Source organism: Shewanella electrodiphila (genome assembly GCF_023283985.1).
In the GTDB taxonomy this organism is placed as follows: Bacteria; Pseudomonadota; Gammaproteobacteria; order Enterobacterales; family Shewanellaceae; genus Shewanella; species Shewanella electrodiphila.
This window is the reverse complement of the sequence record NZ_JAKIKU010000002.1, coordinates 230,687-288,357: the sequence shown is the minus strand read 5'-3', so window position 1 is coordinate 288,357 and position 57,671 is coordinate 230,687. Positions and strand designations below refer to the sequence as shown.

At 40.6% G+C, this 57,671-nt stretch carries 45 protein-coding genes (2 of these 45 running past the window's edge); 19 read left to right on the top strand and 26 right to left on the bottom strand.

The window, feature by feature from the left end; all coding sequences use genetic code 11:
- From eno to rlmD, 5 genes are all read right to left on the bottom strand, one after another.
- Window positions 1–90: the beginning of a phosphopyruvate hydratase gene (gene eno / locus L2737_RS04795; protein ID WP_248954949.1), read on the bottom strand. 1,212 nt of this gene lie to the left of the window's left edge; the window shows 90 of its 1,302 coding nt (coding positions 1–90); the start codon lies at window positions 88–90; its stop codon lies off the left edge, out of view.
- Window positions 91–323: 233 nt separating this feature from the next.
- A complete protein-coding gene (gene pyrG / locus L2737_RS04790; RefSeq protein ID WP_102526952.1) occupies window positions 324–1,961 on the bottom strand; it encodes a CTP synthase in 1,638 nt (545 codons plus the stop codon).
- 251 nt (window positions 1,962–2,212) lie between these two features.
- Window positions 2,213–3,043 carry a nucleoside triphosphate pyrophosphohydrolase gene (gene mazG / locus L2737_RS04785; RefSeq protein WP_248954948.1) on the bottom strand — a complete coding sequence of 277 codons (831 nt, stop codon included), beginning with the start codon at window positions 3,041–3,043 and terminating at the stop codon, window positions 2,213–2,215.
- A 99-nt stretch (window positions 3,044–3,142) separates the two neighbouring features.
- Window positions 3,143–5,350: a GTP diphosphokinase gene (relA, locus tag L2737_RS04780; protein ID WP_229368920.1), complete on the bottom strand. Its 2,208-nt coding sequence runs from the start codon at window positions 5,348–5,350 to the stop codon at window positions 3,143–3,145.
- 302 nt (window positions 5,351–5,652) lie between these two features.
- A complete protein-coding gene (gene rlmD / locus L2737_RS04775) occupies window positions 5,653–7,035 on the bottom strand; it encodes a 23S rRNA (uracil(1939)-C(5))-methyltransferase RlmD (protein ID WP_248954947.1) in 1,383 nt (460 codons plus the stop codon).
- Window positions 7,036–7,136: 101 nt separating this feature from the next.
- Between rlmD and barA the strand changes: the two genes are divergently transcribed.
- From barA to recN, 4 genes are all read left to right on the top strand, one after another.
- Window positions 7,137–9,965, top strand: coding sequence for a two-component sensor histidine kinase BarA (gene barA / locus L2737_RS04770; protein WP_248954946.1), 2,829 nt, complete (start codon window positions 7,137–7,139; stop codon window positions 9,963–9,965).
- Window positions 9,958–10,569, top strand: coding sequence for a YjaG family protein (locus L2737_RS04765; protein WP_229368923.1), 612 nt, complete (start codon window positions 9,958–9,960; stop codon window positions 10,567–10,569). Before barA ends, L2737_RS04765 begins: the two co-directional genes overlap by 8 nt.
- Before the next feature lie 345 nt (window positions 10,570–10,914).
- The gene (locus L2737_RS04760; RefSeq protein ID WP_248954945.1) at window positions 10,915–11,880 is read left to right on the top strand and encodes an AEC family transporter; all 966 of its coding nucleotides are present in this window, start codon (window positions 10,915–10,917) and stop codon (window positions 11,878–11,880) included.
- A gap of 138 nt (window positions 11,881–12,018) precedes the next feature.
- Window positions 12,019–13,677, top strand: a complete 1,659-nt coding sequence (recN, locus tag L2737_RS04755; RefSeq protein ID WP_248954944.1) for a DNA repair protein RecN — start codon at window positions 12,019–12,021, stop codon at window positions 13,675–13,677.
- Window positions 13,678–13,829: 152 nt separating this feature from the next.
- On the opposite strand, the gene L2737_RS04750 is transcribed toward recN, so the two are convergent.
- The 9 genes from L2737_RS04750 to glyA form a co-directional block, all read right to left on the bottom strand.
- Window positions 13,830–14,321 carry a phosphatidylglycerophosphatase A family protein gene (locus L2737_RS04750; RefSeq protein ID WP_102526944.1) on the bottom strand — a complete coding sequence of 164 codons (492 nt, stop codon included), beginning with the start codon at window positions 14,319–14,321 and terminating at the stop codon, window positions 13,830–13,832.
- Complete coding sequence (gene thiL, locus L2737_RS04745; protein WP_248954943.1) at window positions 14,321–15,277, bottom strand: thiamine-phosphate kinase; 957 nt, start codon at window positions 15,275–15,277, stop codon at window positions 14,321–14,323. Before thiL ends, L2737_RS04750 begins: the two co-directional genes overlap by 1 nt.
- 93 nt (window positions 15,278–15,370) lie before the next feature.
- On the bottom strand, window positions 15,371–15,775 hold the full coding sequence (gene nusB, locus L2737_RS04740; protein WP_076543020.1) for a transcription antitermination factor NusB: 405 nt from the start codon (window positions 15,773–15,775) through the stop codon (window positions 15,371–15,373).
- A 14-nt stretch (window positions 15,776–15,789) separates the two neighbouring features.
- Window positions 15,790–16,269, bottom strand: a complete 480-nt coding sequence (gene ribH, locus L2737_RS04735) for a 6,7-dimethyl-8-ribityllumazine synthase (protein WP_055023789.1) — start codon at window positions 16,267–16,269, stop codon at window positions 15,790–15,792.
- A gap of 121 nt (window positions 16,270–16,390) precedes the next feature.
- On the bottom strand, window positions 16,391–17,494 hold the full coding sequence (gene ribBA, locus L2737_RS04730; RefSeq protein ID WP_248954942.1) for a bifunctional 3,4-dihydroxy-2-butanone-4-phosphate synthase/GTP cyclohydrolase II: 1,104 nt from the start codon (window positions 17,492–17,494) through the stop codon (window positions 16,391–16,393).
- A 55-nt stretch (window positions 17,495–17,549) separates the two neighbouring features.
- Window positions 17,550–18,206, bottom strand: coding sequence for a riboflavin synthase (locus L2737_RS04725; protein WP_102526941.1), 657 nt, complete (start codon window positions 18,204–18,206; stop codon window positions 17,550–17,552).
- Window positions 18,207–18,302: 96 nt separating this feature from the next.
- Window positions 18,303–19,448 (bottom strand): bifunctional diaminohydroxyphosphoribosylaminopyrimidine deaminase/5-amino-6-(5-phosphoribosylamino)uracil reductase RibD, encoded by a 1,146-nt coding sequence (gene ribD / locus L2737_RS04720; RefSeq protein ID WP_248954941.1) that lies wholly within the window; start codon window positions 19,446–19,448, stop codon window positions 18,303–18,305.
- Between the two features lie 56 nt (window positions 19,449–19,504).
- Window positions 19,505–19,954: a transcriptional regulator NrdR gene (gene nrdR / locus L2737_RS04715; protein ID WP_102526939.1), complete on the bottom strand. Its 450-nt coding sequence runs from the start codon at window positions 19,952–19,954 to the stop codon at window positions 19,505–19,507.
- Between the two features lie 240 nt (window positions 19,955–20,194).
- On the bottom strand, window positions 20,195–21,451 hold the full coding sequence (glyA, locus tag L2737_RS04710) for a serine hydroxymethyltransferase (RefSeq protein ID WP_102526938.1): 1,257 nt from the start codon (window positions 21,449–21,451) through the stop codon (window positions 20,195–20,197).
- Window positions 21,452–21,639: 188 nt separating this feature from the next.
- Between glyA and ettA the strand changes: the two genes are divergently transcribed.
- The 7 genes from ettA to L2737_RS04675 all read left to right on the top strand — a co-directional run bounded on the left by ettA (window position 21,640) and on the right by L2737_RS04675 (window position 34,772).
- Entirely contained in the window at window positions 21,640–23,307 is a 1,668-nt protein-coding gene (gene ettA / locus L2737_RS04705) for an energy-dependent translational throttle protein EttA (RefSeq protein WP_102526936.1), read from the top strand.
- Window positions 23,308–23,861: 554 nt separating this feature from the next.
- Window positions 23,862–25,049, top strand: coding sequence for a hypothetical protein (locus tag L2737_RS04700; RefSeq protein WP_248954940.1), 1,188 nt, complete (start codon window positions 23,862–23,864; stop codon window positions 25,047–25,049).
- A 307-nt stretch (window positions 25,050–25,356) separates the two neighbouring features.
- On the top strand, window positions 25,357–26,541 hold the full coding sequence (locus L2737_RS04695; protein ID WP_283108259.1) for an efflux RND transporter periplasmic adaptor subunit: 1,185 nt from the start codon (window positions 25,357–25,359) through the stop codon (window positions 26,539–26,541).
- On the top strand, window positions 26,541–29,645 hold the full coding sequence (locus L2737_RS04690) for a multidrug efflux RND transporter permease subunit (RefSeq protein ID WP_248954939.1): 3,105 nt from the start codon (window positions 26,541–26,543) through the stop codon (window positions 29,643–29,645). Before L2737_RS04695 ends, L2737_RS04690 begins: the two co-directional genes overlap by 1 nt.
- Before the next feature lie 79 nt (window positions 29,646–29,724).
- Window positions 29,725–30,198, top strand: coding sequence for a LabA-like NYN domain-containing protein (locus L2737_RS04685; protein ID WP_248954938.1), 474 nt, complete (start codon window positions 29,725–29,727; stop codon window positions 30,196–30,198).
- 254 nt (window positions 30,199–30,452) lie between these two features.
- The gene (locus tag L2737_RS04680) at window positions 30,453–34,205 is read left to right on the top strand and encodes an EAL domain-containing protein (protein WP_248955112.1); all 3,753 of its coding nucleotides are present in this window, start codon (window positions 30,453–30,455) and stop codon (window positions 34,203–34,205) included.
- Between the two features lie 135 nt (window positions 34,206–34,340).
- The gene (locus L2737_RS04675) at window positions 34,341–34,772 is read left to right on the top strand and encodes a thioesterase family protein (protein WP_198589528.1); all 432 of its coding nucleotides are present in this window, start codon (window positions 34,341–34,343) and stop codon (window positions 34,770–34,772) included.
- Between the two features lie 62 nt (window positions 34,773–34,834).
- On the opposite strand, the gene L2737_RS04670 is transcribed toward L2737_RS04675, so the two are convergent.
- The gene (locus L2737_RS04670; RefSeq protein WP_248954937.1) at window positions 34,835–36,343 is read right to left on the bottom strand and encodes a putative bifunctional diguanylate cyclase/phosphodiesterase; all 1,509 of its coding nucleotides are present in this window, start codon (window positions 36,341–36,343) and stop codon (window positions 34,835–34,837) included.
- A 75-nt stretch (window positions 36,344–36,418) separates the two neighbouring features.
- Window positions 36,419–37,261: an HDOD domain-containing protein gene (locus L2737_RS04665; protein WP_248954936.1), complete on the bottom strand. Its 843-nt coding sequence runs from the start codon at window positions 37,259–37,261 to the stop codon at window positions 36,419–36,421.
- Between the two features lie 231 nt (window positions 37,262–37,492).
- On the opposite strand from L2737_RS04665, the gene trhP reads away from it, so the two are divergent.
- Both trhP and L2737_RS04655 read left to right on the top strand, forming a co-directional pair.
- Complete coding sequence (gene trhP / locus L2737_RS04660; protein ID WP_229368933.1) at window positions 37,493–38,890, top strand: prephenate-dependent tRNA uridine(34) hydroxylase TrhP; 1,398 nt, start codon at window positions 37,493–37,495, stop codon at window positions 38,888–38,890.
- A gap of 5 nt (window positions 38,891–38,895) precedes the next feature.
- Complete coding sequence (locus L2737_RS04655) at window positions 38,896–39,147, top strand: YfhL family 4Fe-4S dicluster ferredoxin (RefSeq protein WP_229368934.1); 252 nt, start codon at window positions 38,896–38,898, stop codon at window positions 39,145–39,147.
- Window positions 39,148–39,275: 128 nt separating this feature from the next.
- Here the strand turns inward: L2737_RS04655 and ubiT are convergent, their stop codons facing one another.
- Window positions 39,276–39,797, bottom strand: coding sequence for a ubiquinone anaerobic biosynthesis accessory factor UbiT (ubiT, locus tag L2737_RS04650; RefSeq protein ID WP_229368935.1), 522 nt, complete (start codon window positions 39,795–39,797; stop codon window positions 39,276–39,278).
- A 136-nt stretch (window positions 39,798–39,933) separates the two neighbouring features.
- On the opposite strand from ubiT, the gene ubiU reads away from it, so the two are divergent.
- Both ubiU and L2737_RS04640 read left to right on the top strand, forming a co-directional pair.
- Window positions 39,934–40,935, top strand: coding sequence for a ubiquinone anaerobic biosynthesis protein UbiU (gene ubiU / locus L2737_RS04645; protein ID WP_102526927.1), 1,002 nt, complete (start codon window positions 39,934–39,936; stop codon window positions 40,933–40,935).
- Window positions 40,936–40,945: 10 nt separating this feature from the next.
- A complete protein-coding gene (locus tag L2737_RS04640) occupies window positions 40,946–41,833 on the top strand; it encodes a U32 family peptidase (RefSeq protein WP_248954935.1) in 888 nt (295 codons plus the stop codon).
- A 22-nt stretch (window positions 41,834–41,855) separates the two neighbouring features.
- Here the strand turns inward: L2737_RS04640 and L2737_RS04635 are convergent, their stop codons facing one another.
- Window positions 41,856–42,563: a hypothetical protein gene (locus L2737_RS04635; RefSeq protein ID WP_133146617.1), complete on the bottom strand. Its 708-nt coding sequence runs from the start codon at window positions 42,561–42,563 to the stop codon at window positions 41,856–41,858.
- A 511-nt stretch (window positions 42,564–43,074) separates the two neighbouring features.
- Here L2737_RS04635 and L2737_RS04630 point away from each other — a divergent pair.
- Both L2737_RS04630 and L2737_RS04625 read left to right on the top strand, forming a co-directional pair.
- Entirely contained in the window at window positions 43,075–44,352 is a 1,278-nt protein-coding gene (locus L2737_RS04630; protein WP_102526969.1) for a YjiH family protein, read from the top strand.
- 292 nt (window positions 44,353–44,644) lie between these two features.
- On the top strand, window positions 44,645–45,004 hold the full coding sequence (locus L2737_RS04625; RefSeq protein ID WP_229368938.1) for a PilZ domain-containing protein: 360 nt from the start codon (window positions 44,645–44,647) through the stop codon (window positions 45,002–45,004).
- Window positions 45,005–45,035: 31 nt separating this feature from the next.
- Here the strand turns inward: L2737_RS04625 and L2737_RS04620 are convergent, their stop codons facing one another.
- Window positions 45,036–45,887 (bottom strand): transglycosylase SLT domain-containing protein, encoded by an 852-nt coding sequence (locus tag L2737_RS04620; RefSeq protein WP_229368939.1) that lies wholly within the window; start codon window positions 45,885–45,887, stop codon window positions 45,036–45,038.
- A gap of 228 nt (window positions 45,888–46,115) precedes the next feature.
- Complete coding sequence (radA, locus tag L2737_RS04615; protein WP_248954934.1) at window positions 46,116–47,489, bottom strand: DNA repair protein RadA; 1,374 nt, start codon at window positions 47,487–47,489, stop codon at window positions 46,116–46,118.
- A 208-nt stretch (window positions 47,490–47,697) separates the two neighbouring features.
- Between radA and L2737_RS04610 the strand changes: the two genes are divergently transcribed.
- Window positions 47,698–50,094 carry a PilZ domain-containing protein gene (locus L2737_RS04610; protein WP_248954933.1) on the top strand — a complete coding sequence of 799 codons (2,397 nt, stop codon included), beginning with the start codon at window positions 47,698–47,700 and terminating at the stop codon, window positions 50,092–50,094.
- Between the two features lie 49 nt (window positions 50,095–50,143).
- On the opposite strand, the gene L2737_RS04605 is transcribed toward L2737_RS04610, so the two are convergent.
- Entirely contained in the window at window positions 50,144–51,046 is a 903-nt protein-coding gene (locus L2737_RS04605; protein ID WP_248954932.1) for an alpha/beta fold hydrolase, read from the bottom strand.
- A gap of 273 nt (window positions 51,047–51,319) precedes the next feature.
- Window positions 51,320–52,306 carry a phosphoserine phosphatase SerB gene (gene serB, locus L2737_RS04600; RefSeq protein ID WP_229368943.1) on the bottom strand — a complete coding sequence of 329 codons (987 nt, stop codon included), beginning with the start codon at window positions 52,304–52,306 and terminating at the stop codon, window positions 51,320–51,322.
- An 87-nt stretch (window positions 52,307–52,393) separates the two neighbouring features.
- Between serB and L2737_RS04595 the strand changes: the two genes are divergently transcribed.
- Window positions 52,394–53,251: an AhpA/YtjB family protein gene (locus tag L2737_RS04595; RefSeq protein WP_248954931.1), complete on the top strand. Its 858-nt coding sequence runs from the start codon at window positions 52,394–52,396 to the stop codon at window positions 53,249–53,251.
- Window positions 53,252–53,370: 119 nt separating this feature from the next.
- Here L2737_RS04595 and deoD read toward each other — a convergent pair whose 3' ends face one another.
- The 4 genes from deoD to deoC form a co-directional block, all read right to left on the bottom strand.
- Complete coding sequence (deoD, locus tag L2737_RS04590) at window positions 53,371–54,081, bottom strand: purine-nucleoside phosphorylase (protein WP_102526917.1); 711 nt, start codon at window positions 54,079–54,081, stop codon at window positions 53,371–53,373.
- Between the two features lie 125 nt (window positions 54,082–54,206).
- Entirely contained in the window at window positions 54,207–55,421 is a 1,215-nt protein-coding gene (locus tag L2737_RS04585) for a phosphopentomutase (RefSeq protein WP_248954930.1), read from the bottom strand.
- Between the two features lie 12 nt (window positions 55,422–55,433).
- Window positions 55,434–56,765, bottom strand: a complete 1,332-nt coding sequence (gene deoA / locus L2737_RS04580) for a thymidine phosphorylase (RefSeq protein ID WP_248954929.1) — start codon at window positions 56,763–56,765, stop codon at window positions 55,434–55,436.
- 186 nt (window positions 56,766–56,951) lie between these two features.
- Window positions 56,952–57,671 carry the 3' portion of a deoxyribose-phosphate aldolase gene (gene deoC / locus L2737_RS04575; RefSeq protein ID WP_229368947.1) on the bottom strand. Its footprint extends 54 nt past the window's final position, so the window shows 720 of its 774 coding nt (coding positions 55–774); its start codon lies beyond the right edge, outside the window — the gene reads right to left on this strand; its stop codon occupies window positions 56,952–56,954.

Genomic DNA, 57,671 nt, shown 5'->3' with positions numbered 1-57,671 from the left:
ACCATCTGCAAGATGCACTTCAGCTTCAACCGTTGGGTTACCGCGTGAATCCATGATTTCGCGACCAATGACATTAATAATGTTAGCCATAACTTCCTCGATAAATGTAAGATAAAATTAAAATAGAAAATCAATACCATTAATCAGCAACATTCTTAATATTGAAGATTGATTATTGGTATTTCACTTTCAGTTTGGTAATTAACTGTCAATTCGATGCATAGCATAGACCTATTATCTTGATGCTTCAACTATCAAAGTACCAAGTTGGAATCTGCCATGAAAAAAAAGCCATTGATGGAGTCATCAATGGCTTTCGTTATTTAGCTTGCTTCACCTTTTTGATGCGCTGCAGCTGCTGCTACAAAGCCTTCAAATAAAGGATGACCATCACGTGGTGTTGAGGTGAACTCTGGGTGGAATTGACCAGCAACAAACCAAGGGTGGTTTGGTAACTCAATCATTTCGACTAGCTTGCGATCAGATGATAAGCCACTGAATATCAGTCCCGCTTTCTCTAAACGCTCAACGTAGTTGTTGTTCACTTCAAAACGGTGACGATGACGCTCAACACAAGTATTCGAGTTATAAGCTGCAGCAGCTTTTGTGCCTTCAGCTAAATGACATAGCTGGGCACCTAAACGCATTGTGCCGCCTAAGTCAGACTCTTCATGGCGAGTTTCAACATTACCTTCTTCATTGATCCACTCAGTGATCAAACCAATCACTGGGTGCTCAGTTTTAGAGTTAAACTCAGTTGAATGGGCATCTTCAAGTTTAGCAACATGACGAGCAAACTCGATAAGCGCAACTTGCATACCTAAACAAATACCGAAGTAAGGAATGTTGTTTTCACGTGCGTATTGAGCTGCAAAAATCTTACCTTCAACGCCACGCTCACCGAAACCACCAGGAACCAAAATGCCGTCTAAGCCAGTTAAGACTTCTGCACCTTTGGCTTCAACAGTTTGTGAGTCTACATATTGAATGTTTACTGTAACGCGGTTTTTTAGACCTGCATGTTTTAATGCTTCATTAACTGACTTATATGCATCAGGTAATTCAATGTATTTACCCACCATACCAATGGTGATTTCACCAGTTGGGTTAGCTTCTTGGTAAATAACATTTTCCCACTCTGATAAATCAGCTTCTTTACAATCAATGCCAAAACGCTTGATCACTAATTCATCAAGGCCTTGTGAGCGAAGTAAAGCTGGGATCTTGTAGATACTGTCTACATCTTTTAATGAAATAACCGCTTTTTCTTCTACATTACAGAATAACGAGATTTTCGCTTTTTCGTTTGCAGGAATTGCGCGGTCACCACGACAAACTAAAACGTCTGGCGCGATACCAATTGAGCGTAACTCTTTTACAGAGTGCTGTGTTGGCTTGGTTTTAATTTCACCCGCAGCGCCCAAGAATGGCACTAAGGTTAAATGCATGAATAAAGTGCGATCACGTCCTAGCTCAGCACTTAATTGACGAATAGACTCTAGGAAAGGTAGTGATTCAATATCACCCACTGTGCCACCGATTTCTACGATAGCAACATCATGGCCTTCACCACCTTCAAGCACTTTTTCTTTAATCGCATTAGTAATATGCGGGATGACCTGAATAGTTGCGCCTAAATAGTCACCACGACGCTCTTTACGAAGCACTTGCTCATAAATACGGCCTGTAGTGAAGTTATTACGACGATTCATTTTGGTGCGAATAAAACGTTCGTAATGACCTAAATCTAAATCAGTTTCAGCACCGTCTTCAGTAACGAAAACTTCACCATGCTGAGTTGGACTCATGGTTCCTGGATCAACGTTAATGTATGGGTCCAGTTTCATAATGGTTACATTGAGGCCACGCGCCTCTAAAATTGCTGCTAGAGATGCTGCTGCAATGCCTTTACCTAGTGATGAAACAACGCCACCAGTTACGAAGATATACCTTGTAGTCATGCTGAACCTGAGAATGTGAGTTTGAAAAATACGTGCTTGTAAGAAAGCACTAGGACGGGGCGACATTCTACCAAATTAGCCCGATAACAACAAACAATAAACTCATAAAATTGCGTTAATAACGTTTAATTAGCCAACAGCTTCATTCAATGCGATTTTTAGATTAATAACATAACCGCAGTTATCGCTACAATGCGATTAAACCAACTAACAATGAAGTCACCATTAGCATCAGCTTTACTTTGCAAAAGTTATTTTGCTTTTTCCTGCTGTTTAACCTTCTCCCAGTATGCATCTAGCTCTTCTAAAGAATGTTCATCGATTGATTTACCACTTTGCTCGGCACACACTTCTACGCCTCGAAAACGTCGTTCAAATTTTTGATTAGCTTGTCTTAAGGCTTGTTCTGGCTCTACGCCTAAATGCCTTGCCATGTTTGCAACGGCAAATAACAAGTCGCCCATTTCATCAACCACTCGCTCGTGGTACTTTTCTGGCTCAGTATTAAGGTGCTTTGCTTCTTCCATCACCTCATCTATTTCTTCGTGCACTTTCGCCACCACAGGCGCTAAATCAGGCCAATCAAACCCGACCTTGGCGACCCTTTTTTGGATCTTAATTGCGCGGTTCATTGCGGGTAGAGTGACAGGAATATCAGCCAATAATGAAAACTGCTGTTTTTGCTCTCGCTCAGACTGCTTTATCGCATCCCAAGATTGTTTAACCTTTTCAGCACTTACAAGAGCAGAATCAGTAGGAAACACATGAGGGTGTCGCCTCGTCAGCTTGTCACAAATCTTCTCGACCACGGTTGAAAAGTCAAACATGCCCTGCTCTTTCGCTAACTGACAATAAAACACCACTTGAAATAACAAGTCACCTAATTCATCAGGTAAGGAGTCAAAGTCAGCTTGTTCGATTGCATCTGCAACTTCATATGCTTCTTCGAGGGTAAAAGGCACTATCGTCTTAAAGTTTTGCTGCTTGTCCCATGGGCAACCAGTTTCAGGATCTCGCAGCTTTTCCATGATGGTTAAAAGCGGTTGGATAATATTGTCAGTTTTCGATTGGCCTTTTGGCATGGGGAAATATCCAATTAATGAGCGGGATTAAACAAAAAGGTGGTAAACCTAATGATTTACCACCTCAATTAACAACGAGCTTATTACAAGCTTTAATCTTTATAGACGTCTTGCTTCTATTACGCCTTCAATTTGGCCAAGTTTAACTAATATACGGGACAAGCCATCGAGATTATAAAGTTCAAGCTCCAGATCTACCGCTGCTGTTTGATTCTTTTCATCAGATGTAGAGCTCATCGCCATCACATTCGACTTTTCTGCTGCCAACACGGTAGTCACATCACGCAATAAACCGCTTCTGTCATGGGCACTGACTTGCACTTTAATCCGGTAACCACCAGAGTAATTCTCGCCCCACACCACTTCAACACTTCTTTCTGGATGAGCGCGCATTAACTCTTTCACTTGTGCGCAATCACTGCGGTGAACCGACACGCCGCGTCCCATTGTTATATAGCCGAAGATTTCATCACCAGGAACCGGTTTACAACAACTGGCAATATGGCTGAGTAGATTACCCACACCATTCACTTCAACTTGCCCCTTACCTTTACGAGGCGCTCTGGTATGCGAGCGTTTAATGATTTCTTCAACAATTTCTTGCTCTGAATTTGGCTCTTTACGCAAGCTGGTTTCAATAAAGTTAACCACTTGATTAAGACGTAAATCGCCACCGCCAATCGCTGCTAACATGTCATCCATACTGTTCATGTTAAATCGTTCGACCGCGACTTGAGCATCTTTAATTTTTAACGATACTCGCGTCAATTCAGCTTCAAGTAATTCTTTACCTGCAACCATATTTTTATCGCGATCTTGTTGCTTGAACCAATGTTGGATTTTAGAGCGAGAACGCGACGACTTAATGTAGCCTAAATTAGGGTTTAACCAATCACGTTTTGGGTTAGGGTGCTTTGAGGTAATAATTTCAATGCGTTCACCCGTTTCGACTTGATAAGTAAACGGCACGATACGACCATCCACTTTAGCGCCAATGCACTTATGCCCCACATGTGAATGAATATAATAAGCAAAATCAAGCACCGTTGACCCTAGCGGTAAATCAACCACTTCGCCATTAGGGGTAAAAACATATGCTCGGTCCTCAAAAACCTGACTACGTACTTCTTCGACCAAATTACCGGTTTCAGCAACATCTTCTTGCCAGAGTAAAATTTTACGTAGCCAGTTAATTTTCTCTTCATAGCCACTTTGCTTACCACCAGCAGTGCCTTCTTTATACTTCCAGTGCGCTGCAACGCCAAGTTCAGCATCTTGGTGCATGGCTTCGGTACGGATTTGGATTTCGACCGTTTTACCTTCAGGGCCTACGACGACGGTATGAATTGACTGGTAACCATTGGGTTTAGGATTAGCCACATAGTCATCAAATTCACGTGGGATATGATGCCAAAGCGTATGAACGACACCTAATGCGCCATAACAATCCTGAAGTCGGTCTGTGACAATACGCACTGCACGTACATCAAACAGTTCATCGAACTTAAGATCTTTGCCTTTCATTTTGCGCCAGATACTGTAGATATGCTTTGGACGGCCATAGACCTTAGCTCGGATCTGATCAGCATCTAATCGCTCTTGTAACTGGGTCACAAATTTATCGACAAATACTTCTCTGTCGACACGCTTACCGTCGAGTTGTTTCGCAATATCTTTATAGACAACGGGGTGAAGGTATCGAAATGAGATATCTTCTAACTCCCATTTAAGTTGACCTATACCCAATCGGTTTGCCAATGGCGCATAAATATCTGCGACTTCACGGGCTACAAGCACACGCGTTTCTTCATCGACATTTTTAATTTCTCGAAGTAAACGCAAACGCTCAGCAAGTTTTATCACTACTGCACGAACATCCTCTACCATTGCCAAAAGCATTTTTCGGATATTGTCTATTTGCGGCTCTGCAGTACGAGAATCTTGGCTGACTTTTAATGCCCCAATCGCTTCCATTGTCACCACACTGGCGACAAGCTTACTTAAATTTTTACCGAATTTTTCTTCAATATCTTCAATCGACAAAATGCCTTCATCATGCACGATGAATAACAAAGAGGCTTGGAGCGTTTCGATGTCCATGTTTAAAGGCGCAAGGATTTCGACCATTTCGCGAGCACGATCTAATAAACCGCGATGTACATCAGGTGAAGGAGTTGGCAGCGCATCTAACTGTTTAATAAGATCCAGCAACATTTGGGCTTCCTCGGCATTATCAATATAACGCGTCACCCATTCGTCGATATTGAAATCGGCTGAATTAAAATGTGCTTCTCGAACTGAGACCATAATTAACTTCCTTATTGGTACCTAATTGCTACCAGTACTAACAAACCAGCTTAAAAGTTCAATAAACTGGTTATTGCAGATGCGCTCTACATTATTACAAAAGAATCATCTTGAATGTTCAGTAATCTATGTCAAATTATTATTAATCATTTTACAAATTCTTACTTAAAAAACCGATATCAGTACAATGTTTCATCGTTTTCTAGTTAAAACAAGATTAGCGTATATCAGATATCAATAATAAAGCATCAAGTTACTAACGAATGTTCTACAGGCAACACATAGTACACCTAAGCGATGATTCACTTTATTTCGAACAAGGCCATGGCTTCAATATGATGTGTTTGAGGAAACATATCGAGCATCATCAATTGTTTTAGTTTATAGCCTTGTTCTATCAATACTTGACTGTCTCTGGCTAAACTTGCTGGATTACACGACACATAAACGACCTTCTTAGGCTTCATTTTAGAAAGCCATTGTAAACTTTCATATGCCCCTGCTCTGGCAGGATCAAGCAGTAACTTATCGATACGTCCAAGCCATGATGCTTCTGATAAATCAGCGCTCAAATCGGCATGAAAGAAACTTAAATTGGTTAAATTATTATCCAGTGCATTTTGTTTTGCTTGAGCCACCATTTCAGGTACGCCTTCAACACCAATAACATCTGCAGCTTTGGTAGCCAGTGGCAAACTAAAGTTACCAACACCACAAAATAAATCTAAAATACGCTCATTCGCTTGGGGGGCTAGCCATTCAATAGCTTGCGCAACCATTCGTTGATTAATATCAGCATTAACCTGAACAAAATTACCTGGGCTAAAGCGGCAATCCACTTGCCCATCAGCTAAACTGTATTGCGGCAACTCAATTCCTGCTTGGTCTGATGCTGTATCATCTGAAGCAGTATTTGACGGCACTGAATATAACCCATGAACTTGACTATCATTATCTTGCACAAGCAAGTTCATGTTATGCGATGCGGCGAAATCAATCAGTAATTGCTCATCAGCGGGTTTTAATGCTTTAGTTATGCGCAATACAGCAAACAAACCGTTCTCAGCTTCTGTGAGTTCTAAATGGCCTAAGGTCGTTTTAGCCTGTAATTGATTGAGCAGTTCTGTAAACGGTGTAATTAATGCTGATAGAGGCTTAGCAAGTACGTCACACTGCTTAATTTGAACAATGTCACTGCTATTAGCAGCCCGAAACCCTAGTTGTAACGTCTTTGTTTTTTTATCAAATAATGTCGCTAAGCGAGCACGACGTCGATAATGCCACTCTTCACCGATGACGGCGTCAGCTACCATCGTTGAATCGACATTAATGGCCAATTTACTCATTAAATTGGTTAACGCTAATTGTTTATGGTCACGCTGTGCTTCTATGTCCATATGCTGTAAATCACAGCCTCCACATTGCTGATAATGTGGGCATTGAGCGTTTACGCGATGAGGTGCAGGTTTATCAACCTTAAATAATTTGGCCTTGGCATATTTTTTCTTTTGCTCAGTCAATTGAGCTGTCACTGTTTCACCAGGAAGCGCACCCGGTACAAACACGACTTTCCCGTTATGTTGTGCAATACCTGCACCGAGGTGATCGAGTTGTGTTACCGTTAAACTCAACTTTGCTGATAACTGCTTAGTCTTGTTTGGTTTTGCTTTAAAAAATTGCGCCATTTTGGCCTCTGGTTTTGAATAAATCACTAGTCAAGAGTGCTGTATTTCTGGCAATCTAGACAACATAATGAATAAAAGTCTTTAGGAATAATAACTTCACGATGAATACTGCTAACAACATGACCAAATACAGCCTCCGTTCTTGGGTGCTCGTACTTGCGTTAGCGCCTACTGTTATGGTGGGTATTCTACTTGGAAGTTACTTCACCATAAACCGTTTTTATGAACTTGAAGAAACCTTAATAGCCCAAGGTCGAAGTATTGTCGAACCTTTGGCCATTGCCAGTGAGTTTGGCTTAGCGACTGAAGACAGAGAAGCCAGCAAACGATTACTGGCAGCATCGCAGCTGAGTAACTCATCTTTAATTCATTCAATTGCGATTTTTGACAATGATAACCAATTATTCGTCACCTCCCATTATCACAAAGATTTTGAAAGTATGCGCTATACCAGAGCGCTTGAATCACTGATTGCTAGTCAGTACGAAACCATTGATGACACTATGGTGATCCGTGTACCCATTATTTCCCATACTGGCATCAATCAACAAAATACCAATTATATCGCTACAGCTTCTCCAGCAAAAAACGTACCCCCTACGATAACTAATGCTGAAGGTCAGCAGATCTTGGGTTATATCTCGATATTGTTGAATAAGGAAAACGCCTTACTCGAGCAGCACCGCGCTGCGATAGCGGCATTTGTCATCGTTTTGATTGGTGTGCAGTTGAACTTATTTTTCACGTTTAGATTAGTAAAACACGTTAACTACCCTATTACTGAAATGGTACGAGTGGTGGCTAAAATTCGCGAAGGCAAACTGGATACTCGATTAGATGGCCAGCTTATTGGCGAGCTTGATTTATTGAAACGTGGTATCAATGCCATGGCGAGCTCCTTATCTGAATATCATGATGAAATGCAGCAAAATATCGATCAAGCAACTTCTGATTTACGTGAAACCTTAGAACAAATTGAAATTCAAAACGTTGAATTAGACTTAGCTAAAAAACGCGCATTAGAAGCCAGTCGAATAAAATCAGAGTTCTTAGCTAACATGTCTCACGAACTACGCACACCGCTTAATGGTGTGATTGGTTTCTCTAGGCAGTTAATCAAAACCCCTTTGCATTCAAGTCAGCTTGACTACATCAAAACCATTGAGCGCAGTGCCAGTAACTTACTCGGTATCATTAACGACATTCTTGATTTCTCTAAACTTGAAGCGGGTAAAATGGTGCTTGAGAAAATGCCATTTGCATTAAGAGAAACCATTTCTGAGACGGTCAGTATTGTATCGGGTAGCGCTCAAGAGAAAAAAATCGAATTAGTCATTGATATAGATGATAACGTACCAGAAAGTGTCAGTGGTGATGCCATGCGTGTTGGCCAAATCATGACAAACTTAATCGGCAACGCGATTAAATTTACCGACCAAGGTAGTGTGGTGTTAAAGATTCATCTTGTTGGCCAAAAAGATGAAAACATTACCTTACGTTGTGAAATCATAGATACCGGCATCGGTATTGATGAAAGCCAGCAAGAATATTTATTCCAAGCATTTGGTCAAGCTGACTCTTCAATCTCACGACGCTTTGGCGGAACTGGGCTTGGGCTCGTCATTACCAAGCGCTTAATAAACCAAATGGGCGGTCAAATTGGATTTACATCCACACCGAACAAAGGGTCCACTTTCTGGTTTATGCTACCGCTAGAGCTAAGCCAATTCCATATTGGCGAAGTGATTCATTTAGACTCCCTTCGTGATAAAACGCTATTATTGTTTGAAGCTCGTGAATTGACCCGAGATATGTTCAATCGTCGCTTTGAGGCATGGGGCTTACATTTAACTTCTGTAGGTCAAGTTAACCATTTAGCGTCAACACTTTCGTCAAGCAAAATTCACTACGACTATATTTTGATTAGTTGTCATGGCTTTAATGATAACGAACAATTACTCGAGTTCTTAAAAATTGCGAGAGAAAAAACGGCTTGCTTAGTTTTGCTCCATGACTGCATAGAACAACAAGAAATACTCAATCAGGCATTACGCCCTAATACTGATATTTTGATGAGCATGCCAATCAGTGACTATGATTTAGCCAATCAGCTTATCCATCCGCCAACCCAAACGGCGTTATTAACAGAAGTTAGCCAAGAGGTTGTTTTCGAGCGCAAGAATTTAAGCGTGCTCGCTGTTGATGACAACATTGCCAACCTAAAACTCATCGACACATTGCTAAAAGAAATTGTCGTTAATGTCATTTCTGTCAATAACGGTGATGATGCGGTCAAATACGCTAAACAACAATCCTTTGATGTCATCTTTATGGACATTCAAATGCCTGGCACCGATGGCATTACTGCAACCAAATATATTCGCCAAGAGTCACAAAATAGAAATACGCCAATTATTGCGGTCACAGCTCACGCCATTGCGGAAGAACGAGAATTGATTTTAGGTAGTGGTATGGATGGTTATTTGCCAAAACCGATTGATGAAGCAGCGCTAAAGGGGGTGATTAATCGCTGGATCAATAAACCTAAGTTTACCCACTTTGATATGCACACCTTGAATTGGGAACTATGCTTAGCTCAAACCAATCAAAAACCAGACTTGGCAATTGAAATGCTGCAAATGCTTGTGGACTCATTACCTAGCACTATCATAGACATCGAAACCGCCATCAAAAATGCGGATCATCAACTCATGATACAAACGGTACACAAGTTACATGGCGCCAGTTGTTACTGCGGCGTTCCCAATACCCAAAAGCTTTGCCAAGAGATAGAGTCATCACTGAAGAAAAAAATCAGCCTTGATGATCTAGAACCGGAAATACTAGAGTTACTTGACGAGCTAACTAAGGTAGAATCAGCAGCAAATCAAGTGATATCACAGTTATCAGCGGATGTTCCCAATGAGTAATCAACCCGGCTTTTTTAAACGTTTAAAAGCGTTATCTTTACCTCAAAAGCAATTATTTGCGACCGCACTTTGTCAGCGTATGCTGCCAAACTACCAACTTTTTTCTGAAGTATGTGAATTTGGCGAGCCAAAAATGCTCAGCACTGTATTAGATTTGCTTTGGCAATCTCAGTACGATAAAAAACTTAAATTTAACTACGATATCCATTTACAACGTCTTGAAGACAACACGCCTGAGCCAAGTGACTTTGAAGCATACGGTGTCTATCCAGCAATGGACGCAGCAGTGGCATTAACAACGCTTCTAGGCGGCATTCAAGGTAAAATAGAAGAAGATATTACTAACATCAGTAAACTGTCTTCAAGCACTGTAGCCAATTATATCGAAGCAATCAGTGTTGAAGAACTTCAAGACGAGCTAAACGAAGAAGTAGTCGAAGAGTTTGTTTTCAATCATCCTGTTATGAAAGAAGAGAAAGAGCTTCAAGGGATGTTGTTGGATATTGTTGAAGCTAATCCAAAAATATCTGCTGAATTTATTAAAGAGTTACGCAAAGAAATTGTCGATGCTGGTGTATCAAATATTGGCATTAGCGCTCAGTAAATAGCTAAAAGGGACGCTGTTTAATCAAAGTTAATAGTGGGAGTGATGCCAGCAACACTCCCTTTACTTCTTTGAAGGTTTTTATCATCTAAAGTAAGACCTTAATCGCATTTTCTTTTACGTTATTTCAAGTAGACTCATTTAATAGAATCGAAATTAAAGGCTATGACTCATTCAACTTACAGCCAAAACTTCTTGTATTACCTACAAGCTATTGAAGGTTGCGCTCGATTAGTTTCACCTTAATATTTACAACATTATGATTGAGTATTTTATGCTTGAATCGCAAAACACTCACGACTAGCGCCTATCATTATCACTTTACTCATTAACAAGGATTGAGGGATGCCCAGTATTCTTACCCCTCTTATTGCCGTTTTCGGAATCATGCTTTTAGGCTTTATTATACAAAAGCTTAAAGTCTTGCCACATGATACTGACTTTACCCTTAATGAATATGTTTACTATGTTGCCTTCCCTGCAATACTGTTTATTGCCTTAGCCGAAACTGACATTGATGAAATTTTACAATGGGGGTTTATTGCATCATTTGGCATTACAATGCTCGTTACCTATTTTGTCACAGCTGTCATCTCGTTATCAGCTGATAAAAAGCAACCTGCATTAGCTGCTATCAGGGGGCTTAATACCAGTTTTGGTAACACAGCCTTTATAGGTATTCCTCTGATGATGATGCTCTATCCAGGAAACAACCATGCAATTACAGCAGCTGCGATTGCCAGTTTATTATCAATTGTCATGTTTGCCTTTGTGATGGTAAGCATGGAGCTCGACATTATTAAGCAGCAAAAACGTCATCCCATTATTATCATGCTAAATGCACTCAGCAGTAATCCAATCGTTATAGGCTCTGTACTTGGGGTCGCAGCTTCGGCACTTAAGCTCCCTATTCCTGACAGTCTAAGCGTGATGATGCGACTTATCGGTAATACATCTAGCCCGTGTGCGCTGTTTGCAATCGGTATGGTGTTAGCCAAAGCCATGCATGGCGGCGAAGAGCCTTCAGAAACTAGACACCACATTGCTATCGAAATGACCGTGCTAAATATGTTAAAGCTGGTATTTCAGCCGGTTATCGCATACGCCTTATTACGGTATTTTAATGTTGATACTGAGTTGCTTATCATGGGCGTTATTTTGGCGGCGCTTCCTACTGCAGCGAGTGTTTACTTACTTGCCCAACGCTATCAAACCTATGGTTTAGCCAGTGCTAAATGCATTTTAATCAGTACTATCGCCACCTTTATTACACTGCCTATTATTGAGAAGTTACTCCACAACATAAACTGAGCCAGCTTATATTATTGTTTACATGGAGATTAAAATCCTCATAACAAAAATCAACAACCAGTACTTTACTGTATAAAAAAACAGTGTAGACTGTTTATAAATACAGTGGTTTGATGATTATTCACACAAGGATTGATTATGCTTTGCCAATTAAGCATTAATAATTTCGCGATTGTACGTTTTCTTGAACTCGACTTTAAAGCCGGCATGACCAGCATTACAGGTGAAACAGGTGCGGGTAAATCGATTGCAATAGACGCCTTAGGTTTATGTTTAGGTAATCGCGCTGATGCCAATACAGTGAGACCAGGTGCCAACAAAGCTGAAGTGAGCGCACGCTTTACAATAGATGATGTGCCATTTGCCAAACGCTGGCTTGAAGATAACGATCTTGATGTCGAAGATGAATGTATATTACGTCGAACCATCAGTGCCGATGGGCGTTCTCGCGCTTACATTAATGGTAACCCTGTACCACTTTCGCAGTTAAAAACACTTGGACAACTATTTGTTGGGATCCATGGGCAACACGCACACCACGCAATGCTAAAAAGTGAACATCAACTCACACTACTCGATAGCTACGCCAATCATAAGTTATTGCTTGATAGCGTGACTAAAAGTTATCAGCGCTGTAAAAATGTTGAAAATGAACTCAAACAATTACAACAGAATCAACAAGAGCGTATTGCTCGAAAACAACTGGTGCAATATCAAGTTGAAGAATTAGATGAGTTTGCTTTAATACCTGGCGAGTTTGAACAAATAGAGCAAGAACATAAACGCTTAGCAAACGGCACCGACTTAATTGAAAGTTGTCAAAGCGCACTCCAATTGCTCAGTGAAGATGACGAACATAATATTGAATCTTTGCTTAACCGCGCTGTGACAGTAGCTGACAGCTTACAGAGCTTTGACCCTACACTTAAAAACATTGCAGAAATGCTCAATGAAGCTTTGATACAAGTCCAAGAAAGCACTAGTGAAGTGCAGGATTATCTCAGTAGAATTGAGTTAGACCCTGAACATTTTGCCTTTCTTGAGCAGCGAATATCTAAAGCAATGCAACTGGCTCGCAAGCATCATGTGCAGACCGAATATCTAGCTGAGCACCACGAGCAGTTAAAAGCTGAACTATCAGAGCTCAGTAGCGATGCAGGCCGTCTAGATGAGATTCAGCAACAATTAGATGACAGTAAACTCGCTTATATTAAAAACGCACAGAAACTCAGCCAAAGCCGCCAACGTTATGCCAAAGAGCTCAATAAACTGGTAACTCAGTCAATACACGAGCTAAATATGCCTAAAGGCAAGTTCAATATTGCGGTTAACTTTAATCCTGAGTCACAGTCATTAATGGGCAGCGATCAAATTGAGTTTCAAGTAACCACCAACCCAGGCCAGCCCTTACAACCTATTGCTAAAGTGGCATCAGGTGGTGAGTTATCTCGAATAGGCTTAGGTATTCAGGTCATCACGGCTAGAAAAGTTTCAACCCCAACATTAATATTCGATGAAGTTGATGTGGGTATTTCTGGCCCGACAGCAGCGGTTGTCGGTCGAATGCTTCGTAGTTTGGGGGAATCGACCCAAGTTATCTGTGTGACTCATTTACCGCAAGTTGCCGGTAATGGTCATCAACATATGTTAGTGAACAAGTTTACCAAAAGTGGTGGCACTGAGACTCAAATGAAACCGCTTGATAAAGAGCAGCGCATCAGTGAGTTAGCAAGGTTACTTGCGGGTGATGTTATCACTGAAAATGCACTCGCAAATGCGCGAGAGCTTTTACACTGATTAAGCCAACCTTGCTCGATAACAAGCCGCAATTAGCACTTATTTATCAAACAAAAAAGCCCACTTAATGTGGGCTTTTCTAGTTTTACTTATTGAAACGAAATTTTAATTTACTGAAAGTAACGTTGCTTTCAATAGCTGTTTAGATGGCTCTATACGAAATAATAAATCGCCTGCAAACAAACTAGAGCAAAGATACCAGCTAAGACATCATCAATCATAATCCCAAATCCGCCATGAACTTTTGCGTCTAACCAACGGATAGGCCAAGGTTTAAGGATATCGAAAAAACGAAACAATGCAAAACCGATGACAAGCCATATAAGCCCAGCAGGTGCAGCTATCATGGTAATCATTAAGCCTGCAACTTCATCCCAAACAATGGCGCCATGATCATGTACGCCCATATCTTTTGCAGCTTTATCACAAATATAAAAGCCCACCAGCGTGCTGATGAGAGTAATAATAATAAAAGCAGTCAGACTTAAGTGGCTCATTAAATAAACCAAGGGCACAGCGGCAAGGGTGCCAAATGTACCCGGTGCTTTCGCAGCAAGACCACTACCAAAACCCAGCGCTAAGAAGTGTACTGGATTTTTTAAAGACAGCTTTAATACTGCCGGATCAGTAGATAAAAATTTCATTAAAAATGCTCAAAGTTTTTCGCGTCTAACTCAAAAGGTTGTCCATCAGATACAAGTCGTAATTTATCACCGGCACAAATTTGGCCTATTTTGACAAACTTAACCCCGGCGTGGAGTAAGGCTGTATCTAATGCGCCTCGCTGGGCTTCTGGTACTGTAAATAATAGCTCATAATCTTCACCGCCTGTGAGTGCGTAATTAATTGCTTCATGTTTACCTACAGACTCAAGAAGTGATTTGGATAAAGGCAATTCATTGACATCAATAATCGCACCGACATTGGAGGCTTTTAAAACATGCTTTATATCTGAATTTAATCCATCAGATAAATCAATGGCACTGGTAGCCAATGAACGCAGAGCTTGACCGGCAATAATTCTAGGCGTTGGATGATAATGTCGGTTTATCAAAAATTCTTTATATTGCAGATCAACTTCTTTGTTGCCCAGCAATACATCTAAACCTAAGGCTGAATCGCCTAACGTGCCTGTCACATAAATCCAATCACCGATTTTTGCGCCACTACGGGTTAATGCTTTACCGGTAGGTACTTGACCGTGAATAGTGATGTTAATACATCGAGGGCCACGAGTGGTATCTCCACCAATTAAGCTGACGCTATAATATTCTGCAGCTTCAAATAAGCCCTCACTGAATTCTTGTAACCATTGGTTATCAACATCAGGTAGAGTGAGCGCTAATGTCATCCATGCAGGGTCTGCGCCCATTGCGGCTAAATCTGACAAATTAACAGCCACAGATTTATAGCCTAACTCGTGAGCTGGCATGGTTGGCAAAAAGTGAATATTTTCGACGAGAGTATCGCAAGAGATCGCGATAGATTTATTTTCTGCTGGTTGCACTATGGCGCAATCATCGCCAATACCGAGATGAACATCACGGCGCTGTTGGCCTTTATCACGGAAAAATTGTTCAATAATTTGGAATTCTTTCACGATAAATCTGGTACGGTTGCCCGCCCACCTATATGTTTTTTAGAAGTATCTGAGTGATACAAAAACGGTATCCGAAGATACCGTTTTCATTTATTACTTGCGAGTAACAAGCTTATCTAGCATACCATTGACAAACTTATGGCTGTCGTCGGCACCAAACGCTTTCGCTAACTCAATACCTTCGTTGATAGCCACTTTATATGGCACATCTTTACGATAAGTTAATTCATATGCAGCTAAGCGCACAATGGCTTTTTCAACTGGAGATACATCTTCAATATCACGATCTAAGTGAGGTTTTAGAAGATCATCAAGTTGAGTTGCTTTCGTGGCTACACCTGATAGCAATTCACGAAAATAAGCTACATCAACACCGTTAATGTTTTGCTCAGTTAAAAATTCATGTTCAACATCAGCAACGTTATTCTTGCTTAATTGCCACGAATAAATAGCTTGAACAGCTAAACGGCGTGCCTTACGGCGCTCTGAAGGCTTCATTACTTTTCCTACTACTATACCAACTGTTGTTCTAATTCTTGCAGAACGTTAACCATTTCAAGTAGGCCAAGGGCAGCTTCTGTGCCTTTATTGCCTGCTTTAGTACCAGAGCGCTCAATTGCTTGCTCAATAGTATCTGTGGTTAACACGCCAAATGAAACTGGGATATCAAACTCTAAAGCAACTTGAGCTAGACCCTTGTTACATTCACCTGCAACTAAATCAAAATGCGGAGTACCACCACGAATCACTGCACCTAGTGCAATGATACCGTCAAACTTTCCACAAGCAGCAACACGACGTGCAGCAAGTGGTAATTCAACAGCGCCAGGAACACGAACAACAGTAATGTTGTCATCTTCAACCTGACCAAAACGTTTTAGTGTATCTATTGCGCCATCAAGCAGACTTTCAACTAAAAAACTGTTGAAACGCGACACAACGATCGCCACTTTGGCATTTTTTGCTTCGATATTACCTTGAACTACGTTCATTATCTTACCTAAATTAGCTAAAGCACCCAGCTCTGGGCAAAAGTGGCGCTATAATACCACAGCAAAATGCCCTGAGTCCTGTGCAATTAATGATAAATGTTAACTTCACTAAATTAGTGAATTATTCTGCAATGTAATCAGTAACTTCTAAACCAAAGCCTGATAACGAATGGTAATGTTTTGGCGAGCTCAATAGACGCATTGTGCTAACACCAAGACTAGATAGAATTTGTGAGCCGATACCGACTTTACGAGAGGTTCCTTCCCATTTAGCCGCTGTGGGTGCTTGACCATTATCTTCAGCTTCAAAGGCTTTGACTTTGGCTAGCATTTCACTTGAATGTTCTTCATGGCCTAACAAGACTAAAACGCCGCCTTCTGAAGCTATACGTTCCATGGCCTTATCAAGTGGCCAACTGCGCTTTTGATCTCGTTCTGAATGTAATAAATCGTTAAACGTATTCTGTAAATGAACGCGTACTAAACAGTTCTTTTCAACATCACCTTTAACTAACGCATAATGTAATTGGTTATCGATGGTATCTCTGAAAGTCACCATGTTAAATTCACCAAAGCGTGTCGGCAATTTACATTCTGCTTCGCGCACAACTGTGGTTTCTTTGGTATTACGATATTCAATCAAATCAGCGATAGTACCCATTTTGATACCATGCTTTTCACTGAATACTTCTAAATCAGGACAGCGCGCCATAGTGCCATCATCATTGAGGATTTCAACAATCACTCCAGACGGCTCAAGTCCAGCCAAACGCGATAAATCACAGCCAGCTTCTGTATGACCTGCGCGAGTTAACACACCGCCATCTTGTGCCATCAAAGGAAAAATGTGTCCAGGTTGAACTAAGTCAGCCGCTTTAGCCTCTTTAGCTACTGCCGCTTGAACTGTCACTGCGCGATCGTGAGCTGAAATACCTGTTGTTACACCGGTTGCCGCTTCAATAGAAACGGTGAAATTGGTAGAGAACTGAGCGTTATTATTGGTCACCATTAATGGCAAGTTTAGTTGCAGGCAACGCTCTTTAGTCATAGTTTGACAGATTAGACCACGGCCGTAAGTCGCCATAAAGTTAATTGCTTCTGGCGTCACCTTTTCGGCAGCCATAATCAAATCGCCTTCATTTTCTCTGTCTTCATCGTCCATCAAGATAACCATTTTACCTTGGCGAATGTCTTCGATGATCTCTTCTATACTATGTAGTGCCATGTTAAGACCTTTGTGTTGTTATTCCCGATATTTGCAATAAAGGGTAAAAATAGGGTTATCGCATAAATCCAGCGTTGGCGAGCATTTCCATAGTGACCCCACCACCTGAAGTTGTTGGCTTTTCAGGATTCATTAAGCGCTCTAAATAACGAGCAATCAAATCAACTTCAATGTTGACCTTATCACCCGCTTGTAATGCTGTAAGTGTTGTTTCAGATGCTGTATGCGGCACAATCGTTAATCGAAAGCGGTGCCCATCTATTTCATTCACTGTCAGACTAACGCCATCGATGGTAATTGAACCTTTATGAGCAATGTAATGAGCAAGCTCAGCTGGCGCCGCTAACCAAAATTCAATCGCTTTTCCGCGGACACTTCTTTGCTCAACAGCGGCTATGCCATCTACATGACCACTGACCATGTGACCGCCAAGGCGAGTTGTCGGCAATACCGCTTTTTCTAAATTAACTTTTTGACCAACGTGATAATTAGCAAAGCCTGTCAGTGCCACGGTTTCTGCCGAAATGTCAGCAACGTATCCGTCAGCAAGGCATTGGACCACGGTTAAACACACACCGTTAGTGGCAATACTATCGCCTAACTTCACATCAGATAAATCCAGATGACCACTTGCTACGTTTAGGCGTATATCATCACCTTTACGCTCGATTTTTCTTAATGTGCCTAAGGCTTCAATAATGCCGGTAAACATAATGACTCACTTGTATTAATTTCGGTTCAATTTAATCAACTTGGCCAGTGCTTGCTCATGCCAGCAATTACAGCCTATTTAAGCAAGTTGATTCTGCTAGAGACTAAATATCATACGTTGATCTGCACCTATGCGGCGCGAATCGACTAATTGTAGCTCAGGAATTTGTTCCATACTTTGATAGTCATTCAGTTGTAATAAATTACGCCCGTGACTACCTAAAATTTTCATTGCTTGATAAAGGTAGAGTTCATCAGCAAGCTTTGCATCTAACACGCTACCCGCAAGGGATGCGCCTGATTCAATCAAAACTGAGTTGCATTGTTTACCTAAGTAAGTAAATAACGCATGTAAATCAACGCGTCCATCTTCATTTGCGGCAATAGTGATACAACTAACATGATTGTTAAATTTTTCTCTTACTTCTGCGGCATAGTCGACACAAGAAACCAACAGGATAGGCGATGGGATATCAAATAATTTGAATTCACTTGTTAGCCTTGCGCGGCTATCTAAAATCACCCTAAGAGGTTGTTGTAGATCTGCGGCCGAAACTGAGTTTTTCAAGCTGCCAAGTTGTTCATAACGCACATTCAATGAGGGGTCATCAGCCAATACCGTTTCAACGCCTGTCACTAAGGCACAATGACGAGCGCGAAGCTTTTGAACATCAGCGCGCGCATCAGGTCCAGTGATCCATTTGGAAACACCATTTGAAAGCGCTGTTTTACCATCAATACTGGCTGCCAGTTTAATCGTAACTCTAGGCAGACCCGTGGTCATTTTCTTGGTGAAGCCTAAGTTTAATAGCTTAGCTTGCTCAGTTAGCAAACCTATGTCGACTTGAATGCCCGCTTCTTTTAATAAACGGATTCCATTGCCAGCCACTTGTGGGTTCGCATCCACTTCAGCAATCACAACCCGTTTAACCCCTGCCTCGATTAAGGCTAAAGCACAGGGCGGTGTTCGGCCATAATGACTGCACGGTTCAAGGGTGACATAAGCAGTAGCCGATGATAGTTTTGTTTGATTTTGCTTCGTCTGTACATCTTGAAGCGCATGAATTTCAGCATGTGGGCCACCCGCTTTAATATGGTACCCCTGACCAATAATGTGATCGTTTACAGCAATGACACAGCCAACATTTGGATTTGGACGCGTGGTATAGCGCCCTTTCTCTGCCAATGAAATGGCAAGGCTCATCATTTCAACATCAACTACTGACCACTGAGACATAGACACCTACTTGAAATAGCCGCAGCAAATGGCCTCTGCGGTATAAAAAATGGAAACAGGAATTACTTTTGTAATTTAGCGATGGCTTCGCCAAACTGTGAAACGTCTTCAAAGGCGCGATAAACAGACGCAAAACGTATGTACGCTACTTTATCTAATACCATCAATTGTTCCATCATCAGGTTGCCAATCATTGCAGAGTCAATCTCGCGCTCACCTGTACCACGTAAGGTAGATTTAATCTTAGATAGTGCTTGTTCAATTTGATCAATCGATACCGGACGTTTTTCAACCGCACGCAGCATACCGCCACGTAGCTTATCTTCATCAAACGGTTGACGGGTGCCATCTTGTTTAATGACCCGTGGCATGACTAATTCTGCACCTTCAAAGGTGGTAAAGCGTTCATGGCACAATGTACATTCCCGACGACGACGGACTTGATGGCCATCAGCCACAAGACGAGAATCAATCACTTTGGTATCTGTCGCGCTACAAAATGGGCAATGCATATTCGCTCCTGAAATAAAAATAAAATGGCCGTAAGCACAAAGTACTTACAGCCATTAAAGTTTATCCTATTTACTTTATAAGGTTAACCTTATCATTAAGATTATCCTACTTAGTTCATATGGATGATATGTCTAAGCTGATGTTGAAATGCTTGCTAATATTATTAAACAACATACAAGCATCTTTGCTAGACAAAAATGCAGCAGTACTCCTGTTAACAGCACCGCCTGTAAACAGTATTACCCGTAAACAGGATACTTGGCACATAACTCAAGCACTTGGTTTTTAACGCGCTCGATTGTACCTTCATTAGTGATGTCATCTAACACATCACACATCCAGTTAGTCAGCTCAACAGATTCAGTTTCAGTAAAACCACGACGGGTGATTGCTGGAGAACCAATACGTAAACCAGAAGTAACAAATGGTGAACGTGGGTCATTTGGTACTGAGTTTTTGTTAACAGTGATGTTAGCTTTACCTAGCGCAGCATCGGCATCTTTACCTGTCATATCTTTGCTGATTAGATCTAGCAAGAATAAGTGGTTGTCTGTACCACCAGAAACAACATCATAACCACGCTCAATGAAGGTTTTTGCCATCACTTTAGCATTCGCAACAACTTGCTCTTGGTAAGTGGTGAACTCAGGATCTAGTGCCTCTTTAAATGCAACCGCTTTAGCAGCAATAACGTGCATTAAAGGACCACCTTGGCCACCAGGGAATACTGCCGAATTTAACTTTTTGTAAATGTCTTCATCATTCACAGCTGAAAGGATCAAACCACCACGAGGACCAGCAAGCGTTTTATGAGTTGTCGTTGTAACAACGTGAGCGTGTGGCAGTGGATTCGGGTAGATACCTGCAGCAACAAGACCAGCAACGTGCGCCATATCGACAAATAAGTAAGCACCTACTTTGTCAGCGATTTCGCGGAATTTACCCCAATCGATAATCCCTGAGTAAGCAGAAAAACCAGCAATGATCATTTTTGGTTTATGTTCAACGGCTAAACGTTCAACTTCAGCGTAATCAATCTTACCTGTGGTTTCATCGATACCGTACTGAACAGCATTATATAACTTGCCAGAAAAGCTAACGTGGGAACCATGAGTCAAGTGACCGCCATGGGCTAAACTCATACCTAAAACAGTATCACCGCCTTGAAGCAGTGCCATGAAAACAGCTGAGTTTGCTTGAGAACCAGAATGTGGTTGTACGTTAGCGTATGTAGCGCCGAATAATTCTTTTGCACGAGAAATAGCTAACTCTTCAGCAATATCCACATGCTCACAACCACCGTAATAACGCTTACCAGGGTAACCTTCTGCATACTTGTTAGTTAGCTGTGAACCTTGAGCTTCAAGAACACGTGGGCTGGTATAGTTTTCTGATGCGATTAATTCAATGTGCTCTTCTTGGCGACGAGTCTCATCTTCAATTGCTGCAAATAGTTGTGGATCATAATCTGCGATATTCATAGCTTTCTTTAGCATTGCTCACTCCAGCTGTTAATTCTTATAGTAGGGTTTCGCGGTATTCTACTCTGCTCTGCGTCACAATCCCAGTATTTACAACATGAATTTCTTTACTCGATACCATTATTTAAATTAATCCAAAATTTGAGTTCACCGAAAAATAAAGTAGAATTATCATCATCATTGGTCACCAAAGAACCTTAAAAATGGCTCAATTTGTCTATAGTATGCTGCGGGTAGGAAAGATTGTTCCGCCTAAGAAACAAATCCTTAAAGATATTTCCCTTAGTTTTTTTCCTGGCGCCAAGATTGGTGTACTGGGTTTAAACGGTTCAGGTAAATCTACTCTGCTTAGAATCATGGCAGGGTTAGATACTGAAATCGAAGGTGAAGCTCGCCCGATGCAAGATTTAAAAATCGGCTACCTTCCTCAAGAACCTAAGCTGGATGAATCTCAAACCGTCCGTGAGGCTATCGAAGAAGCCGTAAGCGAAGCTAAAAATGCCCTTACACGTTTAGATGAAGTGTATGCACTTTATGCTGAACCAGATGCCGATTTTGATGCGCTTGCAAAAGAGCAAGGGCAGCTTGAAGCAATTATTCAATCTCAAGATGCTCATAATCTTGATGTGGTATTAGATAGAGCAGCCAATGCACTGCGTCTGCCTGATTGGGATGAAAAAATCGAAGTACTTTCGGGTGGTGAACGTCGCCGTGTCGCGATTTGTCGCTTACTGCTTGAAAAGCCAGACATGTTGTTACTCGATGAACCAACCAACCACTTGGATGCTGAATCAGTCGCTTGGCTTGAACGTTTCTTACAAGACTATACTGGCACCGTTGTGGCTATTACCCATGATAGATATTTCTTGGATAATGCTGCAGGTTGGATTTTAGAACTCGACCGTGGTGAAGGTATTCCTTGGGAGGGTAACTACTCATCTTGGTTAGAGCAAAAAGATGCTCGTCTACAGCAAGAATCTTCCACAGAAAGTGCTCGCCAAAAAACCATTCAAAAAGAATTAGAATGGGTACGCCAAGGTTCAAAAGGTCGTCAATCAAAAGGCAAAGCCCGTATGGCTCGCTTTGAAGAATTGAACACCAATGATTACCAAAAGCGAAACGAAACCAATGAGTTATTCATTCCACCTGGGCCACGTTTAGGTGATAAGGTTATTGAAGTAAATAACCTGACCAAATCATATGGTGACCGAGTATTGATTGATGACTTAACTTTCGCTGTTCCAAAAGGCGCGATTGTCGGTATCATCGGCGCCAACGGTGCAGGTAAATCGACACTATTCAAGATGATTTCAGGCGCAGAGCAACCGGATAGCGGCAGCATTGAAGTCGGCGAATCAGTGCAAATAGCCTCAGTTGAACAGTTCCGTGATTCAATGAATGATAAGAACACGGTTTGGCAAGAGATTTCAGACGGTCAAGATATCATGCGTATCAACAATACTGAGATCCCGAGTCGTGCATACGTAGGTCGCTTTAATTTCCGCGGCGGCGATCAACAAAAAATCATTGGCACTTTATCAGGCGGTGAGCGTAATCGTGTCCATCTTGCTAAATTACTGCAAGCTGGCGGCAACGTATTATTACTCGATGAACCAACCAATGACTTGGACGTTGAAACACTGCGTGCATTAGAAGAAGCCCTTTTAGAGTTCCCTGGTTGTGCCATGGTTATTTCACATGACCGTTGGTTCTTAGACAGAATCGCAACCCATATTCTTGATTACCGCGATGAAGGACAAGTTAACTTCTATGAAGGTAACTACACTGAATATACAGCTTGGTTAAAAGAACACTTAGGTACCGAAGCCATTGAGCCTCATCGCCTGAAGTACAAGCGCATCGCTAAATAAGGCATCACAAAAAGTGTGCAATTTAATTGTTGTAAATTGAGTTGTTCATACGATATTAAAGCCCCATGTAATAATGCTCTCTCACTCGAGGTATTGTTAAACTGGGGCTTTTCTATGTTTAGCACAAAAATCAGGCTGTAGCGGCTAAAAATATAAGTTCAAATAAGGCAATGTCATAAAAATGACTTTTGGCGTTAAGTTAACATTTTAGCTGCAACCACTCATTAACCTCATGTTTTAGACCTTGAACTCACTCCTATCATGCTCAAGCTATAAACTATTCTCATCTTGTATGATAAAAATAAAATATAATCAACATTAATAGTTACTTAAGTAACATTAAAAGGTAACGACCAGCATCAAGCGAGTGCGGTAACTGATTCATCTTGCTAAACAGTTTGAGGGGGTTGTAAAAAAGCGTCAAAAATCCACAATCTATTTGTAAAGACAAATTAACTTAAGTACTATAAAATTATTGACGGATCACCTAACTGTTGACCAATTGTTATAGCGTAAGCTATACACCAAAAAATCAATTAAAAATGGAGGAATCAGTGAGATATAGTCAAATTACTTTTATTTTATTATGTTTTTATGCAAGTAGCTCATTTGGTTTAGAGATCATTTCTAGTAGTGAGACGCAAAAACTTCAAGAAATTGAGCAAAAGTATAATATTGATAGTTTACTTATTTCTGCGAACGATAAATTATCGACTCATAAGAAGAAAGAATCTGATTATCATGCATTGAGCGTTGAAATTAAGAGTAAGCAAACAGAATATGAGCATTTAGTTTCTAAATTGCCAACAAGAGTTTTATCTCGCGCTAATCTCGATTCCTTTTATAAAGAGCTCGAAACTTTAGTCCTTAAAGTCGATCAACTTGAAACTAAGTATGATATTGATGGCAAGTCTCTAAAACGAGAGTACAAATCAATCATGGCTGAGTACGATATCATCAACAGTACTCGTACTAATAAAGACGAACAGCTAGCCGCACTCAAAAGTGAAATAACCAAACGTGTTATTGCAGATGTCTCTAAGCCAGATACTGTGCAATCTGTCGATTTAGATGGTTCAACTTTATGTTCTAAGTTTCAATCTATTAATGATTGCTTAAAAGACTCAGAAAACTACATTGTGACCAATACAATTAAAACCGACCCGTTTTTAAATGAACGAAGTGTGCTGTTGTCCTACGATGTTGTTGATGCCAGCATGAATATGAGTGGCAATTTAAATTACAAAATTAAAATGGCATTCAAACCATCTTATAACAGTAAAATCGACTCATTAATCAATGAACAACTTGGGCTCAAATCTGCCATGATAACCTTGGTCAGTAATGTTGCAGCCGATTGGTTTATAGATGGGGTTAAAATTGGTACTGGTCGTGAACTGTTTCATGAAGTGCCATTAGGCCAACATGGTATTTTAGCGTCTTATCATTCTGAAGATAAATCCAGTGTTGAGTTTATTCAGGGCAACGGTGTGTTTAGCTATAACTTTAATAGCAATTCTCATAATAGTGACATGGTTACTTTGCCGGATAACGAGCATAAAAAGCAAACCATGAAGATGAAGCCAAAGCAGCCTAGCTTAGTTAACAATCAAGCTAACGCTACTGTAAATAAACCTAAGAAAACCCTACAAGACAAAGGGTATGAATACTTCATGGGAATTGAACCAACAACGACAGAGCAAAATAAAAGCTTTGATTCAACGTCTTCTGAGAAACTGTAAAAACCAGTTACTAGCATCAAGCCACCTTATCTAAAAGGTGGCTTTTTTATTGGAACAGAATAAATTACCCAATACCTTTCAAACACGACTTATTGACTAACAAAAAGATTCAACTGTATATCTTTGGTAACAAGTAAGATCGGCAAACAACATTTAAGATCATTTTGATAAACACTTATGTTATCAGCATGTTTCCTTACAATCTTATATGTTTAGCTTTACATTCCTTTACCCTTATATGACTTTTTTTCATTAAAATAGACCCTAATTCAGCAATCGGTCTGTTGATCTTTCTTAGAGTCAAAAAATGAAAAAACTGGCATTTCTTATCATAGTAAGCAGTCTTATCGCTGCTGTTGTGTCTTTTAGTGGTTTATCTCAAGCAGATAAAGCCAAGCCTCATGCAAAGGGAAAAGCCCAAAAAACTATTCCTGTTGTGACAGGTATTGTCGATCAACATGAACTATCACAATCACTGTCGTTAATTGGCAAACTTGATGCTGAACAATCTGTTTTTATTTCTTCTCAAGTTGCCGGAAAAATTAGTGACATTTTGATAAAACCCGATCAAGACATTCAAGCTGGACAAGTGATGGTTCAGCTAGACGATTCAAAAGCCAAAGCAGCAACAGCTGAAGCTGCCGCTTATCTTGCTGATGAAAAAAGAAAGTTAAAGGAATTCCTTAAACTCATTTCAAGCAATGCCATTACTCAAACCGAAATTGATGCTCAACGTGCCAGTGTTGATATTGCTGCGGCAAGATTGGCTGCAGCCCAAGCTGATTTAGATTACCACTCACTTAATGCCCCATTTTCAGGCTCTGCAGGCTTAATCGATTTTAGCGTTGGCAAGATGATTTCTGTCGGTACCGAATTACTGTCTTTTGACAACCTTTCAACCATGAGACTCGACTTACAAGTTCCTGAGCATTACTTATCATTATTATCTAATGGTATGAAAGTGTCAGCACAAAGCCGTGCATGGCCATCTCATGAGTTTAACGGTGAAATAGTCGCAATTGATTCGCGTATTAATCAAGACACCTTAAACTTACGTGTGCGAGTAGAATTTGCTAATCCAGATAACAAGTTAAAACCAGGCATGATGATGGCCGCCACGCTTAGCTTCCCTGCGGTTTCTGAACCTGTCATCCCAGTTCAAGCCATTGAATACTCTGGCACCAAAAGATTTGTGTATCTTGTTGATAGCCAAAACATTGCTAAGCGCACTGAAGTCAATCTCGGCGCCCGTATTGATAATGAAGTCCTGATCTCTGAAGGGTTAAGCGTCGGTGATATTGTTGTCGTTCAAGGTTTAGTTAATATGCGTGATGGCGTCTCAGTAGACGTATTAGAGCAACAAGGTACTGCGGAAAAGCTAGCCCATGAAGAAGATGATTCAATTGTTGATTCAGACATGCATCCAGAAAATGGATCAATCTTAGGATCTTTGAGTAACCCAACAGCTGAAGTTCAACAGGAGAAAAGTTAATGTGGCTTTCTGATGTGTCAGTTAAACGCCCTGTTGTTGCGATTGTTCTGAGTTTGCTATTAGGGGTATTTGGCCTTGTTTCACTGTCAAAATTATCAGTGAGAGAAATGCCAGATGTCGAAAGCCCTGTCGTTACAGTCATGACCACATATAGCGGTGCTTCGGCAACGATTATGGAAAGCCAGATCACCACTACCATTGAGGATGAACTTACCGGTATCAGTGGCGTTGATGAAATTGAATCTGTCACCCGCAACGGTATGTCACGTATTACAGTGACCTTTTTATTAGGCTGGGATTTAACTGAAGGCGTCAGTGATGTACGTGACGCTGTTGCGCGCGCTCAACGCCGATTACCTGATGAAGCAGACGATCCTGTCGTATCAAAAGATAATGGCTCAGGGGAGCCGTCTATTTACGTCAACTTGAGTTCATCCACCATGGATAGAACTCAGCTGACGGATTACTCACAGCGAGTACTAGAAGATCGCTTTAATTTAATTACAGGTGTGAGCTCAATTTCATTATCAGGTGGCTTATACAAAGTTATGTACGTACAGCTAAAACCTGAGCTAATGGCGGGTCGTAATGTTTCGGCCAATGATATCGTCTCAGCACTTAATACTGAAAACGTAGAAACCCCAGGTGGTGAAGTACGTAACGACACCACTGTAATGACAGTAAGAACGGCAAGGCTTTATAACAGCCCAGACGATTTTGAATATTTAGTGGTTCGCACTGCCGGTGACGGTACGCCTATTTACTTAAAAGATGTTGCAGATGTATTTATTGGTGCAGAGAACGAAAACTCAACGTTTAAAAGTGATGGTGTCACTAACATCAGTTTAGGCATTATTGCTCAGTCTGATGCTAACCCGCTTGATGTAGCCAAATTAGTCCATAAAGAAGTGGATAGAATCCAAGACTTTTTACCTGATGGCACAGCTTTAGTTGTCGATTACGACTCCACCATTTTTATCTCTCGCTCAATTGATGAAGTTTATAACACGCTTATTATCACCGCCATTTTAGTGATTTTAGTGTTATATATTTTCATTGGCCAAGTACGTGCGACCTTAATCCCAGCTGTAACAGTGCCAGTGTCACTTATTTCAGCTTTTATCGCGGCAAATACCTTCGGTTTTTCTATTAACTTATTAACCTTAATGGCCTTAATATTATCCATTGGTTTAGTCGTAGATGACGCCATCGTCGTCGTCGAGAATATTTTCCATCATATTGAAAAAGGCGAACCGCCAATTTTAGCTGCCTACAAAGGCGCGCGCGAAGTTGGGTTCGCAGTCATGGCAACCACTGCTGTACTAGTAATGGTATTTCTACCTATTTCCTTTATGGAGGGCATGGTCGGGTTACTATTTACTGAGTTTTCGGTAATGCTGGCCGTATCAGTGCTATTTTCCTCGCTTATCGCCCTCACCTTAACCCCTGTACTTGGCAGTAAATTACTTAAAGCCAATGTTAAACCTAACCGTTTTAACCTTTGGGTTGATGGAGTATTTGATAAGCTTGAGCAGCAATACCGCGCTATCGTTTCAAAGGCAGTTCAATACCGTTTCGCGGCGCCTGTTGTGATTATTGCCTGTCTTGTAGGTAGTGGCTGGTTATTGAATCAAGTTCCAGCTCAACTTGCCCCACAAGAAGACCGTGGAGTGATTTTTGCCTTCATCAAAGGCGCTGAAGGCACCAGTTATAATCGCATGGCTGCCAATATGGACATTGTAGAGCAAAGATTAATGCCGATGCTGGGTAATGGTCTTATTAAGTCATTCAGTACTCAGGCGCCCGCTTTTGGTGGTCGTGCTGGTGACCAAACGGGCTTTGTCATTATTCAATTAGAAGAATGGAAAGATCGCTCTATCAATGCCCAACAGGCACTCGGTATTGTAGCTAAGTCTCTTGAAGGCATTCCCGATGTGATGGTTCGCCCTATGCTGCCTGGTTTTAGAGGTAAATCTAGCGAGCCAGTTCAATTTGTTTTAGGTGGTTCTGACTACAACGAACTATTTGACTGGGCACAAAAACTGCAACTTGAGGCCGACTTAAGCCCAATATTAGAAGGTGCAGATCTTGACTATGCAGAAACAACACCTGAGTTATTGGTCACCGTTGATCGTGAACGTGCAGCAGAGCTTGGCGTCAGTGTTACAGAGGTATCTGACACCTTGGAAATCATGCTAGGTGGCCGCAGTGAAACGACCTTTATTGAGCGTGGTGAAGAATATGATGTTTATCTTCGCGGTGATGAAAACAGTTTTAACAGCGTCGCTGATTTAAGTCAGATATATATGCGCACAGCAACAGGCCAGCTGATCACCTTAGATACCATTACTCAAATTGACGAAGTCGCTTCAGCACAAAAATTAAGTCATCTTAATAAGCAAAAATCGATCACTCTAAAAGCAAACTTGGGCGCTGGACATACTTTAGGTGAAGCATTAGATTTTCTTGACGCTAAAGCCATTGAAATGCTGCCAAGTGATATCACAGTGTCATATACCGGTGAATCAAAAGACTTTAAAGAAAACCAAAGCAGCATCTTTATTGTATTCGGCTTAGCCTTGTTAGTCGCTTATTTAGTTCTTGCTGCGCAATTTGAGAGCTTTATTAACCCATTAGTGGTTATGTTTACCGTACCAATGGGAATATTTGGTGGATTCTTAGGCTTATACCTAACTGGACAAGGCCTTAATATTTACAGCCAAATCGGCATGATTATGTTGATTGGTATGGTGACTAAGAATGGTATCTTGATTGTTGAGTTTGCCAACCAGCTTAGAGACAAAGGTCTTGAATTAGAGCAAGCTATTATTGATGCTTCAGCTAGACGTTTAAGACCTATTCTAATGACCGCATTTACCACCCTTATTGGTGCAATCCCATTGATTATGTCAACAGGTGCAGGGTCAGAAAGTCGAATTGCAGTCGGTACAGTAGTGTTCTTTGGAATGGCATTTGCTACTCTAGTGACCTTATTAGTGATCCCTGCCATGTATCGATTGATATCTGGTGCGACTCACTCTCCAGGGTTTGTTGAACAACAACTCAATGATGCTATTGAACTTCAAAAGCAAAAAAGCACGTAGTGAATTTTTGGTTTGCTACCGACGACATCCGAGCAATCCCTGACTAGTCAGCATTTATAACGGAATAACAGGTGTAATAATGGAAAAAATCGCGGTATTTGTTGATGTACAAAACATCTATTACACCTGTAAACAGGCTTATGGTCGCTCGTTTAATTATCGTGCGCTTTTTAAAATGCTGAGCCAACAAGCTCAAGTAGAGCATGCTTTTGCTTATGCCATCGCCCCAGCAGATGATGGCCAAGTCAAATTTCAAGATGCACTGAGGCACATTGGTTTTGAGGTTAAACTTAAACCTTATATTCAACGCAGTGACGGCAGTGCAAAAGGCGATTGGGATGTCGGGATAACCATCGACGTTTTAGATTATGCTGAGCACGTTGATAAGGTCATTCTGCTTTCAGGTGACGGTGACTTTGATTTATTGATGGCAAAGGTAGCGCAGAAATATGCTTGCGATACACAGGTGATCAGTGTCGCTGCTCTTACAGCGAAATCATTGCTGGATGTGATAGGCAGTCATATCCCTATCGAATCAAACTTATTGCTCTAGTTTTCTGTTAGTTAATTTCAGGTTTAATTTGCATGATATGAGTCCAAACATTGAAGATATATTGCTTAAGCTATTGAATAGTATTTAAATCATCATTAAAAATTTAACTATAAAATATTTCTTTTAAAATCAGATATTAACATCACGTTAACAAAGCGAGTTCGAACAAACTCATCTGCTATACAGGATTCCATAGAGCATTTTTTTATGTAACAATTACGTAATAGTAATCACCCTAAATAGCAGAGAAGTTGATGTTTCTACGGGCAAGCACCCTACATAGCTTTATCATTGCTATTTGTGTCAATTTCGGCATATTTTCACTAGCCTACGCTGAGCAATTCCAGCTTGAAACCCTCAATGTAAGTGATGGCTTACTTTCCTCTAGTATTACTACTATTCACCAACAACAAAGCGGTTATATGTGGTTTGGCACTGACAGTGGTGCAAGCCGATACGATGGTATCAACTTCACTCATTTTCAGTTTTCGCCTAATGAAAAGAATCACATTTCAAACAACTATGTCACCGATATTTATGAAGATAAAGCCGGCAATATTTGGATCGGTACTGAAGATGGACTCAATCAGCTAACACCTACTAATGAAATGGTTTTGCACAATATGCAGACCAGTCAAAATAATCTTGGATCTAGTTGGGTAACGCGAATATATGAAGATAAGCATGACAATATCTGGATAGGTACAGGTGCAGGAATTAGTTTATATAATTCGCAAACAAACACCTTCACAGGTTTTTCACTTTTTGACGAAGATGGTCAGCAATACGATACTTCCATTTACAGTATTTTTAGTGATTACAAAGATACACTGTGGGTTGCTACAGACTATGGACTCACGACAGTCAACATGGACACCCAGCGGTTAGATATAGTCACATCTTCAGATCCTGATACCAATAAGATTATGACAGGATCAATCAATGCCGTTGAAGTGATATCTGACGAGCAAGTTTGGTTAGGAACTTATCAACAAGGTTTAATCGATTTCAACCCCAAAACCATGGAAGTGGTTGCCTATGTAATCGATGAAAATAACCCTTCTATCGATCAAATTATATCAAATACGATATATGACCTCACCCTTGAAAATGACAATACCCTTTGGCTAGCCCATGACAAAGGCGCTACAAAAGTCACATTAGACACAATGAGCTATACCCACCTACAACATCAAGCCTATAACCCTAGTTCTATTGCAGATAATATTGTCGGTGAATTGCAGATTGATCAATCAGGCGGCATTTGGTTCGCCACAGCAATGGGGGCATCGTACTACTCCCCGTTTAAGCATGGCACTCGAATTTTTAGACCCCACCCATTTTCACCTGAATTATCTAGCCCTTTCACTTATTGGATTAATACCGATAAAAGCAAAGATGTCTGGGTAACAACATCAGAAAAAATAAATCTCATCAGCGATAAAACAGAAGCGATAAAATTAAACCCAATTGAAGACGCATCAATTTCGTCGCCATACAGTGCAATTAAAGACGATAAAGAAAATCTCTGGATTGCCAGTGCAAATGGTTTGTCGGTATTTAATACACTTAATGAAACCTTAACCCACTATAGTAACGCGCTAGATAATCCTCATGACTTCCCTAATAGCCCTTTCTATTTGGCGTTGCCTGATAATAACGGCGATGTTTGGATCACGGGTTACTTAGATGTGGGGCTAATCCTGTTTAATCCTCAAGAAGGAATTAAACAGCAACTACTGACAGAACATGATTTCTCTTATGCCGCAGGAGGCAACTTCACTTTTGATAAGCAATTTATCCATAATGGCGAATTATGGTTAGCAACAACCAATGCCATTTACAGAGTGAATCCTGAGACTTTCGAGGTTAAGCATTTATCGCTTGGCTCAGAAACAGAAAACATAAGAACCGTTAAACTTTATCAAGATGAAAATAACCATATTTGGGTTGCCACCCAAGGGTTGGGTCTCGCACGTATCGAAATGGGAGAAATGTGGCAAGATCCTGTTGAAATTAAATACTTCAATAAAGAGCAAGGGTTTACCAGCAACACCTTAAGAGGAGTTACCGGTAATCGAGATGGTTTTGTCTGGGTTACTTCGCAATCCAAATTCGCCAAAATGAATATTGATACCTTTGAAGTAACACAGTACCCAAGTGCGACTAACGAAAAAGGCAGCTCATTTACTGATTCTGCGATAGCGATGAAAAACGATAATTTATACCTAGGCTCTAATAATGGCCTGTATAAAATTAACACTAAAGCCATCAAAAGTAATCGCTTCAAACCCAAAGTCCATATCACTTCTGCGCTGATTGCCAATGAACAGTTTTTAGGCCCTAACAGCAACCAAAAAATCGGTGATGTTCAATTAGACTATGAACAAAATATTGTCCAATTCTCCTTTGCATCAATGGACTTTACCGCCCCGTACAGGAATCAATATCGTTATCGATTATTGGGTTTTGATGACGAATGGATCTATGCAGGCAGTCATACCTCAGCGACTTACACCAACCTTAATGCAGGTCTCTATTCTTTTGTTGCCCAAGGCAGTAATAGTGATGGTCGCTGGAGTCCAAATGTCGCTTCGTTTGATTTTAAGGTCAAACAAGCTTGGTGGTTCTACGCCATTATTATCTTAATCATTATTTGTGCTTTCCTCGCGATTCTTTATCTATATACCCGTTATCAAAAAATTACCGAACTCAGTAATCGAGCCAACTTTGACAGTTTAACTGGCCTATCAAATCGTTTTCGTTTTAATGCCAAACTCGAATTAACAGTCAATGATATACAAAAACCTGCGGCAGTCGTGTTCATTGACTTAGATTATTTTAAAGAAGTGAATGATACTATGGGCCATGATATTGGCGATGAGTTGATTATTGAAGTCAGTAAACGTTTATCAAACACCCTTAAAGAAGAGGATTTACTGGCAAGATTAGGCGGGGATGAATTTGCTATCATTATTCAACATCCTGGCACTCAAGCTAAACTCATCAATATTATTGAGCAGATCCGCTCCAGCATTAATACAGGTTATCAAATAAAGGAACACTGGATAACGAGCTCAGCAAGCATAGGGGTCGCCTGCTTCCCTGAAGATGGCGTTGACTGTAAAACATTGTTAAAACATGCAGACACAGCCATGTACGCCGCTAAACATGCTGGCCGCAATGGCGCTTATTTTTTCAATGAGTCGTTATCACAAGCACTACTTGAAAAAACCACCATTAAGCAGCAATTAAAAAATGCTCTCATCAATAAGCAATTTCAAGTTCACTATCAACCTAAGGTCAATATGGTTAATGGTGAAGTCTGTTCGTTTGAGGCTTTATTAAGATGGTATCACCCAACGGAAGGGCTCATATCACCAGTGAAGTTTATCCCTGAAGCTGAAAGCAATGGCCAAATTATTGAAATTGGCTATTGGGTACTTCTACAAGCGTGCACGGATGGGCAAAAATGGCATCAACAAGGATTATTAAAAGATAATATTTCAGTCAATATATCGCCAATACAACTCTCTCAACCTGATATTTGTGAGCATATCGCCGAAATTTTAGCTCAAACGGGGTTTCCAGCTGAAAAACTCGAATTAGAAATAACCGAGTCCTTATTGATTGAAAACTTCGACACCGCTGAAGTCGTGCTTAAGCAACTCAAGAAACTCAACGTACGAATTGCTTTAGATGACTTTGGCACAGGGTTTTCATCATTAAATTACCTTACCCATTTCCCGATAGATACCTTAAAAATTGATCAGGGTTTTCTCAAAAATTTATTAGACAACCAAGCGACTGAAATAGTATTAAAAAATATCATTCAATTAGGTATTGAGCTTAATATGAATATTGTCGCAGAAGGTATTGAAGCAGACTTGCAAAGAGCCAAGCTTATTGAATTAGGCTGCCTGACTGGTCAGGGATATTTATTTAGCCCTGCGGTAACCGAGCCAACAGCTAGCGAAATCCTCGTCAATAGACGCAGCCTTAACTAAGTCATCTAAACTAAATCACCTAAACTCGCGGCTGTGGTCTGATGAGGTTGAATGACAACAATCCTTATTAATTAGCGCTATAGAAACCGACTCAAATAAGCGACAATAGGATTAATAAATTCTGACATTACAATGATGATGACTCAAAAAACAATTGAATACAGCCCTACCTTCCATTTCCCTGTGCAAATATATTACGAAGATACTGACTTTTCAGGGGTGGTATATCATCCCAACTTCTTAAAGTATTTTGAACGGGCCAGAGAACATGTCATTGGCGCTAATGTGCTCAATATTTTATGGCAAGAGCAGCAACTAGGGTTTGCAGTTTATCGAACAGATATGCTTTGCCATGATGGGGTTGAGTTTGCGGATATTATCGATGTCAGAACTAAATATTACTTTGAAAGTAAATACCGCACTGTGTGGCAGCAAGAGATTTGGCGCCCTAATGCGAAGAAGCCTGCGGTGACAGCAACCATTGAAATGGTTTGCATGAATCAGCAGCGTCAAATGGCACCAATGCCAATCAAGTTAATTGAACAACTCACTGAAAAGTTTAGCTAAAATTAAGATAAATTACGCTAAATGACGTTAATAACTTTGATGATATAAGCTCAATAAATCGATTAATGGGTGATTGGAGCTGTCACAAAAGGTTTTTGAATGAGCTGCGAGAAACGCAGCTCTAATTCAGAGGCAATAAGAGGTTTACTCACATACTCACCTTGAATGGTATCAGTACCAAATTCAATCAAGGTATCAAAAACATCTTTGGTTTCAACCCCTTCTACCGTCACATCAAAGCCAAGGCTTTTAGCTAAATCAATACTTGTTTTAACGATTTTGTTCGCTTGTAAATCACAATTAAAATCATCTAAGAAAGCTTTATCAATTTTAACTTCATCGATGGGTAAATGACGTAAGTAAGCTAATGAAGAGTGGCCAGTACCAAAGTCATCAATAGCAATTTTAACCCCTAATTCTCTAATTTCTTTTAGCGTCTCAATGGTTCGAGCTAAATCAAGCATCAAGGCACTTTCAGTAATTTCAATCATCAAGTTCTCTGCTGGCACCTTATACTGCATCAGCAAATTGCTTATATCGATGGGTAAGTGTTGATTCTCTAAATCTTTGGTCGATAGGTTAACAGCGACTTTTATATTAATCCCTTGCTGCAGCCATTTAACTTGTTGCTGAAGTACCTGCTCTAATGCCCACTGACTGATTAAGTTGATCACGCCTGTATGCTCAGCTAGTGGGATAAATTCCGTTGGTGAAATATTACCTAAACCTTCATGTTCCCAACGAATTAACGCTTCAACTTGCGAGCATTTTCCCGTGCTAATGTCGAGTTTAGGCTGATAAACCATATGGAGCTGGTTCTGCTTTAAACTTTTAGGGAGACTATTAATGATCATTAATTCGCGATACTGCGCTTTATCATCATCTTGATTATAAAAGGCAATGTCTTGGTGGCTAATTTTGGCTTTTTTTAGTGCTAAATCTAATCTTCGAAGCATCAAGCTCACATCCGCATGGTGCTCATGTAACTCAAGTACGCCTAACTGAACTTTAATGCTAATGGGTGTTTGCTCGATCTCAAACGACTTTTGTAGATGCTGTTTGACGTAGTTTAATTCAGAAATGGAAATGGCTTTAGGATAAAACAGTAAAAACTCATTACCGTTCATACGCGAGACAAACTGAGGGGGGTTAGGTAACAGCTTAATTCTTCTGGCAAAAGATTTCAGTAACTGGTCACCAAAAATAAAGCCGAATAAATCATTCACAAACCGAAACTGCTGGATATCCACCAGCACTAACATCCCTTCTGTCGCTGGCATTTTGGCAAACATTTTTCGTTTAAAGCCAACCCGATTCGATAGACCCGTCAGCTTGTCTCGCTCAAGAGTAATAGGATTACTTTGCTGAAACAGATTCAGGTTACGTACTAGAGGTTTAAATGCTCTTGGGGTATGTTTGAAATTTAATGGTGAATGGTCAGCAGAATTAGATTCTAAGGTTTGCGTTAATTCAGCAATAAACTTTCCTTGCTGAAAATAACCGCCTAACACAACTCCAAATAACAGAATAAGTGCAATAAAAAGCACAATGATAATTTCAATGCTTAACACAATTTACCGCTCCTTATATAAGTTATTGTTAATAGTCGAGTGTATCGCTTTTAACTAACACACGTAATCGCTTATTTATTGATAGCTTTGCTTAATGGAATGATAAACTTCTAAAAACTCATCACTCTCTAAATCTTCTGGCGTCACAGGTAGCCCACGAGTTGTGAAAATAGCTAAACGCTGCTCAAGTTCCACCCCTGCTCTTAATTCACCAGTGTAATATGCCGCTGAGCGAATAAAGTCTAAGTAAGTCACATTCTCTGGCATGTAATGTAAATCAGCCCAACGCTCTACGACCTCCATTACCTCTGGGGCAAAATCCCATGTTTTTAAAATTGCACGCCCTATAGGTCCTTGCATTTTACGCACTAACCCACGTAATTGTTCAATACTGGTAAATGCATCAGGCTTGGATTCAGCTTCCGACAACACAGGTAACGCACCAATATTATGAACAAGGCCAGCAAGTGTTAACGTTTCAGGATCTAACTTCTTAGTTGGATTGCGCTTATTATAAATCGCTAACATTGCCCCTGAAGACGCGGTCACCTCGATAGAGGTTTGCCATACTTCATCCATCACTTCCCAGACCATTTCATTGGTTGAGATAAATAACTGCTCAAGTGCCACAGAAGTCACGATAGATTTAATTTGTATCAAACCAATTCTATTCACGGCTGCACTGATATTTTCAGCTTTGTTACCTCGGCTATATAAGGCGCTGTTAGCTACTTTAATAATACGAGCTGAAATAGCAGCATCTTGGCCAATAATATCGCCAACTTGCTTCAAACTTGACTCTGGCTGCGCTACAACTTCCTGCACCCGCATGGCCACTTCAGGCAGTGTTGGAAGCACAAGAGCGTCATCTTTAAGCTTCTTTAATAGCCCGACCAGTAGTTGGTGTTCCGTTGTCATGCATACCGCCTGTAGTTTTTTTGTTATTGCTTTGTGTGGAGTATATCAGCTATGTAATTTATTAGAATAAAGAAAAAGCACTAATCTTTATAATGCTTGTCAATTGTTTAGCCTTCCTTAATTTAGACAAACCCCACAATCACAGAGGAATTATTTGCATTAACCAACCATACTTAAGTAAAATGCCGCCCCCCGCGCTATGCGTGAATTTCCATCAAATTGAGAGTGATTATGTTTAGACCAGAGCTATTGTCTCCAGCAGGAACATTAAAGAACATGCGTTACGCCTTTGCCTATGGTGCAGATGCGGTTTATGCAGGTCAACCTCGCTATAGCTTACGCGTTAGAAACAATGACTTTAAAATGGAAAACCTCGCGATGGGGATCCAAGAAGCGCATGCATTAAATAAAAAGCTATATGTAGTGAGTAACATTGCTCCACATAATGCAAAGCTAAAAACCTATATCCGCGATATGGCACCAGTGATAGATATGAAACCCGATGCGGTCATCATGTCAGACCCAGGTCTTATCATGATGGTTCGTGAAGCCTTCCCAGATCAAACCGTGCATTTATCTGTTCAAGCCAATGCGATTAACTGGGCGTCAGTTAAATTCTGGCAGCAGCAAGGTATTAAGCGCGTTATTTTATCTCGTGAACTCTCTCTTGATGAAATTGAAGAGATTCGTCAGCAATGTCCTGATATTGAATTAGAAGTCTTCGTTCATGGTGCCTTATGTATGGCTTATTCAGGCCGCTGCCTATTGTCAGGTTACATCAATAAGCGCGATCCTAATCAAGGAACATGCACCAACGCGTGTCGCTGGAAATATGATGTCCATGAAGCTAAGCAAACTGAGACTGGCGATATTATTGCGGTTAACCCGCAAGGTATTGTCGATCAAAATGGTGTGCAAATAGAAACGCCGACGTTAGGCGCTGGCCAGCCTTCTGATGAAGTAGTACTGCTACAAGAGCCAGGTCGCCCAGGCGAATACATGCCCGCTTATGAAGATGAGCATGGTACATACATCATGAACTCAAAAGATCTTCGTGCGATCCAACATGTTGAACGTCTAACTAAAATGGGCGTTGATTCATTGAAAATTGAAGGCCGTACCAAGTCATTTTATTATGTGGCACGTACTGCTCAGCTTTATCGTCAAGCAATTGAAGATGCGGTTTCAGGTAAAGATTTTGACCGCACGCTAATGCATAACCTTGAAGGATTAGCGCACCGTGGTTACACCGAAGGCTTCTTGCGTCGTCACGTTCATGATGAGTATCAAAACTACGACTACGGTTACTCTATTAGTGACACACAGCAATTTGTTGGCGAGTTTACCGGAAAACGCAATGAAGCCGGTGCAGCTGAAATTGATGTTAAAAATAAATTCTTAGTCGGTGACAGTGTTGAAGTAATGACACCACAAGGTAATTTAACCTTAACCATTTCAGAATTAACCAACCGTAAAGGTGAGTCTGTTGAAGCGGGTCTAGGTTCTGGTCACTTCGTATTTTTAGCCGTGCCGGACGAAGTAGAATTAGATAAAGCAATTTTGATGCGTAATCTTCCTCAAGGGCAAGATTCTCGTAACCCGCATCAAGCGTCAGCACCTACAGAGTAATTATCATGGCCTTATTAATTGACGACAGCTGTATTAATTGCGACATGTGTGAGCCAGAGTGCCCAAATGAAGCCATTACTATGGGTGAAGAAATATATGAGATAGACCCTGCGCTTTGTACCGAATGTGTAGGGCATTATGACAAGCCGACTTGTATTTCGGTTTGTCCGATTGATTGTATTGATCCTGATCCTGCTCATGCAGAAACGCCGGAAGAGCTTAAATATAAGTACCAAGTCATTACAGGTAAGGTTTAACTTAAACTCGCTCAATTAATCTTGACGGCGAAACAATTTCTCCAGCATTAGATACAAAAAAAGGCGCTTAGATAGCGCCTTTTTTATTGCTCAAATTTTATCATTTATCATTTATCGATTGGTTCGTTTTATGCAGTTGCAGTGTTGCTGCCATCAGAATAGCTTTGCAAGGTTTGCAAAGTAATGGCTAATTTTTCAATGCTTACTCTCACAGGCTGAGGCAGGGCTTCTAACTCGATACCTAATAATAAGTTCTTCACTTCTAAGCCTAGCTCGGTATCGCCTTCAATCCGTAATTTGCGCTGAAAAAATAAGGTATCAGGATCTTCTTTGGCTGCTGCAACCAGTAATAACTCAGGAACATTAGCAGTAAATGTAACATCAGCCTTAGTTAATGAACGTAATAATAATTGGCCATCAAAACTGAGCTCAAAATGTAAGCCAATGTCTTGCACTGAAATCGCAACCCACTTTCCTTTTAAAAAGTCTAATTCGCCAAACTTAATTTGCTCAGATAACGTCAATGTTAGCAACTTAGCTAACACATCCATTTTGAGTTTTTCAGGAACAATTGATAATGATTGAGTGGCCACTTTGGGTGCTAAACCAAGTACATTTTTCGCGAGCTTACTTGAGAAACCGAGAGACATTAAAACTCCTACACTGCCTAGATTTAAATTTAAGCTAGTTTACTCACATTTTATCAATTGAAACCTGTTTCAAATCAATTCATGTGACGTCATTCAACTTTACACTCCCTTGCAACAGCAATTTGAGAGAGAGAAAATGGAACTCTTGTGCCCTGCAGGAAATTTAGCTTCATTAAAAGCCGCTTTTAGAGCTGGTGCAGATGCGGTTTATCTTGGTTTAAAAGATGATACCAATGCCCGCTCATTCGCGGGACTAAATTTCACCCCTGAACAAATAAAACAAGCCACTAAACTGGCACATAGCCAAGGTAGAAAGGTGTTTTTAACATTAAACACCTTCCCAAAACCTGGTGAAGAATCCCGTTGGTATCAAGCGATTGATTTAGCAGCCAACATAGGGATGGATGCACTGATCACTGCCGATATCTCATTATTGGATTACGCCAGTCGACGCTACCCTCATTTACCCTTGCACCTGTCTGTTCAAGCCAGTGCAACCAATCTAGCCGCATTAGACTTCTATCAGCAGGCTTTCAATATTGAACGAGCAGTGTTGCCACGGGTGCTATCCATAAAGCAAGTTAAAGACTTAGCTAAAAATAGCACCGTTGATCTTGAAGTTTTTGCCTTTGGCAGCCTATGTATTATGGCCGAAGGCCGTTGTCACTTATCTTCATATGTCACAGGTCAATCACCCAATACGGGTGGTTCGTGCTCTCCTGCAAAACATGTGAGATGGCAAGAACAAGGTGATAAATGCTTAACACGCTTAAATGAAGTACTCATTGATACCTCTGATGTTGATCAGCAATTAGGTTACCCCGTTGTGTGTAAAGGCCGTTATATCGCTGAAAATCAAACACAAGCCAAATACTTACTTGAGTCACCTACAAGCCTTAATACCCTTAGCTTACTGCCACAATTAGCATCAGCAGGGATAAAGTCTTTAAAGATTGAAGGAAGACAGCGCAGCCCAGCCTATGTAGAGCAAGTCACCCGAGTTTGGCGAGAAGCGATTGATAGCTTTTTAACACACCCTGAGTCATTTACAGAGCAAGCTAGATGGAATCAAGTACTCGCTAAAGTTTCTGAAGGGCAAGTCACCACGTTAGGCGCATACGAACGTCAATGGCAGTAAGGTAATAATAATGAAAATATCTCTCGCGCCAGTAAGCTATTGCTGGGATAAGACCTCTATTGAAGATTTTTATCAACAGGCTGCGAATAGCCAGATTGATACTGTTTATCTTGGTGAAACAGTATGCAGTCGTCGCCGCCTTTTAAAATTCAAAGATTACCTTGAATTGGCACATATGCTCAAAAGCCATGGCAAAAACGTGGTGTTATCGACTATGGCTTTAATTGAAGCACAGTCAGAGTTAGCTGAACTTAAAAAGCATATTGATAATGGTGAGTTTAGTATTGAAGCCAATGACATGGCAGCCGTGCAACTTGCTAGACAAGCTAATATTCCTTTTATCTGCGGCCCTACGATTAATAACTATAATCGTGCCAGTTTAGACATTTTACAAACCATGGGTATGAAGCGGTTTGTCATGCCTTATGAATTATCAAAAGCTTGGTTAGAAAGTGTCATTAGTGAGCCAACCAAGGCAAGCTTCGAAGTCGAAGTCATGGGCCATGGATATATTCCACTCGCTCATTCGGCTCGTTGTTTTACCGCAAAACATTTTGGTTTGAATAAAGATAACTGTGAAACAATTTGTCAGCAGCACCCTAAAGGGATTTTAGCTCAAACCCAAGAGCAACAAGCACTATTAAGGTTAAACGGTGTACAAACTCAGTCGGCTGCGAATATTGATTTGACCCAAGAGATAATATCGATGCAGCAAATGGGGGTCGATTACTTTAGAGTGTCGCCAAGTAGTCTTGCATGCCTTGATCTTGCCAATGAGCTAACAAACGCACTATCTCATGATGTGGTTGACGATAAATACGAACTGCCTTTCAGTCATATCAACAATCAACAATGTAATGGCTACTGGTTCGGTCAAGCTGGATTAGCGCAAGTGTAATAGCGCTTAATCGTCAACAGTATTAATTAGCCTTCATTTGTCGGTGGGGTAGAAAATACCACCGGCAAATACTCAACATCCATAGCCACATCGTCACAATACTGCACCAAAATAGAATTGATAACCACCACACTTCTGGTTTAGGTGATTGAGACACTATCGCTTGAAACAACATGCCATCAGATATGGGCTTAGCACCCAAACTTTCACGCCAATACTCATGGGATAAAATGGCGCCATGGATCAGTAAAATAATACCGCTGAATATAAACGGCATGCTCAATGCGGCTTTTCGTTTTATAGCACATTCGATAATACATAAAGCCGCGCTGAAAAATCCAAAGTAGATATAAATAGAAACAGCTTGGATGTGTAAATGATGCACATTGAGAGGAAATAAGCCGATAGCCGCAAGAGAAATGAACGTGATAATTAAGGATAACCATAATAAGCCACCACTTAATCGCTGGCTCATCTGTAAACCGAATATGCAGCTCATGGTTAAACTCAAACTGCCAAAAAACAAACCGCCATTAATCAATATCGCAGTGGATGAACGATTATAAGTACCGAGTTCACTCAGAGAAAACTGCAATAAACTGTACTTGTCACCGTACTGTATGTATTCAACTAAAACCGATATTACAATACCCAGAAAAAGACCGAACAGACCAAGCAAACCAAATAAGTAAGCTAATCTAGCAATCTTTTCCGTTTTATTTATTATCACAACTAGGTAAGTTCCTTGTAAATTCGGCTCTATCATACTTAATCATAATTGATAAAACCTCTATCCACGTCTAATGTTTACTAACTTAATTTAATAAAATATCGTAAATCTGCCGAAGTTGAAAACACTTCAAAGTTAAAACAACCGCACTCAACCTAAATAACACCCACAAAACCCACACAAAACAACATCGCAACATTATGATTACAAAGGAATTAATACGTGCATTTACCAACAAAAGCTATAGAATATAGATAAGCAAAATAACTCAATAACTATTCGTTAAAGTGAATAGTTTTACATAGGCTAGATAAGCAGGTAACCTTGCCTCGCTTAACGCATCTTTGAATGGACATTCAGCAGTTTCCCCACCGGACGGTTAGACATAATCAACCATAAAAATTTGGTCAATGGGTAAGGCATATATAAAGTGACTCAAGAAAAACAAAAACATAACATAAAGACAATACTGACCTTTATCATTCCGTCACTGATCGGTTTGTTATTATTCATGACACCGATAAGCTATAACGACGCAATTACGATTCCAATTGCTATCATGTCTAAAGCGGTTCAGAGCCAATTTGCCGAGATTTTACCGCTGATTGTCACCTGTATCGTCGTGTTTATGGCAATCATATCGGTACTTTGTAAAATCATTAAACCTAAACTGGTTCAAGAAAGCGCCTTTTTGAATACCCTACTCAACGTGTCGCCATTTTGGTTAATCGTACGTATTTTGGGTGCTGTATTTATTGTACTGACCTATTTAGAAATTGGATCTGAGGCAATCTATTCTGCTGATACTGGGGCATTAGTACTGAACGATCTCCTCCCTGTGCTATTTTCCGTATTCATTTTCGCTGGAATGTTATTACCTCTGTTACTGAACTTTGGCTTATTAGAGTTTTTCGGCACTATGCTGACCAAGCTAATGCGTCCTATCTTCAACTTACCAGGAAGAAGTGCTATCGATTGTATGGCGTCTTGGTTAGGTGATGGCAGCGTTGGTATTTTAATGACCAACAAACAATACGAGACACGTTTATACACTGAACGTGAAGCTGCGGTTATCGGTACAACCTTCTCTGCTGTATCAATTACCTTTAGTTTAGTCGTAATTTCACAAGTTCAGCTTGAACATTTATTTGTGCCTTTTTACTTAACGGTTTGTTTAGCAGGTTTTGTTGCGGCCATTATTGTGCCTAAATTGCCTCCTTTATCCTGGAAAAAAGATTTATACATAGATAACACGCCTCGTCACCCTGATGATGAAATGATCCCACAGGGACATGGGGTAATGTCTTGGGGCTTTGAGCAAGCACTCAATAAAGCATCTCGTGCTGGTGGCGTTAAACATGTTCTACAAGAAGGTGTTAAAAATGTCGTCGATATGGTGTTTGGTATTATTCCTGTGGTCATGGCCATTGGTACTGTTGCCTTGGTTTTAGCAGAAAATACGCCTATTTTTGATTATTTAGGCATGCCATTTATCCCGTTACTTGAACTGCTACAAATACCTGAAGCTGATGTGGCTTCAACCACCATCGTTGTGGGTTTTGCAGATATGTTCTTACCATCAATTTTAGCCAGCTCTATTGAGTCTGACTTAACCCGCTTTGTGATTGCGGCCCTATCTGTTACTCAGCTCATTTATATGAGTGAAGTTGGCGCGTTATTAATTGGCAGTAAAATCCCAGTAAACTTCTTTGAGTTGTTTGTGGTATTTATTCTGCGTACTTTAGTCACACTGCCAGTGATTGCATTGTGTGGCCATTTGTTAGTTTAGTGGTTAACGCCATAATTGACTCAGCTCAATAATCAAATTGAGTATCAGCTAAACACCTTGCTTTAGATAATTAGCAGACAAAAAAGGAGCCTTAGGCTCCTTTTTTACGTTTGCAATAAAACGGTAAACTAACCATTTGCCTCATGACTATGTTCCAACATAGCGCGTTAACTAAGTCATTATTGGCATTCATTTTTAGATAGCGTATTCTTTATAAATCAAAACAAATTACTGATGACTGTTTACTTCAGCATCTACAATTTGTGAGTTCAGTAAGTGGGTGGAATGTTTTATGGATGAAAGAAGAAAGTTCACACGTACATTATTTGCGGCTACAGCTTCAATCAAGATTGAAGATAAAAGCTATCGCACAGATATTTTAGATTTAAGTATCAAGGGTGCCTTAATTTCAACACCTGATGGACTCGATGCAATAAAGGGGCAAAAAGTGGCATTAAGCTTTTTATTACCTGACTCTGATATCGTGCTAAGCATGGACACGCTCCTTGTTCATAAAGAGGCCAAGCATTTAGGGCTTGAATGCCAGCACATTGATCTAGACAGTATTAGTCACCTTAAACGCATTATTGAACTTAATATTGGCGATGAAGAATTACTGCAACGAGAGCTTGCTCAGCTTGTGAGCATATAGCTCAAAAGGTTCAGCAGATGACTAAGCTTATCTATAACCACCAGCTAGTATCTATTGGCTCTGTCTGTGGGTAATCTTGGTTATCAAGGTAAATAATTTGCCGCTCAGATAACCTCGCTTTCAAAATAGAGTCACTGTAATACTTTAAAAATAACTCTTGGAAAGACAAATCATCCGTGGCTTTATTCAGCCCTTTCTCAATTCTTTCAGCTAATTCTGGTAGCTCTTTATTCACAAAGACATACACTGGTAAGTTATATACAAGCGCAATATTCGGTTCAATCATTAATTCCGGCAACTTACTACTTATGCGTTGTTGCTCTTGCCATACTTCATTGATTCCGCGAGGAAAGTAATCGAAACGTTTGGCATGCAACATTCTATGTAAACTACTTGCAGTGCCAATATCCTGTGTCGGTAATGCATTATGACGTAATACATCGATATCTGCCCAATGGCTGCCAAAGCCTGCGACAAATGATTCACCTAAGTCATGAGTGTTTTTTACCTGGAGAAATTTTTGTTGATTATCTTGATGAATTAACAAAAGCCTGTATCCAAGTAAGCCTTTCAATAATGGAATTTTAACCGGAATAAAGGTTTGTTCACGCTGTTTGCTGGACGCTAGAAAAGCCACATCGACTTCACCCTGCTCAAGCATTTTTAAACCGCGACCTTGAGTGACCTGCTCAGTGAATTGCAAACTTGCTTCAGGATAATCGGCGGCAGTTTTATCAAGTGCCATTTTAAGAAGTTCAATATGATACTGAAAATGGTAATCAGTTTGATATAAACGTAATACTTGGGGAGAAGAGGATTTGGCAGAGGCTTCTGTAACAAAAAAGCAGATAAGCGCAATCAACAATAATTTAAAGTTAAGCAACAACATCATAATCCATTAGTAAAAGTATCCCTTCACGAGTATTCGTTTTCTCAATTGCTATGTCATCACAATTGCTTGCTCACCCTAAAGAGCATGTGTTGAACATGCTGTCACAAGATCAAATATGATTTAGACAGCAAAAGCTCACGTCCTAACGGGTACAATAATTAGGCAAGGAATAATATCGTTTCTGATGTCGCTTGCCTAGTTAAAATTCAAACAAGTGTATTAATTTATCAGTTCAAGTAATTCATGAACCGTTTTAATCGGGTGAATTTTAGCCCCTAAGTTTTCCATCGACTTATGATAATTTCGATGAGGAATATAGATTTCGGTAAAGCCATGTTGCACTGCTTCCTTAACTCTTGGAACACCGCTATCAATTGGCCTGACATCACCATTTAAACTTAACTCACCCATGATACAAGTGGTTCGTGGGACGACAAAATCATTCAGACTGCTTAATAATGCTGTCACAAGTGCTAAATCGATACAGGTCTCTGACTCATCAATTTTCAAACCACCCACAAGGTTAAAGTAAGTATCATGAAAGATTTTGGTACGGGTATGCTTTCGAAGCACTCCTGTGAGCATTTTTATTCGGTTCATGTTCAACCCAACACAGACACGCTGTGGAAACTCGCCTTCAGTTTCAGTGGTCAAACATTGAATCTCTAACAATAAATTACGGTTACCCTTTCGAATACAGGTAATTGCGGCTCCTGGTGACTCAGTACTCGAGCCCGAAAGGAATATTTCACTCGGGTTATCGACACTTATCATGCCGCGCTCTGTCATCTTAAAAATACCGACAGTATCGACATCGCCAAAACGGTTTTTATTAGCCCTTAGGGTTCTTATCTGGCCGTCATTACATTCAATATGGGTGAGACAATCGACAATATGAATTAAGGTTTGCGGCCCTGCTGTTTCATTATTTTTGTTAACATGGGCAACCAAAAACATGGTGACGTTATTTTGTTTACAGTATTGAGTTAACGCTTGGGCACTGCTTTTGACTTGTGATGGTGAACCTGGACTACCATTGGCTAAGTCTGAGACCACAGCTTGGATAGAGTCAATAACAGCAAACTTAATTTGCTTGGCTTCTAACTCTGCAATAATGGCTTCAACATTGGTTTCCGCCATTAGATATAAGTTATCTTCGTTATAATTAAGCTTTAAGCGATTCACACGATTTTTAAACTGCGATAGTGACTCTTCAGCAGTACAATAAAGCGATGGCATAACTTGAGACATACGTGCAATCAAATCAGATAAAAGCGTTGTTTTACCTGCGCCAGGGTCGCCAGAAATAATATTCACTGAACCCGTCGTTAACCCGCCACATAATACTCTATCGAGTTCGCCAATCCCGGTTAATCGCTTTTGCGCTTCAAACTCTTCAACCTCAGCTAATTTTTTAGAGCCACCACCTACTGAGCCAGCATAGCCAGCAACAGAAGTTGATGATGATTTCACAGCAGCAATACGCACCTCTGAAATCGTATTCCATTCTTGGCATGCACTACATTGTCCTTGCCAACGAGGAAAGTCTTGCCCACATTCATTACACACAAACGCTGTTTTATTCTTTGCCATGCTTCACTGTCATTAAGTTAATCAAAAGAAGAGTTTTAGGTTAATAATCAACCAAGCTACATTAAAATGGTATTTTAATAGTTTTATTACTTGCTTTAACAGACACATAAATTAAATTTGTATAAAGTAAGTATTTCGCTAGCCGATAAGACTACCAGTCAGACTTATATTTAGCACCTAGTTCTCGCACCAAAACTGAAAAGAGCCAATGAGCATAGAAGACCATAGTCAGCTAATAGAACAACTCAAACCGCTACTGATGGAACCAGATTTCAAAGATGTCTTTGAAAAGCTGACTATCGACGAATCTAATTCGACTCGATTTTTGCTCAAAATGGAACTGAATCGCCTTTCTGCTATATGTACCCGAATAATTGATTTACGCGATAAAACAGAATTGCACTGCGAAGAAGTCAGCGTGGCTAAACAGCGTCACTTTCTTGATGAGCCTGCAAAAGCTTCATTAGCCCAAGCACTACAAATTTATCGTAACAAGTACACAATCGGTGTTTATGAGCACGTACTTAATGAACATAGACATCGCAAAGAACAATTACGCCTAAATAAGCAAGAACCTACCATAGAGAGTTCAGAGTTAGTGGTACCAGGTGTTGTCATGGGAAGTTACTTTAATCGCAGTGAAGAACGAATGAACTACTCTATTCGTATCTCAGCTTCTCAAGATGGCGGTGCAGACGTTATCGGTGCGAGCTTAGATCTATCCGTTGGCGGTGCCAGAGTTCGACTGCCAGCTAAGCATCGCTTTGACCAAGACAAACCACTGCGAATTAAGCTATTAGAACTTAACGAAGAATTCTTTTTTGAAGACCTGCAAAACGGTGTCGACTATCAAATTGTCGATATCCAGAATAAAGATGACAGCGCTATTATGCGCTTACGGCGCATGGGTGATAGCGTTGAATTAGATAAAATGCTCACCCAACTTATCCGTGGCTATAAGTTTCGTTATAAAGTGGATGTTAATGATGTCATCGTGAATGCTACGGGATTAGGTTTTGAGCGTCACTACTTGCCTATGCTGGCACACATGCCGCTGTATATATCAGTAGCTGACGGTAAGCCTTTTATCAGTCACAAGCTGCTAAGTCGTGGCAACCAACCCATTTTGCAGTATTTTCTTGACGAAAAAGAAGTGAGTCAACTGCCCAGCATGTTGACCAATAATCGATTAGTTAACCTGCTTAAATACCCCGAAGAAACTGATCACAGTTTATTCTTTTGCTTTACCCACCAAGCCAAAGGCGTTACCCAGTATTTTTCAGCTTCATTACATGAGTTGAAACAACATAATGCCATGCAGCTATTCTTTGGGTTTGGCGCAGCAAAAGAGAGCTGGCGTATCTATAAGGTTGCGCAACAAAAGGTTGATCATAAATTAAATTATAAAACCTCTACCCTTCCTGGCGATGAAAGCCAGTATTCGGCATTGACCGAACAACAATTGGCAAGGTTTAGTTATATCTTACAGATCGTTGATTTAACTAATGAAGATGTCAGGCCTAATTATCGTGCATGGTTTAATGAAGGCGACAACGTCAATTCGCTTAAAATATTTAATCAGCTAAAACTGAAAAAAAATACCGTTAAGCGTTTATCTATGCCATTTAGTGAGCGTAGAAGAGAAGCTCGTTTTGCATTTAAAACCATTATCGAAATTGAGCAAGAAGGCAAAAAGAGCCGTGGTATAACCCATGATATATCCACTCGAGGTTTGCAGTTTACCCTTGAAGACAATACTCAATTTGCAAGTCCTGCTGAAGTCAGTCTACACTTTCCAAAGCTGCAAGCTATCGCGGGTAAAACAGAATTAAAGAACCTGCCATATCAATTAATCCGTAGTCGTAATAATCATCAAACATTACATTTATCAGCCATCGTTGGCCACGAGCCTCATGCTGGTGTTGAGTTTATCAATAAGCTTATTAACCACAACCGAGATAAGTTTGAGCAACTATCGGATGATGAAGGTGAGCTTAAAGAGCTCGCTGACGGAATGAAAAATTTACTATTAAGACAACTTGTTGGTGTGCCTTATTTCGTTGAAAAAACCAAAAAATCGGCACAACTGGCTTGTATTGGTATTGGTACTAAAAACGATGAAATTAGCCACCTTTTTGCTGCAGGTTCGACGCAACCACTTAGCTTTAACCTCACACCATTATTTGATGAAGCCCAGTTTAAACAGCACATTATTGACCCTATCAGAGCCATGAAGCCTATTGATGGTGTGGAATACTTTGAAATATTCATGCAAATATCTCGTCAAGGAAGAGGTGCTATTAATATTCAGTCGCAACTGATGAATGATTTTAATAGTCGCAATGCACAAATTAGTTTCATTCACCATGCCCAATCAGTTGGACGTTTTATGGCATTACGCGTTTACTTCGGTGCTACAGAAAAAACCGATATGAGCTATATACGACGTGAAATGGAATATATCACTATCCATGCAAAACATAGAGCTAAGCAGCTTGAAGAGCGCCTATGGCAGGTCATCGGCAGCGGAGAACTATTAGATATTACCGCTGAAGTAGAGGTTCGCTTCCCTGAGCTACATATAGAAAATTCAGTTAATAATTAAACTTAACAATTTCTAAGTGTAGCTAAGCTCTGCATAAAGCCTTTTAAACCTAAAAACGGTTATACCAATCACTCACGAGCGGAAAGTGATCTGTCACAGCAGATTTATCGGTGAGCATTCCTGCGTGGGTGTAATCCTGTTTGAAGCCTTTATCCTTGGCAAGCAAAGTATAATCAGCATGCTCCAGTCCACACTCACTCATCATGTCTTTAACGTCTGAAGGATTGCCCAGAACAAAGTCTTTTTTACCTGCAATAAACCAGCTTTTCGGCCACTTAATATTTTGTACCGCCTCGCTATAATCAAACTGATCTTCTGCATCAATCCAGTCGCCTCTAACCCAATCAATAGTTTGCAATAACGATAACCGGCTTTCATTATCCATTCCCAGGCGATACTTATCGGCTGCAAGATAGCCTTGATACTTAGTCATTAGCGGCGCGAGGCGATTCCAAAACAAATCTACCATCATGGTTTTTCTAAATGACGACACTTTAATGGTTCTTTTACTACCAAATGTAACAAATGACGCCACTTCATCGCGCAAAGCAGCTAAACGAATATAACTACTGGCCATTAACACCCCACCCCATGAATGGGCACACCAATGCACCTTTTGTGCTTTAGCATGCTGCAGCACGAACGCGTGGGCAATGGGCAACTGCTCTAAAATCACTTCTGTTTGTCCCATGTGATAATCAGCATCAATTCTTGGCTCGCTCGCCCCTCTACCCGCTGTATCCAGTACATAAACATCATAGCCTTGCTCAGCAAGATAACAGCCTAATCCTTTACCTGAAGGGCTATAAAAAACCCGCCCATTAGACATAGCACCATGAAGCATCAAGATGGGGGTACGACTATCGCTACCCGACTGAGATAAAGGGTTAGCTTTGATATGGCGAAGATGAAGTTTTCCATTTCGGTAAGGAAGGTAATGAGAGTGCTGCATACAAGTCTTGATATATCCGTCATCATGAATATAACCACGGTAAACACAGCGAGTGTTAATTACAAGTAAATTAGAGTAATAAATCTAATCAGCCAAATAGATTTAATCAAATCTATTTGAATTAAGTCGCTCATGCTAGAGAGCGACTTCACCAGCAAGAGCACACCAGTTTTCCTAACAAACTCATTGCCAAGCAAACCTCATCACAATAAAAAGCACCATCGCGACAAGTTCAGTTTATTGTTTAGTTTATTGTCTAGTTTATTGAATAGCTTAGCCTTGTAAGTAAAACACTAAACAACGTAAGTCTAGTTTTTGAATACTGGCATCAGCGGCCGCAAGCAGTTTAGGTTTAGCATGAAAAGCGACCCCAAAGTCTGCCGCATTAACCATTGGGATATCATTTGCGCCATCGCCAATTGCCATTCGTTGACCTGCTGCTATTTGCCACGATGCGCTGCTTTTATCAATCACATCGGCTTTATATTGCGCATCTACCACTTCACCAGTGACTTCACCTGTTAACTTGCCGTCTTTAATTACCAGTTCATTCGCATAAGCTGCATCAAGCTTTAACAGCTCTTTCAAGTGGCCCACAAAAGGCGTAAAGCCGCCAGATGCTAATACTAACTTCCAATCATTAGGTTTAAGCTCAGCAACTAAGCTTTCAAGCCCTGGCATTAATGGCAAGTTCTGACATAGTGTCGTAATAATCTCTTCACTGGCACCAGCAAGTTTACCGACACGCAATCGCAGACTTTCTTCAAAGTCCAACTCACCCTGCATTGCTCTTTCTGTGACTTCTGAAACAGCATCGCCCACACCCGCCATTGCTGCTAGTTCATCTATGCATTCAATTTGAATCGCCGTTGAGTCCATATCCATGACCAATAAGCCCGGCTTAAAAAAACTTGGTAATGCTTGAGTCACTTCAAGTATCTCGGCATTTATGTCAGCAGGAAACTGTTCAATTAATTGGGTTAATCGAGAAGATGAAGCAATCTCAACTCCTTTCAGGCTGTTGTGGCGCATTAACACCGCAATAGAACAATCTTGTTCTAAACCTTCAAACCACTGACTAATCCCATCAAATGCCGACTCATCAAATATCACCCGAAATCGATGCGGCTGTTTTATCTGAATATTATTAATAAACTCATCTTCAAAATAACGAGTCAGTGTTATATCACTATGAGTAAAAGACGCATCAAACCCTGAGAATAACCAAGTTAAAGCTTGTATATTTTTCTGACTTTCCATCGACTGCATTTCCTCAATGATTGCGACTATCTACTATTAAATATTTCGATTAGTATTAATTAAATAGAAAAAATACCAAGGATTAAAGTGATTTTTGTTAAAGGTCTTAAGAAAAGTCAAAAAATCAGTAGGCTAATTCAAATCGTCTTGGCGATTATTTTGCTGATAGGGCTAACACACCTGTGGAAATCCAGTCTCAATAACGGCCAGCAATTGCTTAATTCGCAAACCCAGATCATGGCAAGGCTGCTAGCGCAACAGGCTGCTAACGGAGCTGCGCCAGCAATGTTTTTGCAAAATGATGAACAGCTTCAATGGCTTGCTAATGCACTGATTGATGATCCTAAAGTCATGTCAGTTAATATATATGATGCCCAAGGCGTTAGACTCGCCTTTGCTCAATCTGTTTCAGAAGATAACTTCGACGCCGATGACAAGGAACTTAAGCAACTTCTCTCCCCTTACCCGCCACTGATTGAAAACGTGCTTCAGGGCGAAAATAACTTAGGTTATATTGAAGTACGGTTAAATCTGCGCATTTTCTTTGATGAAATTAAAACCTTATATCAAGAAAATATGAAGTTGCAGCAAACAATGTTGATTGTAGCGGGCATTATCGGCTTATTACTTTCAAGAGCCTTATCTTTTAAACGTGCAGACTTTGATCGCCGTAAAACCAGAGCTAAGCAAGGGCGCAAAAATAGCAACTTGCTACAAAATAGTATGATTGAAAATACCGCTGAAGATGAGCTAAATGACACTGACTTAAATGACAGTGACATAAATGCAAGCGACTTTAAGGACAGTGACTTAAACGACAGTGGCTTTGACAAGAATGACATTAGCCAAGACGAAGCAGTAAAACTAGAGTTTCAAGAGCTATCTGACATCAAAGAAGAACAAGCTGAAGATACCAGCAGTAAGAATAAATCTAAAACTCGATAGCCTGTATTAAGTTGAACAGGCTACAAACTTTAGCTAAGTATCAGGGTATAGCTTAAAAAGAGACATCAAAAAAGGGATAACGCTGACGTTATCCCTTTTTAGTGAGCAAAGACTCTACATTAAAGAGTAATTGCTGCATCCAATGTCATAACAATCATGTCATTGAACGTAGTTTGACGCTCGTCAGAAGAGGTCTTTTCGCCAGTTCTGATGTGGTCAGAAACAGTTACGACACATAATGCTTTAGCACCAAGTTCGTGTGCTACGCCATAAAGGCCAGCAGCTTCCATTTCGACGCCTAAAACACCCATTTTTTCCATTGTGTCGAACATAGAAGGATCTGGAGTGTAGAATAAATCAGCAGAGAAAACGTTACCAACACGGATGTTAGTACCATGAGCTTTAGCTGAATCAACAACAGCGCTCATTAGGCCATAATCTGCAATAGCAGCAAAGTCTTGACCTTTGAAACGTAAACGGTTGGCTTGTGAGTCAGTACAAGCACCCATACCAATAATTACGTCACGTACTTTTACGTCAGTGCTGATCGCGCCACAAGTACCAACACGAATCAGGTTTTTAACACCGTATTCTTTGATTAACTCATGAGCATAGATTGAACAAGAAGGAATACCCATACCTGAACCCATAACAGAGATGCGAGTCCCTTTATAAGTTCCAGTGTAGCCAAACATGTTACGAACATCAGTCACTAGCTCAACGTTTTCTAAGAACGTTTCAGCAATGTATTTTGCACGTAATGGATCGCCTGGGAATAAAACTGTTTCGCCAAAAGCACCGTCAACAGCATTAATATGTGGTGTAGCCATGAAAAACCCCTATATTTTTATCTTAAATCTTTAAAATGAGTAATTAAGTCATCCCCTTAATTACTCAAACCGATTCTACTATATTTATTAACAATAATATCGTTAGAAGACAGTAAGTTTCATTGTTAAATGAAAGATTCACCATATTCCATTGGCTCAAGCTCAAAGTAACTCGCAATTGACTGACCTATGTCAGCAAAACTATTACGACGACCTAATGAACCTGCAGCTAAACCAGCGCCTAATGCCAACACAGGCACTCGCTCACGAGTATGCTCAGTACCTTGCCAGCTTGGGTCGCAACCATGATCCGCTGTAAATACAATCAAATCTTCAGGATTCAGCAAGGCTAATAGTTCAGGTAAGCGTTGGTCAAAATACTCTAACGCTTTGGCATAACCTGCTATATCACGACGATGGCCATAATGAGAGTCAAAATCAACAAAATTGGTGAACACGATAGTGTTATCACCTGCACGCTTAACTTGTTCAAGCGTTGCATCAAATAACTCTTCAAGCCCAGTGGCCTTAAACTTTTGCGTAATACCGCTGTTGGCATAAATATCGGCAATCTTACCAATACTCACCACTTCACCACCGGCATCTTTAAGTTTATCTAATACTGTTGGAGCAGGCGGTAATACCGCATAGTCATGACGGTTGCCTGTTCTAGCGAAATCATCAGGGCCAGTACCCACAAATGGACGCGCAATAACACGGCCAATATTATAAGGCTCTAACTCTTCACGAGTGATTTCACACAAACGATAAAGGTTTTCTAAACCAAAAGTTTCTTCATGACAGGCAATTTGAAATACCGAATCAGCAGAGGTGTAAAAAATTGGCTTACCAGAACGCATGTGTTCTTCACCAAGCTCTTCAAGTATTGTAGTACCTGATGCGTGGCAATTGCCTAAAAACTCGGTTAAACCTGCACGAGCTAAGATTTTATCAGTTAACTCTTGTGGGAATGAGTTTGTTAAGTCAGAAAAGTAACCCCATTCATATAGAACAGGTACACCCGCCATTTCCCAATGACCACTCGGTGTATCTTTACCAGAGCTTAGTTCATCAGCATGACCATAGGCGCCGATAACCTCGACATTATCGCCAAACGCATCAGCAAATTTACCCGTGCTTTCAAAACCCGCATGGCCTAAGCCAAGCTTGGCTAAGTTAGGTAGCTTTAATGGTCCTTGACGACCAATATCCGCTTTACCTTCGGCACATGCTTGAGCAATATGGCCAAAAGTATCTGAGCCAACATCACCAAATTTATCAGCATCCGTTGCAGCACCTACACCGAACGAATCCAACATCATAATAAATGTACGTTTCATAATCTCACTCCCTTATAAATCTGAAGCGCGGATATAGCGATAAATTTCAGGCGTTTTCTCTGGCGCTGAATCTTTAATGTGAATCGCTTTTTGTACCGCGGCTGAAGCTTCTTCAAATGCCGCTTCAGATTGTGCATGTATCATGGCGATAGGTTTATCAGGTGTAATCTGATCACCTAAAGCACAAACTTCTGTTAAGCCAACACTGTAATCTAATTTGTCACCAGGCTTTCTGCGTCCGCCACCAAGTGTGACAACGGCTAAACCTAACTCGCGAGTATCCATACTATGGGCAAAACCTTGTTCGGTTGCATACACAGGACGAATGATTTGCGAATGAGGTAAATATTTATCATATGACTCGATAAAGTCAGTCGGCCCGCCAAGACCTGATACCATACGACCAAATATCTCAGCAGCTTTACCGTTATCTAATACGGTAGTTAACTTATTACGTGCTTCAGCATCATTTTGGGCAATTCCACCCAATACCAGCATTTCAGCACATAAACCCATCGTGACTTCATAAAGACGTGGATTACGGTATTGACCCGTTAAGAAATTAATCGCTTCACGCACTTCTACTGCATTACCTGCACAAGACGCCAGCACTTGGTTCATGTCTGTGAGTAGAGCGGTCGTCTTAGTGCCTGCACCGTTCGCTACCGCAGTAATGCTGCGAGCAAGCTCTTCAGATGCTTCATAAGTTGGCATGAAAGCGCCACTACCTACTTTGACATCCATCGCTAAAGCATCAAGCCCAGCTGCGAGTTTTTTGGAAAGAATAGAAGCGGTAATAAGCGAGATTGACTCAACTGTAGCGGTATTGTCTCGAATGGAATAAAAGCGTTTATCAGCAGGGACTAGATCACCTGTTTGGCCAATAATGGCAACACCAGCTTCTTTAACGACTTTACGGAATAATTCACTAGATGGTTCGGTTTGGTAACCTGGAATTGCATCGAATTTATCTAGTGTGCCGCCAGTGTGACCTAAACCACGACCTGAAATCATCGGCACATAACCGCCACAGGCAGCAGCCATTGGGCCAAGCATTAAACTAATAACATCACCCACACCGCCAGTGCTGTGCTTATCGATGATAGGGCCATTTAATGACAATGAATCCCAGTTTAATACAGTGCCAGAATCGCGCATGCCTGTGGTTAAGGCAATACGTTCATCCATGTTCATATCTTGAAAGTAAACAGCCATACCGAAAGCGGCAATTTGACCTTCTGAGACAGTATTTTGAGTAATACCATCTACAAAAAATTGTATTTCAGCTTTGCTGAGAGCTTCACCATTACGTTTTTTACGAATAATTTCTTGAGCGAGAAACATACTATTTCCTCCAACATCATGTATAAGCCCTAATCATTTAGAGTCAGTACAATCCGCCTTAACAAGATGGCACCAATCACATGAATGCGATGGTGATCGATGCTATCAATTAAAACCGTTAAAACAAGTTTGGCTAACTAATGACGAGATTAATCAACTTGAAGTCTTTAATTAGCCACTCTCTATTTAGTAGCCTTGTGCGCCTTGAGGAGCATCAGACAGTTCAAGCGTATGCAATAAGCTTGTTAATAGGCTTGAAGCGCCGAACCTAAAGCTTGCAGGGCTAATCCAGTCAGCGCCAAGTAAACGCTCAGCAACACCTAAAAATTCAGCAGTTTGAGCAGCATCACGAACGCCACCTGCAGGTTTAAAACCAACGTTGCGGTTCTTTTCACTGATGACTGTAAGCATGATTTCAGCGGCTTCTAGCGTTGCATTAACAGGCACTTTACCCGTTGATGTTTTAATGAAGTCTGCGCCAGCATCAATTGAAAGCTCTGAAGCTTTACGAATAAGAGCTGGATCTTTAAGCTCGCCAGATTCAATGATGACTTTTAAAATTGCTTCATCGCCACAGGCTTCTTTACAGGCTTTAACAAGTTCAAATCCTAAAGATTCATTTCCTGCCATCAGCGAGCGGTATGGGAATACAACATCAACTTCGTCTGCGCCATAAGCAACAGCAGCACGAGTTTCTAATACTGCAATTGCAATATCATCATTACCATGTGGGAAGTTAGTCACTGTTGCAATTTTGATATCTTCACAATTCAGCTCATTTAACGTTTTACGAGCTATTGGAATAAAACGAGGGTAAATACAAATTGCAGCAGTATGGCCAGCAGCTGTGTTAGCTTTGTGGCATAAATCAATCACTTTTTGATCAGTGTCATCGTCATTTAATGT

Excerpts from the sequence above, each read along its gene's own strand:
- L2737_RS04760 (WP_248954945.1), top strand. The coding sequence starts at position 10,915 with ATGCCCAGTATTCTTACCCCTCTTATTGCCGTTTTCGGAATCATGCTT.
- L2737_RS04675 (WP_198589528.1), top strand. The coding sequence starts at position 34,341 with ATGATGACTCAAAAAACAATTGAATACAGCCCTACCTTCCATTTCCCT.
- L2737_RS04640 (WP_248954935.1), top strand. The coding sequence starts at position 40,946 with ATGAAAATATCTCTCGCGCCAGTAAGCTATTGCTGGGATAAGACCTCT.
- mazG (WP_248954948.1), bottom strand. The coding sequence starts at position 3,043 with ATGCCAAAAGGCCAATCGAAAACTGACAATATTATCCAACCGCTTTTA.
- nusB (WP_076543020.1), bottom strand. The coding sequence starts at position 15,775 with ATGAAGCCTTCAGAGCGCCGTAAGGCACGCCGTTTAGCTGTTCAAGCT.
- serB (WP_229368943.1), bottom strand. The coding sequence starts at position 52,306 with ATGGAAAGTCAGAAAAATATACAAGCTTTAACTTGGTTATTCTCAGGG.
- L2737_RS04630 (WP_102526969.1), top strand. The coding sequence starts at position 43,075 with ATGACACCGATAAGCTATAACGACGCAATTACGATTCCAATTGCTATC.
- L2737_RS04765 (WP_229368923.1), top strand. The coding sequence starts at position 9,958 with ATGAGTAATCAACCCGGCTTTTTTAAACGTTTAAAAGCGTTATCTTTA.
- ubiT (WP_229368935.1), bottom strand. The coding sequence starts at position 39,797 with ATGTCTCTCGGTTTCTCAAGTAAGCTCGCGAAAAATGTACTTGGTTTA.
- recN (WP_248954944.1), top strand. The coding sequence starts at position 12,019 with ATGCTTTGCCAATTAAGCATTAATAATTTCGCGATTGTACGTTTTCTT.
- ribH (WP_055023789.1), bottom strand. The coding sequence starts at position 16,269 with ATGAACGTAGTTCAAGGTAATATCGAAGCAAAAAATGCCAAAGTGGCG.
- L2737_RS04625 (WP_229368938.1), top strand. The coding sequence starts at position 44,645 with ATGGATGAAAGAAGAAAGTTCACACGTACATTATTTGCGGCTACAGCT.
- deoD (WP_102526917.1), bottom strand. The coding sequence starts at position 54,081 with ATGGCTACACCACATATTAATGCTGTTGACGGTGCTTTTGGCGAAACA.
- ubiU (WP_102526927.1), top strand. The coding sequence starts at position 39,934 with ATGGAACTCTTGTGCCCTGCAGGAAATTTAGCTTCATTAAAAGCCGCT.
- L2737_RS04585 (WP_248954930.1), bottom strand. The coding sequence starts at position 55,421 with ATGAAACGTACATTTATTATGATGTTGGATTCGTTCGGTGTAGGTGCT.
- L2737_RS04605 (WP_248954932.1), bottom strand. The coding sequence starts at position 51,046 with ATGCAGCACTCTCATTACCTTCCTTACCGAAATGGAAAACTTCATCTT.
- trhP (WP_229368933.1), top strand. The coding sequence starts at position 37,493 with ATGTTTAGACCAGAGCTATTGTCTCCAGCAGGAACATTAAAGAACATG.
- L2737_RS04725 (WP_102526941.1), bottom strand. The coding sequence starts at position 18,206 with ATGTTTACCGGCATTATTGAAGCCTTAGGCACATTAAGAAAAATCGAG.
- rlmD (WP_248954947.1), bottom strand. The coding sequence starts at position 7,035 with ATGGCGCAATTTTTTAAAGCAAAACCAAACAAGACTAAGCAGTTATCA.
- L2737_RS04695 (WP_283108259.1), top strand. The coding sequence starts at position 25,357 with ATGAAAAAACTGGCATTTCTTATCATAGTAAGCAGTCTTATCGCTGCT.
- L2737_RS04685 (WP_248954938.1), top strand. The coding sequence starts at position 29,725 with ATGGAAAAAATCGCGGTATTTGTTGATGTACAAAACATCTATTACACC.
- pyrG (WP_102526952.1), bottom strand. The coding sequence starts at position 1,961 with ATGACTACAAGGTATATCTTCGTAACTGGTGGCGTTGTTTCATCACTA.
- L2737_RS04610 (WP_248954933.1), top strand. The coding sequence starts at position 47,698 with ATGAGCATAGAAGACCATAGTCAGCTAATAGAACAACTCAAACCGCTA.
- relA (WP_229368920.1), bottom strand. The coding sequence starts at position 5,350 with ATGGTCTCAGTTCGAGAAGCACATTTTAATTCAGCCGATTTCAATATC.
- L2737_RS04655 (WP_229368934.1), top strand. The coding sequence starts at position 38,896 with ATGGCCTTATTAATTGACGACAGCTGTATTAATTGCGACATGTGTGAG.
- barA (WP_248954946.1), top strand. The coding sequence starts at position 7,137 with ATGAATACTGCTAACAACATGACCAAATACAGCCTCCGTTCTTGGGTG.
- radA (WP_248954934.1), bottom strand. The coding sequence starts at position 47,489 with ATGGCAAAGAATAAAACAGCGTTTGTGTGTAATGAATGTGGGCAAGAC.
- nrdR (WP_102526939.1), bottom strand. The coding sequence starts at position 19,954 with ATGCATTGCCCATTTTGTAGCGCGACAGATACCAAAGTGATTGATTCT.
- L2737_RS04680 (WP_248955112.1), top strand. The coding sequence starts at position 30,453 with ATGTTTCTACGGGCAAGCACCCTACATAGCTTTATCATTGCTATTTGT.
- L2737_RS04750 (WP_102526944.1), bottom strand. The coding sequence starts at position 14,321 with ATGAAATTTTTATCTACTGATCCGGCAGTATTAAAGCTGTCTTTAAAA.
- deoA (WP_248954929.1), bottom strand. The coding sequence starts at position 56,765 with ATGTTTCTCGCTCAAGAAATTATTCGTAAAAAACGTAATGGTGAAGCT.
- L2737_RS04665 (WP_248954936.1), bottom strand. The coding sequence starts at position 37,261 with ATGACAACGGAACACCAACTACTGGTCGGGCTATTAAAGAAGCTTAAA.
- glyA (WP_102526938.1), bottom strand. The coding sequence starts at position 21,451 with ATGCTAAAGAAAGCTATGAATATCGCAGATTATGATCCACAACTATTT.
- ribBA (WP_248954942.1), bottom strand. The coding sequence starts at position 17,494 with ATGGCACTACATAGTATAGAAGAGATCATCGAAGACATTCGCCAAGGT.
- ettA (WP_102526936.1), top strand. The coding sequence starts at position 21,640 with ATGGCTCAATTTGTCTATAGTATGCTGCGGGTAGGAAAGATTGTTCCG.
- L2737_RS04690 (WP_248954939.1), top strand. The coding sequence starts at position 26,541 with ATGTGGCTTTCTGATGTGTCAGTTAAACGCCCTGTTGTTGCGATTGTT.